This is a genomic window from Xenorhabdus yunnanensis (assembly GCF_028598805.1).
GTDB classification, from domain to species: Bacteria; Pseudomonadota; Gammaproteobacteria; order Enterobacterales; family Enterobacteriaceae; genus Xenorhabdus; species Xenorhabdus yunnanensis.
Genome location: NZ_JAQRFI010000028.1, coordinates 1 through 57671 on the forward strand (window position 1 = coordinate 1; position 57671 = coordinate 57671).

50 protein-coding genes, 4 tRNA genes and 10 pseudogenes (1 of these 64 running past the window's edge) are annotated in these 57671 nt (G+C 38.1%); 24 read left to right on the forward strand and 40 right to left on the reverse strand.

Annotated features, from left to right (window positions below; translation table 11 throughout):
- Positions 1–147 precede the first annotated feature (147 nt).
- The 9 genes and pseudogenes from cheW to cspE all read right to left on the reverse strand — a co-directional run bounded on the left by cheW (position 148) and on the right by cspE (position 10433).
- Positions 148–645, reverse strand: coding sequence for a chemotaxis protein CheW (cheW, locus tag PSI23_RS12550; RefSeq protein WP_273555421.1), 498 nt, complete (start codon positions 643–645; stop codon positions 148–150).
- Positions 646–675: 30 nt separating this feature from the next.
- Positions 676–2952, reverse strand: a complete 2277-nt coding sequence (gene cheA / locus PSI23_RS12555; RefSeq protein ID WP_273555422.1) for a chemotaxis protein CheA — start codon at positions 2950–2952, stop codon at positions 676–678.
- Between the two features lie 6 nt (positions 2953–2958).
- Positions 2959–3972: a flagellar motor protein MotB gene (gene motB, locus PSI23_RS12560; RefSeq protein ID WP_273555423.1), complete on the reverse strand. Its 1014-nt coding sequence runs from the start codon at positions 3970–3972 to the stop codon at positions 2959–2961.
- A gap of 2 nt (positions 3973–3974) precedes the next feature.
- Entirely contained in the window at positions 3975–4856 is an 882-nt protein-coding gene (gene motA, locus PSI23_RS12565; protein WP_273555424.1) for a flagellar motor stator protein MotA, read from the reverse strand.
- A gap of 133 nt (positions 4857–4989) precedes the next feature.
- Positions 4990–5571 carry a flagellar transcriptional regulator FlhC gene (gene flhC, locus PSI23_RS12570; protein WP_273555425.1) on the reverse strand — a complete coding sequence of 194 codons (582 nt, stop codon included), beginning with the start codon at positions 5569–5571 and terminating at the stop codon, positions 4990–4992.
- Between the two features lie 2 nt (positions 5572–5573).
- Positions 5574–5924: a flagellar transcriptional regulator FlhD gene (gene flhD / locus PSI23_RS12575; protein WP_092518968.1), complete on the reverse strand. Its 351-nt coding sequence runs from the start codon at positions 5922–5924 to the stop codon at positions 5574–5576.
- 1566 nt (positions 5925–7490) lie between these two features.
- Positions 7491–8975: pseudogene (gene mgtA / locus PSI23_RS12580) on the reverse strand (magnesium-translocating P-type ATPase); the annotation flags it as partial.
- A 97-nt stretch (positions 8976–9072) separates the two neighbouring features.
- The gene (locus tag PSI23_RS12585; protein ID WP_273555426.1) at positions 9073–9219 is read right to left on the reverse strand and encodes a hypothetical protein; all 147 of its coding nucleotides are present in this window, start codon (positions 9217–9219) and stop codon (positions 9073–9075) included.
- Between the two features lie 1001 nt (positions 9220–10220).
- Positions 10221–10433: a transcription antiterminator/RNA stability regulator CspE gene (gene cspE, locus PSI23_RS12590; protein WP_045958852.1), complete on the reverse strand. Its 213-nt coding sequence runs from the start codon at positions 10431–10433 to the stop codon at positions 10221–10223.
- A 502-nt stretch (positions 10434–10935) separates the two neighbouring features.
- On the opposite strand from cspE, the gene PSI23_RS12595 reads away from it, so the two are divergent.
- From PSI23_RS12595 to bssS, 7 genes are all read left to right on the forward strand, one after another.
- On the forward strand, positions 10936–11451 hold the full coding sequence (locus PSI23_RS12595; protein ID WP_273555427.1) for a YlaC family protein: 516 nt from the start codon (positions 10936–10938) through the stop codon (positions 11449–11451).
- 124 nt (positions 11452–11575) lie between these two features.
- Positions 11576–11651 (forward strand) — tRNA-Asn (locus tag PSI23_RS12600).
- A 412-nt stretch (positions 11652–12063) separates the two neighbouring features.
- Positions 12064–12139 (forward strand) — tRNA-Asn (locus PSI23_RS12605).
- Between the two features lie 269 nt (positions 12140–12408).
- Positions 12409–12484, forward strand: a tRNA-Asn gene (locus tag PSI23_RS12610).
- A gap of 321 nt (positions 12485–12805) precedes the next feature.
- Positions 12806–12881 (forward strand) — tRNA-Asn (locus tag PSI23_RS12615).
- A 229-nt stretch (positions 12882–13110) separates the two neighbouring features.
- The gene (gene pyrC / locus PSI23_RS12620) at positions 13111–14163 is read left to right on the forward strand and encodes a dihydroorotase (RefSeq protein ID WP_273555428.1); all 1053 of its coding nucleotides are present in this window, start codon (positions 13111–13113) and stop codon (positions 14161–14163) included.
- Between the two features lie 249 nt (positions 14164–14412).
- A complete protein-coding gene (gene bssS, locus PSI23_RS12625; RefSeq protein WP_273555469.1) occupies positions 14413–14667 on the forward strand; it encodes a biofilm formation regulator BssS in 255 nt (84 codons plus the stop codon).
- Positions 14668–14755: 88 nt separating this feature from the next.
- Here bssS and trhO read toward each other — a convergent pair whose 3' ends face one another.
- Positions 14756–15814, reverse strand: a complete 1059-nt coding sequence (gene trhO, locus PSI23_RS12630) for an oxygen-dependent tRNA uridine(34) hydroxylase TrhO (protein ID WP_273555429.1) — start codon at positions 15812–15814, stop codon at positions 14756–14758.
- Positions 15815–16213: 399 nt separating this feature from the next.
- Here trhO and PSI23_RS12635 point away from each other — a divergent pair, with 399 nt between their 5' ends.
- Positions 16214–16912: a hypothetical protein gene (locus PSI23_RS12635; RefSeq protein WP_273555430.1), complete on the forward strand. Its 699-nt coding sequence runs from the start codon at positions 16214–16216 to the stop codon at positions 16910–16912.
- 73 nt (positions 16913–16985) lie between these two features.
- Here PSI23_RS12635 and PSI23_RS12640 read toward each other — a convergent pair whose 3' ends face one another.
- The 3 genes and pseudogenes from PSI23_RS12640 to PSI23_RS12650 form a co-directional block, all read right to left on the reverse strand.
- A complete protein-coding gene (locus PSI23_RS12640; protein ID WP_306309586.1) occupies positions 16986–17198 on the reverse strand; it encodes an ogr/Delta-like zinc finger family protein in 213 nt (70 codons plus the stop codon).
- Positions 17199–17209: 11 nt separating this feature from the next.
- Positions 17210–17456: pseudogene (locus tag PSI23_RS12645) on the reverse strand (phage late control D family protein); the annotation flags it as partial.
- 113 nt (positions 17457–17569) lie between these two features.
- Positions 17570–17890 (reverse strand): hypothetical protein, encoded by a 321-nt coding sequence (locus tag PSI23_RS12650; protein ID WP_273555431.1) that lies wholly within the window; start codon positions 17888–17890, stop codon positions 17570–17572.
- Between the two features lie 12 nt (positions 17891–17902).
- Here PSI23_RS12650 and PSI23_RS12655 point away from each other — a divergent pair.
- Both PSI23_RS12655 and PSI23_RS12660 read left to right on the forward strand, forming a co-directional pair.
- Positions 17903–18266, forward strand: a pseudogene (locus PSI23_RS12655) (phage portal protein); the annotation flags it as partial.
- Between the two features lie 811 nt (positions 18267–19077).
- On the forward strand, positions 19078–19470 hold the full coding sequence (locus tag PSI23_RS12660; protein WP_273555432.1) for a hypothetical protein: 393 nt from the start codon (positions 19078–19080) through the stop codon (positions 19468–19470).
- A gap of 47 nt (positions 19471–19517) precedes the next feature.
- Here PSI23_RS12660 and PSI23_RS12665 read toward each other — a convergent pair whose 3' ends face one another.
- Genes PSI23_RS12665 through PSI23_RS12675 form a run of 3 tightly spaced genes read right to left on the reverse strand, consistent with a single transcriptional unit; the run spans position 19518 to position 20338 of the window.
- The gene (locus PSI23_RS12665; protein ID WP_306309589.1) at positions 19518–19763 is read right to left on the reverse strand and encodes a type II toxin-antitoxin system YafO family toxin; all 246 of its coding nucleotides are present in this window, start codon (positions 19761–19763) and stop codon (positions 19518–19520) included.
- Positions 19726–19908: a hypothetical protein gene (locus tag PSI23_RS12670; RefSeq protein ID WP_273555434.1), complete on the reverse strand. Its 183-nt coding sequence runs from the start codon at positions 19906–19908 to the stop codon at positions 19726–19728. The genes PSI23_RS12665 and PSI23_RS12670 overlap by 38 nt, the downstream gene beginning before the upstream one ends.
- Positions 19886–20338, reverse strand: coding sequence for a hypothetical protein (locus PSI23_RS12675; RefSeq protein WP_273555435.1), 453 nt, complete (start codon positions 20336–20338; stop codon positions 19886–19888). The genes PSI23_RS12670 and PSI23_RS12675 overlap by 23 nt, the downstream gene beginning before the upstream one ends.
- 15 nt (positions 20339–20353) lie before the next feature.
- Here PSI23_RS12675 and PSI23_RS12680 point away from each other — a divergent pair.
- Positions 20354–20640 (forward strand): annotated as a pseudogene (locus PSI23_RS12680) (integrase core domain-containing protein); the annotation flags it as partial.
- 144 nt (positions 20641–20784) lie between these two features.
- On the opposite strand, the gene PSI23_RS12685 reads toward PSI23_RS12680, so the two are convergent.
- The 3 genes from PSI23_RS12685 to ccdA form a co-directional block, all read right to left on the reverse strand.
- Complete coding sequence (locus PSI23_RS12685) at positions 20785–21270, reverse strand: NUDIX domain-containing protein (RefSeq protein WP_273555436.1); 486 nt, start codon at positions 21268–21270, stop codon at positions 20785–20787.
- 143 nt (positions 21271–21413) lie between these two features.
- Positions 21414–21722, reverse strand: coding sequence for a type II toxin-antitoxin system toxin CcdB (gene ccdB, locus PSI23_RS12690; protein ID WP_273555437.1), 309 nt, complete (start codon positions 21720–21722; stop codon positions 21414–21416).
- Positions 21723–21941 (reverse strand): type II toxin-antitoxin system antitoxin CcdA, encoded by a 219-nt coding sequence (ccdA, locus tag PSI23_RS12695; RefSeq protein WP_273555438.1) that lies wholly within the window; start codon positions 21939–21941, stop codon positions 21723–21725. It lies immediately after the preceding gene.
- 678 nt (positions 21942–22619) lie between these two features.
- Here ccdA and PSI23_RS12700 point away from each other — a divergent pair.
- The 4 genes from PSI23_RS12700 to PSI23_RS12715 all read left to right on the forward strand — a co-directional run bounded on the left by PSI23_RS12700 (position 22620) and on the right by PSI23_RS12715 (position 27644).
- On the forward strand, positions 22620–23561 hold the full coding sequence (locus PSI23_RS12700; RefSeq protein ID WP_273555439.1) for a Kdo(2)-lipid IV(A) acyltransferase: 942 nt from the start codon (positions 22620–22622) through the stop codon (positions 23559–23561).
- 635 nt (positions 23562–24196) lie between these two features.
- Positions 24197–25732, forward strand: a complete 1536-nt coding sequence (locus PSI23_RS12705) for a peptide MFS transporter (RefSeq protein WP_273555440.1) — start codon at positions 24197–24199, stop codon at positions 25730–25732.
- A gap of 138 nt (positions 25733–25870) precedes the next feature.
- Positions 25871–26806 (forward strand): LysR family transcriptional regulator, encoded by a 936-nt coding sequence (locus PSI23_RS12710; RefSeq protein ID WP_273555441.1) that lies wholly within the window; start codon positions 25871–25873, stop codon positions 26804–26806.
- Between the two features lie 205 nt (positions 26807–27011).
- Entirely contained in the window at positions 27012–27644 is a 633-nt protein-coding gene (locus tag PSI23_RS12715) for a LysE family translocator (protein WP_273555442.1), read from the forward strand.
- A gap of 244 nt (positions 27645–27888) precedes the next feature.
- Here the strand turns inward: PSI23_RS12715 and PSI23_RS12720 are convergent, their stop codons facing one another.
- Positions 27889–28332, reverse strand: coding sequence for a hypothetical protein (locus tag PSI23_RS12720; RefSeq protein ID WP_273555443.1), 444 nt, complete (start codon positions 28330–28332; stop codon positions 27889–27891).
- 173 nt (positions 28333–28505) lie between these two features.
- On the opposite strand from PSI23_RS12720, the gene PSI23_RS12725 reads away from it, so the two are divergent.
- Positions 28506–29294 (forward strand): PhzF family phenazine biosynthesis protein, encoded by a 789-nt coding sequence (locus PSI23_RS12725; protein ID WP_273555444.1) that lies wholly within the window; start codon positions 28506–28508, stop codon positions 29292–29294.
- A gap of 164 nt (positions 29295–29458) precedes the next feature.
- Here the strand turns inward: PSI23_RS12725 and lldD are convergent, their stop codons facing one another.
- Positions 29459–30601, reverse strand: a complete 1143-nt coding sequence (gene lldD, locus PSI23_RS12730; protein ID WP_273555445.1) for an FMN-dependent L-lactate dehydrogenase LldD — start codon at positions 30599–30601, stop codon at positions 29459–29461.
- A 109-nt stretch (positions 30602–30710) separates the two neighbouring features.
- Between lldD and PSI23_RS12735 the strand changes: the two genes are divergently transcribed.
- On the forward strand, positions 30711–30965 hold the full coding sequence (locus PSI23_RS12735) for a hypothetical protein (RefSeq protein ID WP_273555446.1): 255 nt from the start codon (positions 30711–30713) through the stop codon (positions 30963–30965).
- Between the two features lie 166 nt (positions 30966–31131).
- Here PSI23_RS12735 and PSI23_RS22765 read toward each other — a convergent pair.
- From PSI23_RS22765 to PSI23_RS12765, 7 genes and pseudogenes are all read right to left on the reverse strand, one after another.
- A pseudogene (locus PSI23_RS22765) lies at positions 31132–31300 on the reverse strand (LysR family transcriptional regulator); the annotation flags it as partial.
- Positions 31301–31484: 184 nt separating this feature from the next.
- A pseudogene (locus PSI23_RS12740) lies at positions 31485–32264 on the reverse strand (polysaccharide lyase).
- 245 nt (positions 32265–32509) lie between these two features.
- Positions 32510–33112 (reverse strand): RBBP9/YdeN family alpha/beta hydrolase, encoded by a 603-nt coding sequence (locus PSI23_RS12745; protein ID WP_273555448.1) that lies wholly within the window; start codon positions 33110–33112, stop codon positions 32510–32512.
- Between the two features lie 375 nt (positions 33113–33487).
- Positions 33488–34243, reverse strand: a complete 756-nt coding sequence (locus PSI23_RS12750; RefSeq protein WP_273555449.1) for a thioesterase II family protein — start codon at positions 34241–34243, stop codon at positions 33488–33490.
- 395 nt (positions 34244–34638) lie between these two features.
- A complete protein-coding gene (gene ybiA / locus PSI23_RS12755; RefSeq protein ID WP_273555450.1) occupies positions 34639–35181 on the reverse strand; it encodes a riboflavin biosynthesis intermediates N-glycosidase in 543 nt (180 codons plus the stop codon).
- A 210-nt stretch (positions 35182–35391) separates the two neighbouring features.
- Positions 35392–35844 (reverse strand): DUF2335 domain-containing protein, encoded by a 453-nt coding sequence (locus PSI23_RS12760; RefSeq protein WP_273555451.1) that lies wholly within the window; start codon positions 35842–35844, stop codon positions 35392–35394.
- 121 nt (positions 35845–35965) lie between these two features.
- A complete protein-coding gene (locus PSI23_RS12765) occupies positions 35966–36151 on the reverse strand; it encodes a Cro/CI family transcriptional regulator (protein WP_273555452.1) in 186 nt (61 codons plus the stop codon).
- Positions 36152–36249: 98 nt separating this feature from the next.
- On the opposite strand from PSI23_RS12765, the gene PSI23_RS12770 reads away from it, so the two are divergent.
- Complete coding sequence (locus PSI23_RS12770) at positions 36250–36963, forward strand: LexA family protein (RefSeq protein WP_273555453.1); 714 nt, start codon at positions 36250–36252, stop codon at positions 36961–36963.
- 197 nt (positions 36964–37160) lie between these two features.
- Here the strand turns inward: PSI23_RS12770 and PSI23_RS12775 are convergent, their stop codons facing one another.
- On the reverse strand, positions 37161–37562 hold the full coding sequence (locus PSI23_RS12775) for a hypothetical protein (RefSeq protein WP_273555454.1): 402 nt from the start codon (positions 37560–37562) through the stop codon (positions 37161–37163).
- A gap of 508 nt (positions 37563–38070) precedes the next feature.
- Between PSI23_RS12775 and PSI23_RS12780 the strand changes: the two are divergent.
- The 4 genes and pseudogenes from PSI23_RS12780 to PSI23_RS12795 form a co-directional block, all read left to right on the forward strand.
- Positions 38071–38424 (forward strand): annotated as a pseudogene (locus tag PSI23_RS12780) (transposase); the annotation flags it as partial.
- 54 nt (positions 38425–38478) lie between these two features.
- Positions 38479–39552, forward strand: a pseudogene (locus tag PSI23_RS12785) (type I restriction endonuclease); the annotation flags it as partial.
- Between the two features lie 1025 nt (positions 39553–40577).
- Complete coding sequence (locus PSI23_RS12790) at positions 40578–41171, forward strand: lytic polysaccharide monooxygenase (RefSeq protein ID WP_273555455.1); 594 nt, start codon at positions 40578–40580, stop codon at positions 41169–41171.
- Between the two features lie 141 nt (positions 41172–41312).
- Positions 41313–41708, forward strand: coding sequence for a VOC family protein (locus tag PSI23_RS12795; protein WP_273555456.1), 396 nt, complete (start codon positions 41313–41315; stop codon positions 41706–41708).
- Positions 41709–41892: 184 nt separating this feature from the next.
- Here PSI23_RS12795 and PSI23_RS12800 read toward each other — a convergent pair whose 3' ends face one another.
- The 10 genes and pseudogenes from PSI23_RS12800 to ubiG all read right to left on the reverse strand — a co-directional run bounded on the left by PSI23_RS12800 (position 41893) and on the right by ubiG (position 51686).
- Positions 41893–42327 (reverse strand): lysozyme, encoded by a 435-nt coding sequence (locus PSI23_RS12800; protein ID WP_273555457.1) that lies wholly within the window; start codon positions 42325–42327, stop codon positions 41893–41895.
- Between the two features lie 695 nt (positions 42328–43022).
- Positions 43023–43586, reverse strand: a complete 564-nt coding sequence (locus tag PSI23_RS12805) for an Ail/Lom family outer membrane beta-barrel protein (RefSeq protein ID WP_273555458.1) — start codon at positions 43584–43586, stop codon at positions 43023–43025.
- Positions 43587–44194: 608 nt separating this feature from the next.
- Complete coding sequence (locus PSI23_RS12810) at positions 44195–44851, reverse strand: glutathione S-transferase family protein (RefSeq protein ID WP_273555459.1); 657 nt, start codon at positions 44849–44851, stop codon at positions 44195–44197.
- A 133-nt stretch (positions 44852–44984) separates the two neighbouring features.
- Entirely contained in the window at positions 44985–45758 is a 774-nt protein-coding gene (locus PSI23_RS12815; protein WP_273555470.1) for an N-acetylmuramoyl-L-alanine amidase, read from the reverse strand.
- Positions 45759–45844: 86 nt separating this feature from the next.
- Positions 45845–46186: pseudogene (locus tag PSI23_RS12820) on the reverse strand (IS1 family transposase); the annotation flags it as partial.
- A 143-nt stretch (positions 46187–46329) separates the two neighbouring features.
- A pseudogene (locus tag PSI23_RS23475) lies at positions 46330–46691 on the reverse strand (IS1-like element transposase); the annotation flags it as partial.
- Between the two features lie 131 nt (positions 46692–46822).
- Complete coding sequence (yfaE, locus tag PSI23_RS12830; RefSeq protein ID WP_273555460.1) at positions 46823–47089, reverse strand: class I ribonucleotide reductase maintenance protein YfaE; 267 nt, start codon at positions 47087–47089, stop codon at positions 46823–46825.
- A gap of 1 nt (position 47090) precedes the next feature.
- A complete protein-coding gene (gene nrdB, locus PSI23_RS12835) occupies positions 47091–48221 on the reverse strand; it encodes a class Ia ribonucleoside-diphosphate reductase subunit beta (RefSeq protein ID WP_273555461.1) in 1131 nt (376 codons plus the stop codon).
- Between the two features lie 12 nt (positions 48222–48233).
- Complete coding sequence (gene nrdA, locus PSI23_RS12840; protein WP_273555462.1) at positions 48234–50525, reverse strand: class 1a ribonucleoside-diphosphate reductase subunit alpha; 2292 nt, start codon at positions 50523–50525, stop codon at positions 48234–48236.
- Positions 50526–50951: 426 nt separating this feature from the next.
- Positions 50952–51686, reverse strand: a complete 735-nt coding sequence (gene ubiG, locus PSI23_RS12845) for a bifunctional 2-polyprenyl-6-hydroxyphenol methylase/3-demethylubiquinol 3-O-methyltransferase UbiG (protein ID WP_273555463.1) — start codon at positions 51684–51686, stop codon at positions 50952–50954.
- A gap of 209 nt (positions 51687–51895) precedes the next feature.
- On the opposite strand from ubiG, the gene gyrA reads away from it, so the two are divergent.
- Together gyrA and rcsC are read left to right on the forward strand one after the other, a co-directional pair.
- Positions 51896–54529, forward strand: coding sequence for a DNA topoisomerase (ATP-hydrolyzing) subunit A (gene gyrA / locus PSI23_RS12850; protein WP_273555464.1), 2634 nt, complete (start codon positions 51896–51898; stop codon positions 54527–54529).
- Between the two features lie 184 nt (positions 54530–54713).
- Complete coding sequence (rcsC, locus tag PSI23_RS12855) at positions 54714–57563, forward strand: two-component system sensor histidine kinase RcsC (RefSeq protein ID WP_273555465.1); 2850 nt, start codon at positions 54714–54716, stop codon at positions 57561–57563.
- 67 nt (positions 57564–57630) lie between these two features.
- On the opposite strand, the gene rcsB is transcribed toward rcsC, so the two are convergent.
- On the reverse strand, positions 57631–57671 hold the final stretch of the coding sequence (gene rcsB, locus PSI23_RS12860) for a response regulator transcription factor RcsB (protein ID WP_273555466.1). 610 nt of this gene lie beyond the right edge of the window; the window shows 41 of its 651 coding nt (coding positions 611–651); its start codon lies off the right edge, out of view; the stop codon is at positions 57631–57633.

The window sequence follows — 57671 nt, forward strand, 5'->3', positions numbered from 1 at the left end:
CAGTTGCCAGACCGCAAGGTGTTTTAACAAATCAAAAGGGGTTTTTATAGCGGATTTATAGCTGAAAGCTCTACAGAACCCCCTGCCTAGCAGGGGGTTTTCTATATACAAAAAGGCTGCTGTTTTTTATTGCAGCAGCCCAAAACATCAATCTTTGGCGACTGAATCAACTAATGCCATTTCTTCACTGTTGAGAAGTTTTTCGATATCAACCAGAATCAACATCCGTTCATCAAGAGAACCAAGCCCTGTTAGGTATTCTGTTGATAAAGTAACTGCAAATTCTGGTGCAGGACAAATCTGATCTTCTTTCAGGGCCAGCACGTCAGACACACCATCAACTACAATTCCAACAACACGGTTAAGCAAGTTCAGGACAATCACTACGGTATTATCGTTATACGTGATATCTTCCTGCGAGAATTTGATCCGCAAATCAATGATGGGAACAATCACTCCGCGTAGGTTGGTGATCCCTTTTATAAAATCAGGTGTATTCGCAATGCGGGTAACTTGATCATAACCGCGAATTTCCTGCACCTTCAGTATTTCAATTCCATACTCTTCGTCACCCAAAGTGAAAACCAGATATTCCTTTCCGGTCGTTTCGCCCGATAATTTATTTAATTCTTCTATGGCTGACATGATGTTACCTTTTAGTGTGATTGGATAATCTTATTTGTTATTCACCAAATCCGCTTTGCGCTCAGCCAACTGCTCATGGTTAAGTTTCTGCAAAGCAGGAATATCAATGATGAGCGCAACACTACCATCCCCCATAATGGTGGCAGCCGAAATACCCGGTACTTTGCGGTAATTGCTCTCAATATTTTTAACAACAACTTGATGCTGCCCCACCAGTTTATCCACCAGCAATGCATAACGACGCCCGGCACTCTGTACAATGACAGCAATACCTTGCGTTGGATCAGTCACTCCATTCGGGATATCGAATATGCGATACAGTTCAAGTAGCGGTAAATATTCACCACGTACCTGCAATAGCTTTTCATCACCCGCCAACGGATAAATATCTTCATCCTGTGGCTGCAATGAACTGACCACAGCACTCAATGGCAGGATGAAAACTTCACCATTAACTTTGACCGACATGCCATCCAGTATCGCTAATGTCAGTGGCAGCAAAATGCGAATAACAGTTCCCTTCCCTTCTTGGAAGTTAATCTGAATTTGTCCGCCCATATCTTGAATATTGCGCTTGACCACATCCATGCCAACACCGCGGCCGGAGACATCTGTTACCACTTCTGCGGTAGAGAAACCGGGAGCAAAAATCAGCATCGCCACTTCTTCGTTGCTCATGTTTTCATTGACGTTCAGACCTTGAGATTGTGCTTTTGCTAAGATCTTCTCTCGGTTTAGACCAGCACCATCATCAATAACTTCAATACAGATATTTCCGCCCTGATGTTCAGCTGCCAGCGTCAAATTACCAGTTTCTGATTTTCCAGCCGCGAGACGTTTTTCCGGACTTTCGATACCGTGGTCAAGACTGTTGCGTACCAAATGCGTCAGAGGATCGATAATCCGTTCAATCAAACTTTTATCCAGTTCTGTCGAACTACCAATTAGTGTCAATTCCACTTTCTTATTGAGTTTCCCAGCCAAATCCCGCACCAAGCGCGGATAACGGCTAAAAACGTATTCCATTGGCATCATGCGGATTGACATGACGGATTCTTGTAAATCGCGGGAATTTCGCTGTAATTGAGCCATGCAACTGAGTAATTCACTGTGTTTTGTCGGTTCAAGACCGTTACAGTGCTGTGCCAGCATAGATTGGGTAATGACCAATTCACCCACTAAATTGATAAGCTGATCAACCTTTTCAACGGCAACACGGATACTGGACGATTCCGCACGTTGACGTGGCGATCCCGCAGCTGGACGTGGAGCTGGACGCCCGATTTCATGTACATCTGTTTTTTTCGGGGTATTAGTCAGCTGTGGATTATTTGTATTTGCTGCTGTGGTAGCCTCTGCCGCCGTATTTTTTGCTGTGCTGCTGTTTGCCGCACTATTGTTTTCCGTACTATTGTTTTCCGCACCACTGCCTGCTGTACTATTTTCTGCTACAATTTTTACTACAGCATCACTTTTTGCTACAGCATCTTGTTCCGTTTCAGTGTTCGTGCTTTCCGATTGAGATTCATTTGTTGGTAAAAAAGTTATTTGCTCAGGCTCAATAACAAAGCACAATACAGCCGTGATATCGTCTTCTGTCGCAGATGTAATCAATGATGCTTCAAGGCTGTTTGTAGTCTGTTCTACATCATAAATCTCACCAAGATGTCCCAACTCATCCTTCATTAAACTGACTTCGCGTTCTTTCAATCCAGATAAATGAACACGTATCCGCCCATGATTGGATTTATCTGCCGAGACATGTTTCTCTTCTGGCTGATTTTCTTCGGATTGATTTTCTTCGGACTGTGCAGATGCTACCGATTGTTTTTCCTCAACTTCGTTTACAACGTCTTCCGTAATAAGTTCAGCCTTAACTGCAGATGTTGCTGCAAAAAATGCTTCTTCCTGCTGCTCTTGCTGTAGTTCTAATGCAAGTTGACGCAGTGTCTCGCAGATATAATTGAATGTATCTTCATCCGGCTCCTGAGAACTTTTATAGGCATCCAATTGTTGCTGCATAATATCTTTCGCTTCTAAAAACAGGTTGATAATGTCAATAGTCAAACGTATTTCATCACGTCTGGCACTATCGAGCAGATTTTCCAAAACATGCGTAGTCTGTTGCAGCTTAGTAAAACCAAAAGTCGCAGCGCCCCCTTTAATGGAGTGGGCGCTGCGAAATATTGCGTTCAGCTGTTCACGATCAGGTTCATCGGCATTGAGCAGCAATAAATGCTGCTCCATATCAGCCAATAGTTCATCTGCTTCATCAAAGAAAGTCTGATAAAACGCGGTAATATCCATCGTTACTTACTCTGTCATCTTAGTATCACTCAACGGTTCAGCCGATGGCTGTTCCAATTTTATGATTTCATGTTTTATGGTCACATGGGATTGTTCGGCGGGTTGCTGAGCAGTCGTTCCCTCATTCGAATCCATTCTGATGACTTCTTGCATATCCATACTATTGTTAGCGGTCATGGCGTTACCGCCACTGTTTTCCTGCTCAATCCTTTTTTCTGCATCTTTATTCAATACAATGATGCTGATACGACGGTTAACTGGTGCATTAGGATCAATGCCTTTCTGCATACTGACAGTGGATGCCATACCCACAACCCGCAGGACTTTGACTTCATCCAGACCACCTATCAGTAATTCACGCCTTGACGCATTGGCACGATCAGAAGAAAGCTCCCAGTTACTGTAACCTCGTTGACCATTGGCATACTGTAAACTATCGGTATGACCAGAAAGGCTAATTTTGTTTGGAATACCGTTCAGGATCGGCGCAATTGCCCGCAAGATATTGCTCATGTGGCTTTCAACCTTTGAGCTGCCAATCATGAACATTGGGCGATTTTCCCGATCGATAATTTGAATGCGTAAACCTTCATCCATCATGTCAATCAATAGATGAGGACGTAGCTCTTTAAGACGAGGATCGGTAATAATCAACTGGTCAAGTTGCTGGCGTAATCGATTCAAGCGATGAGTTTCTTCGTTAGCTTCAACGGATTTGGATTGACGGAAAACTTCCCCGTCCTGTTGGAAAACATCATCCCCTCCCCCAGGGATCGGGTTGGTGCTATCACTGCTTTGCTGTCCTTTGTTGATCGCTACCTGCAAAGGGGTACGGAAATATTCTGCAATGCTGGTCAATTCCTGTGGGCTGGCAATTGATATCAGCCACATGACCAAGAAGAATGCCATCATTGCAGTCATAAAATCAGCGTAAGCAATCTTCCATGATCCGCCGGCATGGCCTAGACTATGTTTTTTACGCTTTTTTATTCTGACGACGGAAACATTATTCGCTTTCATAGTTATTCTTCAACTTCCTGTTGTACAGGAGATTTAACCCGACGAACATGTTCTTCAAGTTCTGTGAATGAAGGACGATCTGTGAGGAATAATGTTTTACGACCGAATTCAACCGCAATTTGTGGTGCATAACCATGCAAACTGGAAAGCAGTGTCACCTTGATACATTGCATCATTTTGAGCTGTTCGCTGCTGCGTTGACGAAGAAGTGTCGCCAAAGGAGAAACAAAACCATAAGCCAATAAAATACCCAGGAATGTTCCCACCATCGCATGTGCGATCAACGCTCCCAATTCTCCTGCCGGACGATCTGCAGATCCCAATGCATTAACAACTCCCATTACGGCAGCAACAATTCCGAATGCAGGTAGTGAATCTCCTACCATTGCCAAGCTGGTTGCTGGTACTTCACTTTCTTGTTCGTAAGTCTCGATTTCTTCATCCATCAAGGCTTCAATTTCATGGGGATTCATGTTACCGCTGATGATCAGGCGCATATAGTCAGTGATGAAATCCATCAAATACTGATCTTTCAACAAACGGGGATATTGTGTGAAAATGTCGCTTTGCTGTGGATTTTCAATATCACGCTCCAAAGCCAGCAGCCCATTCTGGCGAGACTTGGATAACAGGCGGAATTGTAACGCCATAAGATCCATATACATCGCTTTATTGTATTTTGATCTGCGCAATACTTTTGGTAAAACACGCAGTGTTGCCTTTATCGCCTTGCCATTATTGCCCACGATAAAAGCGCCAATTCCTGCACCTGCAATAATCAAAAATTCCGCTGGCTGATAAAGTGCGCCCATGTGACCACCGACAAGTAGGTAGCCACCAATTACCGCACCAAAAACCACTATATATCCTAAAAGTACTAACACGCGATATCCTTTAGCTAAGTTGGTGAGCAGATGGGATTTGAACAGGGCGAATTGACAAATGAAGAGAAGTATGATAGCAGGTTACAGAGTTTATTATCAAACCTGTAACCTGCATTTACTTTCCCATTTAAATTCACATAGCTTGCTGAGCAAATCCATCCAGCAGTTGTGAATTAATATCGGCAAGTTGAGGGGAAAGTTTACGTTTTTTTACTGCCCGTGAAGGAGGCTGGCAAAGACTACAAACAAAGCTATTTACGGGCTGATGAGCATGTGTAATGAAAGTTCCACCACAGCAGCGACATTGTGTTGGCTGTAGCATCCCACTACCAACAAAACGAACCAACGTCCAAGCTCTGGTTAACGCCAAAATAGGCCCCTCTTCACTACTCGGAGGACATTGTTCAAGGTACAGTCGATAAGCTTTGACAACAGCCTCTACACCTTCACAATGTCCACTTTTCAACAGAAAACGGTAAGCATTGTAGAACATTGACGAATGAATATTCTGTTCCCAAGTCATAAACCAATCCGTCGAAAAAGGTAACATCCCTTTAGGTGGAGGGCTTCCCCGCAATTCTTTATACAACCGGATCAGTCGGCCTCTACTTAGTTTCGTTTCAGTTTCAAGCATCTGTAATCGCGCGCCTAAAGTGATGAGTTCCATTGCCAACTGAATATCTTTCGCTTCCTGAACAATACTTTTTTCAACCATCTTTACGCTCTTTTCTTGATTGAAGTGTCACCCTGAGCAGATAATTGCTGAAAAAGATGAGTAGACAGCAAGATACCTGTATGAATTTGTTGCAGATCGTCCACCCGCGATTCCTTAGTTAACTGCTGCACGGTTTCGTGGTCTTCAAGCCGAAAATGGCAAATCAGTTGGTTTGTTTCAGCTAATTTTACTAACTGAGGTAATGTCAGCTCGGCCAACGTATCAGCCATCGATTCACTAATACCTAAACGGAACATCGCAGATGCTTTCTCATGGTTAATTAGCCGTTGTGCTAAAAGCAAATACGATAAATTTATGTCATAAATATGTTTGAGCAATTCAACCGTACTCATTTCTATATATCCCGTCCGATTACATGAAAAAATTAAATTAAGTGATCAAAGAATCACTCACGACAAAATTACCAGTAGCATGAGATTCAATAATCTCCGACATAACTGAAATATACATCTTTAGCCAGAGCAGTAACTGTCCTTTGTATTACTCTTGGGATCGCCCAATTTCTAAAATATTTCGGTAATGGGTTGTGAAAGTATTATTGCGTCATCTGGGTAATGCACTTGCCAAAATTGATTAAGAATATTCTTAATGCTAATTAACTTTACTCCTGAATCATCAACTTATACAACGGAGAATATATGTCATTTTAAATACTATGTGATCATGATCACAAAACTTATACTTTTTATTATGATTCTAGCTCATTAACTATTCAAGCAACAAAAAACGAGAAATAGTCTACAATTAATAAGTTAAATTATCTAAATAAAAATATTAGGGACTGTTTTTTATTTTATACGATCTATTAAACTTATAAATTTAAAATAACGATAAAAAATATCTCCTTTAGCTAAATTATCAGTATGTTAATAAAATTTGCGCCTTGATAATGTGGGTAGGCACTCATCTTCCACTATAACTTGATTTAGATCATTGTCATGCTTAATTTATTAATTATATGTGAATACTAGTTATTAAAAAGCTATCAGTCTGATCATTTTTAGTTTATGATCGTATTATTTTCAAGCAGAAGAAAGAAAGCTCTCACCCTCACTTTGAACGCAAACATCACATAGATCACAAAAATAAGATAAAATACAGTATGATATTGAAATAAAAAAACATCTGTATCTCCATCATCTAGCAAACACAACTAGCAATACTTTGCTAATTAAACAAAATTCAGGCTCCCTAAGAGCTATCAAAGCTATTTTCCACCATTACAATTAATAAATTTATCTAAACAAAATAAACGCATACATAGCCAGTTTGTGACATAAATTTAACTAAACGTCTTTTGCTGATTATTTCCTCCTATTGCCTAGCTTACACGCACAAAACATTAATAAAATTAATTAATTTATTTCTCTCTCATCCCCATAATGATAAGAATAACAAATGTTTTACCCCATTTTCTAAAACAAACAAACCGGCAGCCAAACCCAAAAACAAGGTAGCGTATTGGCTAAAAATTAATTCACTTGAATAACAAAAAATATAAATACAAAATAATTCCCAAATGCAAATTTGGTAACAATATCTTATTACATAAAACCTAATTAAAAGAAGAAAAAAACCCGGAATAAAAAGAAATAAAAACAGAAATAAAAACGTATATAAAAAAGCAATTTATCCTATTTGACTTTAAAAAAAACAACAATAGATAGATTAAATTGGCGTTTCAAATAAAAAAAATAACAGGTAAATATAACTCTATTACCTCCTTAAATTCATTTATATTGTGATAGACGGTTCATATTCAAAAAATAACATCAAGACCTATTCTAAATATTTGAAAAAAGTTCATCATGATGAGAGTCATAAAGACATACATTCTGTATGGACTAATCCCTTAATCCATACAGAATAAGATATAAATTAATGAGAATTATTTACAATCATTCACCAAATCGATGAATGTAGAACTGCCTCATTATTTGGGCAATGATACAGTAGCTTATTACTGCCCTAATTAACCATGAAAAATATTCCCATGGTAGTGGCTGTAACCCAATTAGAGTACCAAATGCGGAGAATGGAATGTAAATACCTAGTCCAATTATTATTATCATTAATAAAATAGGGTATATTGCCGTACTTTACACAAAGGGAATTTTTTATGTGCAAGAAATATGTACAACCAAAGTCTGTGACAATAGCCTTTCCACAAACCACCCCGATTGAAATCATACTTACTTTTCTATACTATTCGCTGCAAATACATACCAAATTGCAGCATAAGTCGTAATATTGAAGATAAATGATGTAAGCCAATCCAAAGCATAAAACACATATTTTTTGCATCCATTTACGATGGCGTTTTCAGAAACTCCTTGTCCATTTTTTACCATGCAAAGACAGTTGTGAAATATCGTACATTAGGTTTTGTACAAACAAATGAATGGCTAAAATCGGTAAAAATGGAATAAGTGCACTGGCAACCAATACAGAATATACGTTTCCAAAATTTGAACTAGCCATCATATTTAAGTACCTGATGGTATTCCCAAACGTTTCCCTTCCCTTAATTACCTCTTCCTCTAATACCATCAAATTTTTCTCAAGCAGAATGATATCTGATGACTCTTTTACGATATCCAGCGCTGTATCAACTGAAATTCCAACATCAGCATCCCGTAATGCTGGCACGTCATTTATTCCATCTCCAAGAAAACCAACCGTATGACCATTATTTTGTAATGACTTTAAAATGCGTGATTTTTGCAGGGCGGTTAACTTACAAAAGACCAACCTTAATTCCACTTCTTTTGAAAGGTTTTCACCACTCATTAGTTAAATATCAGAACCAATAAGAATATTTCCAGAATCTAAATCCATATCTAGACAAACTTTAGCGGTAACAACAGGATTATCTCCGGTAAGCACCTTAACTGAAATACCATTTTGCCTTAATGCCAAAATTGCCATTACAGCGCTTTCTTTTGGTGGATCTAAAAATTCTAATAAACTTTGTAGGGCCATTTCCTTTTCGTCAGTAACAGAAAGTGGGTGTTTCACTTCATCGAGACTTAACTCTCTCTTGCTATGATTAACACCCTGAAAGCTTGTTCGTTATAGTTTTTAACTAGTTCTATTACATTGTTACTACTTTCTTCAGTGAAAGAAATAATTTTCTCTTTTGTCCTTATAGATGGGCAAACTGATAGCATTTCTTCTGCGGTATCCTTGCAGATCAAATGATGATTTCTATACAAATCCTGTATGGGAATTGACAACCTGCGTCTAACAAAAGCAAAAGGTAACTCATCAATTTTTCTGTAGCTGAGGGGATAATCAATGTCTGAATTACCGCATCCATACCTAACAATTGCTTGATCCATTAAGTTCTTAGGGCCACTTTGGTAGACACTATTTAACCAAGCTCAGTGAAGAATAGCCCCTTTGTCAGTTTAGAACTGACAATCATGGGCAGCATTAGACGGATCAATAACCAGCTAACGCTATACAGTTACTGTTGTATTAATCACTTGTGAAATATACTACCGTTAAGGTCAGTGAGAATATGATTACTCCATCGCCAAGAAAACCAACCCCAGAGATAATTTGTACAGTAATACGATTAGAATTTCCCTCAGAAGCATTCATAGCAATAGATGTTAACAACATGAAATCCTCCATTACATCAAATGGATAAATATACTCTAATCACCTAAATTTATTGATTTTGTACTTGATTGATTAGCGCATAACTTGAAATCGATTAAATATAGAAAATCATGTAAATAGATGTAGATACTTGATCAGCTAACTTTATTCACCGAGTTCTTATTGGTTAAGTTTTTACAATGGCTTCTGCACATAAAAGCGTTATTACACATAGGATTATTGCTACTCATAAGAGTATTATTACAGGCAGGAAAATTTTTCCTATTTGTTACATATAAAAATTTAACCATTAAAAATCATTCGTTATGAAACTAATAGGTAAGGAATAATCTAAAGAGAGTATCTCTTCATCGTACATGGAATATGCTGAGGCCGAATATTTAATTCGATTATTTGTACTATCCCGGAGAGAATAAGGAATGAGTTATGACCACATCATGTACGCCCTATATACCGTCAGTTAATCTCTCACTAAGAACCCAGCTCAATAGAACCCTAATATCAGATAATTTTCCTTCGGGTTGGTGCGGCTCATGAAATTGAAGTAGTACTGCCACCATTTTAGGTAAACAGAAAATCGAAAGGGAAATGAACAGATTACTGGATTATTTTTTACTTAAACTAAAACTTTGACTGTTCGATTAATCGATCTCCAATAGAATTTTTGGGGGTATATAAACAGTTAAAATTACCAAGTAAAAATTTTAATCCGGGGAGATTTGTGCAAAACAGTGAAGGCTTTCTATTTTACTGAATAGTAACAACACTATACAATTTTAACTATAAAATATTCGGTCATACAATGACAACTGATTTTAATTCATGGCTGATATCCTATTATTTTCATTCCGTTATTTTTATCAGCTAAATAAATAAACCTAGAAAACTTTAGAATTTAATATGTAAGATAAAGTTCGTGAAATAAATTTCATGGCACAGAAAGACAAAAAGCCCGCCACGGCATTTTGTGCTGGCGAGCTTAGTAAGGCATAAAGGCGAAATTAGATAGCAGTTACGTTTGCTGCTGCTGGGCCTTTGGCACCACTTTCAATGGTGAATTCTACATCCTGGCCTTCTGCCAGAGTTTTGAAACCGTTACCTTGAATGGCAGAGAAGTGTACGAATACGTCTTTGCTACCATCAGCTGGAGTGATGAAACCAAAGCCTTTAGATTCGTTGAACCACTTCACTTGACCTTTCATTTTGTCAGACATTTGACTTTCCTATATATCAAAAAAAACTCGCCACCTCGGGCATGTGTTGGCCATTATCAGCTATTACTTATGGAGGCACTAAGAAGGAAACGGTCAACAAAGGCTACCAGGGATAGCACTTACACATAACTCATTAACTCAAGATGTCGTACATAAAGTAGGTCTGTTAATCAGGCCAAACGCATTAACGCATTAACGCACACGAATAGCAACCTTTTTATGTATTATCGTTTTAAAAAAAACTCAGACGCTCAATATTAGAGCAAAATAACATAATAAATAGGTGTTTTTATAATTTTATTTGATATATTCAATTTTTGTCTCCTCAAAAATACGGATATTGCTCGCCAACAATAACAATTTGCCAAATAAATTAAAGCAATTGCTATACAGATGTTGGTTCAGGACATGCTAACCTTGAAAATGCCATAATTTTCAACTCGAACACGAATTTTACAGCACTTTTTACAAAACTATTTCTACAAATAAGTGGGTTAGTATTATGAAAATCATAAAACAGATATTGATTCAGGATCTTGAGCGGATCAATCTTAAAGAGCATCGTGATGGTAAAGTGCATTTCAACAGCATTTTTATTCGCCACCATCCCTACCTGTGTCTGGCGATGGTTATCGCTTATGCTTTTCTTGCTATGCTCATGTGGTACGCGCCCTATTTTGGCACGTGGTCTCTTTTTACCTTTACTTTAGTCTTTATCACTATGGCAGCCGTTCTGCTATTTGATATCAAACCAATCTATCATTTCGAAGATATTGACGTACTCGATTTACGTGTCTGTTATAACGGTGAGTGGTTTGTCAACGAGCAAGTCTCTAAAAAAGCTATCAATAAGATACTCACTCATCCTAGAATACCTGATGAAATCAAAGACGACATAAAACATATCATGCATAGAAAACAGAGTATTTGTTTTTATGATGTGTTTATGATCGCCTGCTCAGAACAGTCACCTTATGTTCAACCCATTAATATGGTTAATAAAAACGCAGGGATTTAATAAAATAGTACAATGATAAATCAGGCAGCTCACATGATGAGCAAACAGTAAGAAAAAAGAATTTTTGCGTTGACACTATTCTAGTTCATCGCTAATATTCGCCCGCTCTCAGGAACACCCCAATTCCTCCATAGTTCAGTCGGTAGAACGGCGGACTGTTAATCCGTATGTCGCTGGTTCGAGTCCAGCTGGAGGAGCCAAATTCAAATGTCACGCTAGATAAGTCAAGCGTGATCTTAAGACTAAGAAAGATAATTTAGTCTAAACCGTACTAAGCGGCTTCCCAATCAGGAAGCCGTTTTTTTATGCTTCTTGCTTTTTTATCTTTCCTTCTTGAGATCAGCATATGCTTATTTAGCTCATACTTATAAAAAATAGAGATAAAAGTGTTATTCATAAAATAAGTTGAATTTTAATAAGATAAACAACATGTCACTAAAGATTATAAGACCAATAGATCTTCAAAAGATCAGATATTTTTTAGTCAAAAAACAACAAAAAAACGTCATCCTGATGACAACTTAACCGGTTGAGTCTATTTTTATTTTTTTTCGCTTTACAACGCCAAATCATTCACTGTATTATTCGTCCCGTTCTCAGGAACACCTCAATTCCTCCATAGTTCAGTCGGTAGAACGGCGGACTGTTAATCCGTATGTCGCTGGTTCGAGTCCAGCTGGAGGAGCCAAATTCTGAAAATCCCGATTAGCTTTGCTGGTCGGGATTTTTGCTTTTGTTGTAATCTTCTTTATGCCCCGTTTCTTTTTTATTTCAATATTTCATGTGAATATCTTTTTTCCAAATCGCCTTTCTTACGTGATCATCCCATTCAAAAACACAAAAAAGATCAAAAACAACCCAACAAGTACATATTACAAGCAATCAAATAATTATTGTTATTTTCTGCTTTGACAAACGTAAAAAGTGCCGTTAATATTCACCTCGTTTTGAAGGAGTTCCTCCATAGTTCAGTCGGTAGAACGGCGGACTGTTAATCCGTATGTCGCTGGTTCGAGTCCAGCTGGAGGAGCCAAGTATTTTGAAGAACCTGATTAGTTTTGCTAATCAGGTTCTTTGCTTTCTGAATTTCTGCTTTTCACTTTTCTGCTTTCTGTTTTGAATTTTTCCTCTTTTTAAGTTACCAATTTTTAAAATCTCTTTTCTTGTTTTCTCCTTCGGTTTCTTACTCCTTGTCCTTATGACCTATTTCTATTTCCCAATTTATTGTGAAACAGTCAATTTTAAGTCAAAAAAAGCAAAACGCACAAATTATCAACAATCAAACACTTATTGTTATTTTCTGCTTTGACAAATGTGAAAAGTACCGTTAATATTCGCCCCGTCTTGAAGGAGTTCCTCCATAGTTCAGTCGGTAGAACGGCGGACTGTTAATCCGTATGTCGCTGGTTCGAGTCCAGCTGGAGGAGCCAAATTCAATTCACCCTCGTGTTGTTATTTCTATATTTTCCTTTTTTGATACGATAATTTCCTCTGAATACCCTAACCCAGATAAATTTAAAATTCTAATTTTCCAAAATTCAGAGAATATTATCATTCAATAATAGCTATTTAGCTATTTTCGCTTTATCATCTTCCTCCGGCTTAAGGAGTGCTGAATCAGCATCCACCATTTTTCACCTATATTCTGGAGCCGGTTCCATGACCACTGAATTACACACAATTAAAATTCGCCGCCCTGATGACTGGCATGTCCATTTCCGTGATGGGGATATGCTAAAAACCATTGTACCTCATACCAGCCGTTTTTTTAGCCGGGCCATAGTTATGCCCAACCTTGTTTCCCCAGTGACAGATATTGCCAGCGCCAAAGCCTATAAGGAACGGATAATCGCAGCTACTCCGTCAGATCATCACTTCCAACCGCTTATGACCTGCTATCTGACAGATTCAACAGCCAGCAACCAAATTGAAACTGGCTATAAAGAAGGAATCTTCACTGCCTGCAAACTTTATCCTGCTAATGCAACAACTAATTCCAGCCATGGTGTTTCTAATGTCAAAAAGATCTACCCCTTATTGGAAACGATGGAAAAAATAGGCATGCCATTGCTGATCCATGGGGAAGTCACAGCCTCTCATATCGATATTTTTGACCGTGAAGCACGCTTTATTGAACAGGTAATGGAACCATTACGCCAACAGTTCTCTGGATTAAAAGTTGTTTTTGAACATATTACAACCAAAGAAGCCGCAGAATACGTTCTTGAAGGCAATGATAAATTAAGTGCAACACTGACACCACAGCACTTAATGTTCAATCGCAACCATATGCTGGTTGGTGGTATTCGCCCCCACCTTTACTGCTTACCCGTACTGAAACGCAATACTCATCAAGAAGCACTCCGAGCAGCAGTTGCCAGTGGTTGTAACCGCTTTTTCTTAGGTACGGATTCGGCTCCTCATGTACTACATAGCAAAGAATCTTCTTGTGGCTGCGCAGGTGTTTTCAATGCTCCAACCGCTCTGGCAGCCTATGCCACTGTTTTTGAAGAAATGGGAGCAATGGAATATTTTGAATCTTTCTGTTCCCTAAATGGCCCCGCATTTTATGGCCTACCAATTAATGATGGCTTTATCGAACTCACACGCAAATCAACCCCAGTCGTTGAATATATCGAATGTGATGGTGAAAAGTTAATTCCATTCCTCGCTGGGGAAGATGCCAGATGGGATGTAAAGGTATGTGAGTAGCATTATCTCTAAGCTTTATTACTACCACTCACTCGTGCGGAAATTGTTCTTGATTTCCGCAAAATTACGACCTTATAAATTACGGGAATGACTTACAATGATTCCTATCAGCTATAATGCAAAAAATCCCGTTCTTTTCACTTATTAGCTTGCCAAAAAGGTTTATACTGCGAGGGACTCATCTTAGATGAGTTCTGTTGCTCTTAGTCAATTATATCAATAATGATTCTGTAGTCTGATTAGGAGGTTATTATGGAAAACAATGAAATAATTCAGACTCATCCTGTTGTAGGCTGGGACATCAGCACTGTCAATGCCTATGATGCCATAATGATACGTCTTCATTACTCATCCACCCAAGATCAAAATACAGAAAATATCAATGTTGACAAAACGTTATGGTTAACAACAGGCGTAGCGAAGCAACTTATCCTCATTTTGCAGGCCGAGATTGAGAAAATAGAAACCTCAGTATACTGTCAGCTCGATTATATTAAACATTAACAATAGAAATCCCCAGTCACATAGCTAATTATGTAACTGGGGTAAGTAAATGCAGGCAAAAAAGCTACAACTTACAAGATAAGAGTGGTTACTTAATAGATTGCAGTGAGGTAATATTCAAACCATCATTTAACCGATAACGGGATTTATTGAAAATCTTAGCCCCATTCTCTCTTCCTGCTCGACGAGCACGCTGTTCGTCTTCTGGTAATTTCATCTCTTCACAACAAGAATCGCTGCAACAACCTTCGAAATGTTCTGCACAAGATAGACACTGGATAAACAATAAATGGCAACCATCGTTTTTACAGTTGGTGTGGCTATCACATGCCGCTCCACATTGGTGACAGTGCGCAATGATTTCTTCAGAAATACGTTCACCCATACGCTCATCAAAGACAAAATTCTTGCCAATAAACCGAACTGGCAATCCTTGTTCTTTCGCTTTACGAGCATATTCAATAATGCCGCCCTCTACGTGGTAGACTTTGTTAAAACCGTTATGCAGCATATAAGCACTTGCTTTTTCACAACGAATTCCGCCAGTACAGTACATAACTATATTTTTATCTTTATTGTCCTTCAGCATTTCTACAGCCATTGGCAACTGTTCACGAAATGTATCTGATGGAACTTCAATCGCGTTTTCGAAATGCCCGACTTCATATTCGTAGTGGTTACGCATATCGACAAAAACAGTTTCAGGATCACCCAACATTTGGTTAACCTGTTCCGCTTTAAGGTACTCGCCTGTTTTAGATGGATTAAACGTTTCATCTTCAATGCCATCAGCAACAATGCGTTCACGCACTTTCAGACGCAATACCCAGAATGATTTACCGTCATCTTCCAGCGCAATATTAAGGCGCAAATTACATAATGCTGGATCAGTCTCCTCCAATAATGTTTTCAACGCATCAACATTTTTGGAAGGTACACTAATCTGTGCATTGATACCTTCTTTGGCGATATAAACCCGCCCAAAGACAGATAACTCGGTAAACTTTTGATACAGACTGTCGCGAAAAGCCTGTGGTTCGGAAATAGTAAAATATTTATAAAAAGAGATAGTCGTGCGCGGCTCAGTTTCAGCCAACATGCGCTCTTTCAACTCTTTATTAGAAATACGGTTATGTAACACTGGCATGGTGTTCAAAATATCCTTGTATTCTATTGATATATATAAATTTATGTCTGTCTGTGCCCACAGAGTGTCCACACTAGACCATTATCGACAATTTTTAACTAAAAACCCCTCGTACACACTTGGGGTTTTTATTTTCTACAATATTACTTTTTTCTGTGACCTAGATCTATCAGTCCCTACTCTGAATCGACTTAAGACCCCAAACTAACTTGTTTATCACCGTAATGGCTGAACGGAAATGCTTCCTGATTTTCGAGGGGCTTTCTCAAAAACTATCAAATAAATTTCACATCTATGCGGTATCATCCTTAACCAAAGATTCTCATTTGTAATATTTATTCAATAAATTAATTTGATTGAAATGGATAACCAAACGAAATTGGATAGGGATTGATTTCTATGAAGCTAATAAATTGTAAAAAGTGTAAGGGAGAAATTGCACGGAACGAACAAGCATGCCCACACTGCGGGGAGAAAAGATCGAGCATATTAAAGTCGGAAACTGCAATAGGAGTAGCTATTTTCGTCCTGTCTTGCATCGTTACCTACTATTTTGTCAGCGATACTAACTTTTCCAGCTTTGCCAGCAGCGATGACAAGCAAACCGCTTCCACAGGTGAAAACCATTTTCCTTACAAGAAAATGCATGAGCTTGTTACTGGTTCTTTCTACAACTGCTTAAGTCAAAAATATTATACAAAACCGGGTAAGCTAAAACTTGATGAAATTCTTGAGTGTGACAATGATTTCAGAAAAGATTCAAATACGCCTCATGACTTAATCAATCTGGATAACTTTGTTTCAAATTTTAGTCGCGAGGATAACTCTTACAGACCGTTAGAAAAAGCAATTAAAAGTAATATGTTTGATGTTTCAAGTTATCAACATGTTGAAACAAACTACCGATTAGTCCTCAATCAACAACAGCCTTACGCCATAGTACAAACAGTATTCAAAGGTAAAAGCATATTCGAAAGGATATTAGAAGATTCTCGTGCGGCGAAGGTAGATATAAAAACAGGAGAAATTATAGCGCTAATACCGTACGTGACAGTATCAGATACGGGGCAGATTATAATGGAAATGGTGCCTGAATAATAAGTTACCTGTACAATAAACACAGAATAAGCCCCGATTTGGGGCTGTTTTTTATTCAGAATCCAAAACCAATCTACTCATCACCGTAATGACTGACCGGAAGTGCCAGTTTCGGGACTTTAAAATCAGTCGGTAACTGCTGGGAAGTGGGGAGTGTCAAGTAATGCTCAATGGTGGTGATAGTGGTAAACGTGCAGCCGCACAGAATATTTTGACACTGGTGATAACTGCGCCGTGTCTCTTCACTCATCATTCGCTGGTTCGAGTTTTTGCCACAGCGCCGCATTGGGGGACAGGTAACAACCGGCCATTTTTGATGGTGGCAATGGCATCGAGCAACGCCGCCATACGGGACAGGAAGCTGATGTCGCTTTCATTGGTCTGGTCTGCGTGGTCAAATATTCATCAGTTGGTGGCTCACAGCGGGTTGCAGGTTATAGCGCCCGGCGATGGCACTCACCACATCGCCGACAGTGACATCGTGCCAATTGTATTCCCGCTTGATATTTAACTCTTCCCTGAAGTCTGCACTACGGGCGCGTAGACAACTCCCACCCTGTGTCGCGGAACGGTGACAGGCGGCATTGCGTGATTCTCGCAGCCGGTCGTCGCAACATATCCCCATCACAAACCGAAGAGGTAAAATTTTATGTCATTTCATCGTAAGGCTCCGATCATCTCACCTTGCTTTGTCAGATAACGGCAAGGTGAGATGATCGGAGCCTTACTGTCAAAGCGGACGAACGGGCCTTTGATTATAACTGGCTGATTAGCTGCAGGGTTGATAGTTATAACGATAATGTCTGGCCGGACTGAAAACCCTATGCCCCGCGACCACTGGGACACAAAGGTGTATATATCGGAGCAGATCCCATCGGTACGGGCGGTAAATTGCGGATCATTGAATCCCTGCAATTTTGTGGCATAGCTTTTGAGAAATAGGCCAATGAAATCCGCAAGTTGACTGAACGCTACCACGTGCTGGGCATCACCATTGATGGCACCGGCGGCGCGGGCGCATTTAAGAACCTGTTTGTCTATTCGGCCAACGGGAAGAAAGACGGCCTGCAAATCCTGCCTTTCAGTCAGATCAGTGCCAAAGATGAATTTATCAACGTTAAGGAAGCGACCCGCGATGATTTGTTGGCCGGGCACCGTGTCCCGCCGCAACTGATGGGTTTCTTACCGACGGGCAGTGGCAACTTCGAGGACGTTGAGAAAGCGGCAAAAATGTTTGCCATCAATGAACTGAAATCCCATCATGGAGAGCCTGAAATCGTTTAACAACTGGGCAGGACAAGAAGTTGTGCGCTTTGCACCTTATGCACCTTATGCCCTGCTCGGCAAACAATAACCTCCAATTCCATCATGCCTACGCACACCGCGCGATTGAATGAGGGTAATCGGCGCGGTGTGCGTTTTTTTATTTGCTAGCCTTTCCCTGACTGATGAATTCAACGCGCTGGGGCGTCTCACTGGCGCGGTGTGATGGCGCTTTTTCCGATTATTACGATTTCCCAAAAAATGTGTTTACCAGCACGCTTGCCCCCGCCTCGCCCGCGCACTAAAAGAGGGTGTTTTTGTGCAGTTGTACATCAGCGGAGAAAGCTTGCCTGTACTGGTTTTATGCGGGGTTCGAATGTCAAGAAAAACTGTGCAGTTTTGTGAGGAATTGTGAGGTAATTTGATATATTTATAAATATATTATTTGTGAGTGTCGAAAAACAAAAGAAGGCTATGATAAGCTAAGAAAAAACAGCTTGATAATACCACTGTTCTGAGAAGCCAAAAGCACACTTAAATGAGCGGCATTACAACTTTAGCCTTACTTATTCTTCACCACAGAAAACCCAATAATATATAATAAAAAATAACCATTTAATACATGATAAAAAAATCCTCTCAAAAAAAGAAAGAAAAATTACAATCCTGTATTATACTAATTCTATAATAATAGATATGGCTCACATCTCTATCGATTTAATCTTTGATAAAGTCAATTGTGATAGATCACAATATAAGAGAACACTAAAATAAATAGTTTAAGATTAAAATTAGAAACGATTTTAGCCAAGAACACTTATAACCAATAACGCTAATTATTATTAAATATTTATTTAATAATAATTAAAAATACAGTTATGAATAATATAGGAGAAATTATTATGTCTGATATAAGAAAAGGAAGGGTTTTCCTCTCCACTCATTGGGATGACGATCTTCAGACAGTGAGAGTACGTCACCGCAGAGGTAATGACCGTGAAAAAGAAGAACATAAAATTTTAACTAATATTAGCAAAATCACAAAACATCTATATGTCATGGATATTACTTATGATGTAAGTTTATTTTTTCCTGATCGGGATTATTGGTGGATACTGCTTGTTACAAATGATTGGCGTGTATATACAATAAAAAATAATTTCTATTGTAACATCACATCATCAGATAATGGAGATGTTCTTTTAGACGTTGTCAATGGATTATTAGGTATGAAGATGTATGTGTCTTTTTCAGATTCCAATAATTGCCGTCAAAGCATTTATGAAATTGATTAAGAAACTTTTCAGTAATAGTATTTTTCATCTTCACTGTTCCCATATAATCATTTTCCAATTACATAGAATTCAGGCTGAAAAAAGCAGCACAATCGGCAGCATTCAGCTATTCTGAAAATCTTCGGCACACGATCAACCAGTACCGATAAAAAGGACATTCTGGCAAATTCATGTGCATTGGGCGTCATGATGCTGATAAATTGGTATTTTTCTGGCTCACACCAATGGCGCGTATAGAATAGATAACTGTTACTTTTACGCGCCACAACAAGCATCTTCCCAGCGTCCCTCATCACCAAAAATAACGGATCTCAATCCGCCATTTTTCCAATTTTTCAAAAGGCTTGCATATTGTCTGGCAACAACCGGTAATTCAATATTTTTATGAATGGAAACAGTAACCACAATATCACCATCAATGAAAAACAGGTTTATCAAGACCCAGTGCCTGATGCTCAGAATTAATCAATGCCTGAACATCTTCTTTATTGAATTGGTCTGCGACTTCAAGCACTTTCGGTGATTCGTGAGTATTTTTAGTAAATGTCAGAATTTCTTCATAGGTATAACGCAAATCCGCCGTAGCACGGCCAAACTGCATAATCATTTTTCGAAGTTCTTGATCAGTCGTTTGACTCAAAGCCACTTTTGATACTTTAACTAAAGAAGCACAAGATGTGATATGTTTTGTTAAATAATGCTGATTATCTCTTGCGAATTTAGACATGCTTTTATCATCAATAGGAATGCGTTTTCCTTCCCATTCTGTCCGCAAATTCCCTCTCATACGATTAGCGAGATCAGCAATGTATTGTTGTGCTTCAGCAATGGGCAGATACACCATAGAATCATTAATATTTTGTAACATTAACGTATTTTGTGATGGCGAGGCAAACCGGTTTCAATTCGTTGTGATAATGGGCCCGAGTACACCAGTACTGAATTTCAGGCTTGGGCAAAAAACATAAAATCCAGCTGAATTTTATCCAGCCGAGTAAGCCTCAACAGAATGCCTATGTTGAGCGTTATAACTGAACGGTTCGTTATGACTGGCTGGGACAATATTTATTTGCTTCCTTGAGTGAATTACAAGACTCTGCAACAAAATGGCAGTGGTTTTATAATCATGAAAGGCCCAATATGGCATTGGGGGGTTATACCCCTAAGTAGCATGTATTACGCACTGCTTAAATTCTACTTTTAACTTCTATGAAAAATGGGAGAATTACCCATTGAATTCATTTGCTAATTTTTTAAGACCGTTGACTTCCTTGCCCCAGATGGACCTATGATACAAATTTTCATCGCTCAGTCTTAATTCACATCCCCTAAATAGATAGGAGAACCAGAGGAAAAACGCTTTTCTACAACCAAAGGGCGTAGAACCGCAGGAAATAATGGCAGGTTTATAACATCCCCCAAACTGATCCATTGAGCACCTATTTGATCCCTATCCGCATTGATAGCTAGGTTATGAATATCGGGACTCTTATCGGCAAGCGAGGCAAGAAACATCAATTCGATTTGATGGACGTCTTTATCAACTTCAGCGAATTCATGATTGCTTCCTATATATTCTCTAACAAATACCAGCCGTGCAGGTTCAATCTTGTATGTTGTCTCCTCAAGACACTCCCTAATCAATGTTTGAGTCAATGTTTCTCCAAACAGTTGTCCTCCACCTGGAAGGGTATACCATTCATCTGAATCCGATTTATATCTGACGAGTAGAATCTGGTCTTTGTGAATAATGATGGCTTTTGCTGAAATACGAATAGTGGCAGTATTACTTTGATTCACGAATAATACTCCGATAAAAAGGTGTTTTTGTGTCCTGCACGCGTCGCACATCTATTCTTTTTTTCCATGACCTATTTTACAGGCCGACTTTTCAAAGTTGAAGCAGAAAAATGGGTGAAGTGTTCAGGATCACTCAAAGTATATTAAATTCCCCAAAACAAAAGGTTAAGCGCATCCTTGATATCCGATGACCATTGGCTTAGATCAGTGATTTCTTCACCAATTACGCTTTCTGGTACACTTGAAAGTTCTGTCGTTAAAAGTCGGTAATTTCCATCTCTGATTTGCACAATGGGGAATAGATGACTGCTTACCTTGTTTGAAAAATGATGCGCTTCAACCAAAGGAATAACCATTCGCCTACCTAATGTTTCAATGATATCGCTTTGTACATCGACAAACATGCTATATTTGCTGCCACTCCGTTTGTATTGATAAACAAAAAATTGCATTTACCAGTTCCTATTTTCATCAGCAAATGAGCCATACTGTTCGATAAATTGAGCCACCTCTTCCATTCCTTTTCGATTCTCTGCTTTCCAATTTTCAGCTTTGATACGTTGAGCTTCTTTAATCATAGCTTCATTAACAAAACCTGAAATATTGACACCTGCGGAACTCAGGATCAGATAATTTTCTTTATCAACTGTTACGTTAACTCTATGTTTCATAGCACACCCCAGACACACATCTTAAATACACATTAAAAGTATGTATTCAATGAATACAAAAGGCAACTTAATTTTTATTAGTACGCTTAACCGTGTTCAGGGTCGGTAGATTATGGCTTCACCTAACCTGAATTCTTTGGCTAACTGTCCTATAGGGATTCCGGTTATTTGCTGAGCATAAATTTCTTCTTTCATTGTCTCCGTTAATTTTGTGGGGTGCCCAAATTTGACTCCATTCTCTTTGGCTTTAATGATTCCTTCCATTTGACGTTCACTGCATAAATCGTTTTCAAACTCAACGTGTTATTTATGTTTCTCTATCACGCCAGTAAAGTGAGAATAATAGCCATAATGTGCCTCTGATATCCTCCTAATAATATTGACTACAATGCGCTAAAAAACAGTAAAACCTTGCCAAACAGTGAACCATTCGAATAAATTATCGTCAGATTAAGTCTTTAGTGCCCCAAAATTTCGATATTCCACTAAAAAGTGTCACAATACGCCGATATAACTTTTAGAGCCCATCTCATTCAGGCATCTATAATTGCAGACTGATTGAACACGAACTACGTACAGAAGCCGGAGCGTATAGGTCGTCAATTAAGGATAAATACGCAAGGATTATGAGCGCAGTACCGATTCAAGATCGATAAATAACAAACATACTGAAAACACATGATACAAGCACCTCCTTTTCGTCGTTCACTTTTACATCCCCGTTACTGGCTGACTTGGCTAGGTATCGGCATACTTTATTTACTGGTTTTACTGCCTTATCCAGCAATTTACTGGATGGGAACCCGACTTGGTCGGCTATCACAGCGCTTTTTGAAAAAACGCGCCAAAGTTGCAGAACGCAATCTGGCACTTTGTTTCCCTGACATGCCAGCCGAGAAACGGCATGAATGGTTAGTCAAAAATTTTGAATCTGTTGGAATGGGTGTGTTTGAGACCGGAATGGCCTGGTTTTGGCCAGATTGGAGGATCAGACGCTGGTTCAACGTCACCGGACGGGAACATATCCAAAAAGTGCAATCTACAGGTCAAGGGATTATCGTCATTGGGATCCATTTTCTGACATTGGAGTTGGGAGCACGTATTTTTGGCATGCTGAACCCAGGTATTGGAGTTTATCGTCCAAATGACAATCCAGTCATGGATTGGCTACAAACTTGGGGACGGCTCCGTTCCAATAAGTACATGCTGGACAGGAAAGATGTTAAAGGCATGGTCCGATGCCTGAAAAATGGTGAAATTGTTTGGTATGCCCCTGATCATGATTATGGCCCACGTAATAGCGTATTTGCTCCATTATTTGCTGTTGAGCATGCAGCAACCACGACGGGAACCTCAATTCTCATCCGTTTGGCCAAGCCCGCACTGATTCCTTTTACTCCTCGACGATTACCTAACGGACAGGGCTATGAGTTGGTTATTCAGTCCGCGGTAGAAAATTTTCCTCTAAAAAGCGAAGTAGAAGCTGCAACATTCATGAATAAGGTAATAGAAAAGGAGATTATGCAGGCACCTGACCAATATATGTGGTTGCATCGCCGTTTCAAAACCCGCCCCGAAGGTATGCCATCTTTGTATGGTGATAACGATAATATTCACTGATAAGCACAATCTGGCTGTTATTTTCTCAATAACAGCCAATACCTATTCTCACCCCCACTTCATAAATGTTACAAAATTATTAATGAATTAATTCTTCCTTGCCATTGGAAAATTTTAATAAGCATTATTTTTTACATTTTTTAAATATTTTATTAACCCAAAAAATTTCTGAATTTGTTTACGTTTCTACAGTATTTCTGAGAAATTCAACGATAAATCTATGGTCTTTATGTAATATCTCGCCATTTAAGAACACATTTATATGCGTAACACACGAAAAGATCACAATAAGAATCAATTAAAAAATAATTATTTGTTTTATAAGATTTTTAATAAAAAACATTATAGAAAATAGAAAAACATTTAAGTCAAATTTTCCCCTCATACAGCAACTATTAAATTCTAAAACTGAGATTCTTATCGACTTTTGTTCTAAAAAATGGAATATAAAGTAGAAAATGTGCTTTGTGCCGATTAAAAGCACAAAGAACATGTTAAAAATACACCAACAATTAAGTAATCAGTTTTATAAGAACATGTTAACAAGAGCAACAATATGCTTATAAAACAACCTCTTCATTTTAACTTGTAAAGCATCTCCATCATATAGATGGATTTTTAGGAAGAATTATTAAATGCAATCTTCAACCAATAATGGAAATAGCAGAACCTTTTTTGGGCACCCTTATCCACTTAGCTCCCTTTTTATGACAGAAATGTGGGAACGATTTTCGTTCTATGGCATTCGTCCCCTTTTGATTTTATTTATGTCTGCCGCAATCTTTGAAGGCGGTATGGGAATACCACGTGAACAGGCCTCAGCAATTGTCGGGATTTTTGCTGGCAGTATTTACCTGACATCCTTACCTGGCGGCTGGCTGGCCGATAACTGGCTAGGGCAACGCCTTGCCGTTTGGTACGGTTCTATCATTATTGCCTTGGGCCATCTCTCAATCGCCCTCTCAGCAATCTGGAGCAATAATCTGTTCTTTATTGGATTGTTGCTCATTGCACTCGGCACTGGCCTGTTCAAAACCTGTGTCACTGTTATGGTAGGAACACTGTATAAAAAAGACGATCCTCGCCGTGATGGTGGTTTCTCCCTGTTTTATATGGGCATCAACATAGGATCTTTAATCGCTGCACTAATCACTGGCTGGTTGGTGAAAGATTATGGCTGGCACTGGGGCTTTGGCGTCGGTGGATTAGGTATGCTGGTCGCTTTGTTGATTTTCCGTTTCTATACTGTTCCTCTGATGCGTAGTTATGATAAAGAAGCAGGGCTAGATTCCACTTGGGATCGCCCAATGGTAAAACGCAAAAATGTTGGCAAGTGGATCAGTGTAATTTCAATAGTTGCCTGTATAATTGTTGCACTTTTGACGATGGGAGTCATTCCATTTAATCCAGTCAAAGTTGCTAACTTGCTGGTTTATGTCATCTCCTCAAGTGTAATTCTCTATTTTGCCTATCTATTCCTGTTTGCTGGATTAACCCGCAATGAGAAAGTTCGCTTGCTCATCTGTTTCATCCTGCTGGTTTCAGCCGCTCTATTCTGGTCAGCATTCGAACAAAAACCGACATCATTTAACTTATTTGCCAATGACTATACTGACCGAGTAGTACTGGGTTATGAAATTCCTGCTGTCTGGTTCCAGTCAATCAATCCGCTGTATATCATCTTGCTGGCCCCAATCTTTAGCTGTTTGTGGCCTACATTGGCAAAACGCAATATGAACCCAAGCAGTATTGGTAAGTTTGTCATTGGCATGCTGTTTGCTGCAGGTGGTTTTACAATCATGATGTTCGCTGCTCAGAATGTACTGGAAAGCGGTAGTACAGTTTCACCACTATGGATCGTTTTCAGTGTTCTCTTCCTAACCCTTGGTGAGCTTTGCCTTAGCCCAATAGGGTTAGCAACTATGACGGTATTAGCTCCTGCGCGTATGCGTGGGCAAGTCATGGGATTATGGTTCTGTGCCAGCGCATTAGGCAATCTGGCTGCGGGCCTGATTGGTGGCAATGTACGTGCAGATAAATTGGATAGCTTACCTCAGCTATTCTCTAACGTATCTCTGTCATTGGTGATTTGCTCCGCTATTTTGCTTGTTTTAATTATTCCTATCCGCCGTTTGACGAGCAGTCTGCATAAAGCAGAAACAAAATCTTAAGTAACCTAATCCTTGGTTAGCCGTCACTAATATCTCCATTCCTAATTCGGAGACACTTAGTGACGGTTTGTTCTCTTTGACATAAAATATCGAATACATAAAATTATTATCAAACGTTTCATATACGGGCAGCACACCTTGAATAATTACAAATTATTGCCAGCGTTAGTGTCAATATTGCAAACACTTAATCTCACTGAGTCTTCAAAACAATTAGGTGTTACACAGTCAGCAATGAGTAAAACATTACATCAACTTCGTGAGGATTTTCATGACAAAATTATTGTGAGAGAAGCAAATCAATTTATTCTCACCAAAAAAGGAGAAAAATTGAAAGAGAAACTTCCCGTATTGATGCAACAATTAGATAATCTATATGCACCAGAGTTAATGGAACCAAGCTTTTGTGAGAGAAAATTCACTTTAGCTTCCAGTGACTACGTAGCCCAAGCCATTTTGCCATCTATATTTTTCAACATTGAAATTGCTGCTCCCAACGTAAGTATTGAATATAAATTGTGGCATAAAGACAGCCTAAATAAGCTTGCTGAACAAGACGTTAATTTAGTCGCAACTATTGCCGATTCTATACCTGATAATTTATACGGTAAAAGGATGGCAGAAGATCAACTTGCCGTTGTATTTAGAAGTGCTCATTCCAAAGCTAATAGTGATATGACTATTAACGACTATATTGAAGGCCGGCATATTTTAATTAGTGGGGGAGGAGATAAAGACAGCCCTGTCGATCACGCGTTGTCAATGATGAATCTTAATCGTCATATTTCCGCTACAGTCCCCTTTTTTCAAGCTGCCATTGAGCTCTTGTTAAAAACAGACACCATGCTAACCATACCATTGCATATTGCTGCTGATTTTGCGCAAGACTATGATTTACAAATAAGACGCTTACCTATTGATATTAAAGAACAACAATACTATTTACTATGGCATGCGAAATATCACCAAGATCCAGAACATAGATGGTTTAGAGATATCTGTTTTCCTCTTATCAAAAACCACCTTGAAAGAACTATCGAGCACGGTATGAAATTAATTCATACCCATAAGTAGTTTTTGCGTCTTTTATATATAATCTTCTTAAATTAAGATAATCAACACTTCTTCACATAAACACTAGTATCAGTGATTTTTAATTCTATGCCCTTTATCTTTCGAGTTACTACTTTTTTTGTCACGTAATAACTCGAGATTTGTTGGGTTAAATTTATTTAAAAGACTTTCTACAAAGTAGATTAATACAATTACGGTAATAAATATGCCTTCTATAGAAACACTAGTTACATTTATCAGTATGTCAACCTTTCTATGCTTCTTGCCTGGTCCTGATAATGTTTTAGTTTTGAATCAATCTGTAATAAATGGACGTAAATCAGGAATATTAATCACCATTGGTTTATGTGTTGGATTAGTAATACATACATCTTTAATTTCATTAGGTATTACAGCAATAATACAAACCAATACGGTAGTTTTAGACGTTATCAGATTACTTGGCGTGTTTTATTTAAGCTATCTGGCTTGGGAAGCTTTTAAGGCAAAGCCTATTTACCTGACAGGAAAAAATAATACTCTTCATGATAAAAAGAAATTAATTAAAAAAGGATTGATAATGAACTTATCAAATCCAAAAGTAATTATTTTCTTTTTGGCTTTCTTGCCTCAGTTCACTACTGACAACGTTATAGGTATTTCAGTCTCTCTTCAATTATTATATCTAGGATTGATATTTGTTGTTATTGCTTTTATTGTATTTACACTAATGTCCTATTTATCCGGTTTTTTAAACGATGTGATATACAATAAAACCTCAATACAAACTGCACTTAATAAAGCTACATGTTTAATATTTATAGCATTAGCCATTAATTTATTTCTTAGCCAGTTTTAAACAAAAATACATCATGTTATATATTTAACACCATCAAAGCACATGCTTTGAGTCATATCTGTACAATCTAATCAGATCAAATGTAAATACCCTGCTTGTTAACCGCTTAGGGCGTGTCCGGTGCTTTCACAGAACATTATGTTATTGAGGGGGGATTACTGAGGAGCATCCTCTGGTTACAGTGAACTACAAAAAGCTGCTTTGTAGCTCACTAAATGAATAAGATCAGGAGTTAGTAGCTTTATTAATAAGAGACACAAGCATCTGCAATATCAGCATAGGAATAGCCATTTCCCTGCTCTTTCTCTAATTTCTGCCTTGTTTCTCTATAGCAGCGACGTTTATTCTGTTCTTTGAAATGCTCCATAAATTGGTGTTGTTTCGTATAGGGGGAAACGTTAAACTGCCCCTCATCCCAATTATAAGAAAATGCTAAGCTGTTTTTCTGTTCAAATCTATTATTGTATTCTTTCCGTTCATTCTCCCGCTTCTCAGCTAAGGCATTATCTTCAGCCAGTTTCTCCGTATTCCAATTTCCAGGGTTCAATTTGTCTCTCTTTTTCAGGTACTCTTCTGAAGGTTTGTTATCCGCTGGTATATCACTTTTGTAACTCAAATCCAAAGCCAGAGCTTGAGAAAAGCACACTGACAAAATAAAAAATAGGCAATAAGATCCTTTGATTTTCATATCTTTCCTTAGTGGAACTATAACAATGAATTATTATTTAATAACCATTATCACCTAAGGTCAATACTCCAATTTATGTACATTTTGCATTCAAATAAGATAACTCTTTACAAATCAATGTAGTTTCAACATTCTGTATCCGGTTTTTTATTACAAAAATAAGTGAGATTCTGATGCATTCATACCCCATTTACCATGTTGATGCCTTTACCGAAAAATCGTTTTCTGGCAATCCCGCCGCTGTTGTTTTGCTGGACAAATGGCCATCAGATGAAATACTGATTTCCATCGCTGCCGAAATTGGTCTTCCAGAGACCGCTTTTCTGGTAAAAAACCATCTACGTTGGTTTACACCCAAAGTCGAAGTAGATTTATGTGGACATGCAACATTGGCAACCGCGTTTGTTCTCATAACACATCATAACCACCAAGATCAGTTACTCATATTCAAAAGCCGCTCTGGTGAACTCCGAGTTTCTCATCAAAATGGTATTTTCACATTGGATTTCCCTGCCGCCGATTGTCATGAAGAAAACGCTCTCATCCCTGTTATCCAAGATGCTCTGGGACAAAATGTTTCCGCCGTGTTCGCCTCATATGATCGTTATATTTGTGTTTTGGATTCCATAGAACAGATCATCAATACCCAACCTAATTTTACTAAGATTGCTGCCCTGTCCTTGCCAGGACTTGCCATTACGGCTCTTGGTGATTCATCTTCTGATTTTGTTTCACGCTATTTTGCACCAGCCAAAGGTGTCAACGAAGATCCTGTCACAGGCTCCAGCCATTGTGTTCTCGCGCCTTTCTGGGGAAAACGGCTTAATAAAACCGAACTTCATGCTCGCCAATTATCCGAACGAGGTGGTGAGCTATTATGTCGAATAGAGGGAGATCGTGTTTACCTGACAGGTAAAGCAAAGCTTTTTTCACATGGTGAAATACTGCTTGAGGATATATAACTTCTTATTTTTGATAAAAAATCGACACGAAACCACAATAGATGAAAGCTATTAACAAGAATGGCAGGGATACCGCCCTATTGGTATTTAAAGGACGAATAAAAGATGGTCAGCAGGATAAATTCTGCTGACCGATAATGGCAACCATCCGCCATTTGTCTTGATTAATCTTGATTACGTATCAGCAAATCCGAGTTAATTTCCGAGATTGATCTCGCTCCTGTCAAAGTCATCGCCACCCTCATCTCTTTATCAATCAGATCCAGCAAATTGGAAACGCCAGCTTCACCTGCCGCCGCCAACGCATAAACAAAAGCACGACCCAACAGAACACTATCAGCGCCCAGAGCAATCATTCTCACCACATCCAATCCTGTTCGAATACCGGAATCAGTAAGAATAGTAATATCATTTTTGACGGCATCCACAATCGCAGGCAAGGCTCGTGCCGTTGACAGAACCCCGTCAAGCTGACGCCCACCATGGTTTGAAACCACAATACCATCTGCCCCAAAACGCACAGCATCTTTAGCATCTTCTGGATCGAGTATGCCTTTGATAATCATTGGCCCTTTCCAAAAATCACGGACCCACTCCAAATCTTTCCATGAAATGGATGGATCAAAATTACTTCCTAACCAACCAATATAATCTTCTAATTTGATCGGTTTGCCGCGATATACAGAAATATTGCCAAGATCATGTGGCTTGCCACACAATCCCACATCCCAGGCCCATTGAAGATGAGTTATTGACTGCAAAATACGACGCATAGCCGCATTTGGGCCACTCATCCCAGAATGCACATCACGATAACGTGCTCCGGGAACCGGCATATCAGCGGTAAATACCAGATTTTTGACTCCTGCAGCCTGCGCTCTTTCTAGTACATTGCGCATAAAACCACGATCTTTCAGTACATAAAGTTGAAACCATATCGGACGATCTATGGCAGGAGCGACTTCTTCAATCGGGCATACTGATACAGTCGACAGAGTAAATGGAATCCCCTTTTTGGCTGCAGCACGGGCAGCTTGTACTTCGCCACGACGTGCATACATTCCTGTTAATCCTACCGGAGCAAGTGCCACTGGCATTGACATTTTTTCTCCGAATAAGCTAGTTTCCAGACTTAATTCGGACATATCCTTTAACACACGCTGACGTAATTCAATATTGGATAAATCTGCGGTATTACGTTTAAGAGTATGTTCTGCGTAGGCTCCGCCATCAATATAGTGGAACAGAAAAGGCGGTAACTTAGCTTGTGCTGCAACCCGATAATCAGTTGGAGCGGAAATAATCATAATATGTACCTTAATATTGAAAAGTTATTATATTGAAAAGTTATTCGCTCATTTTTCAAGATGCCAAAATCAAGGCCATAACAGCCGCAATTCCTCCATAGACACCAACATGGGTAAAATTATCTTCTTCATAAAAGCAAAAAAGGATGGAATACCATTATGTTTGGTCATCATCCAAATCAACAGGACAATCGGAGCAATGCTAAAAAACAAGGGCATAGAATCCTCAATTGATTATTTTTATAAGCTACTAAATGTAGCTGAAAAGTTAATTCTTCATAACAGCGCCATTATAATCACAACTTTCCCTAAGCTCCTACGCTATGATTTTTTACCTATTGGAAATAATATAAATTTTCAATAATTATCTCTCTAAACTTAAAAATAGTTAAGCCAATAAAAATCAAAGAGATAAATAATGTTTTTTGGTTAAAAAAATATATAGATCACATTAATTAGGCATGAATTTTCAATAGACTATATCTAAAAATAACATATGCCGATCATTCACATTTTGGCAGAGAAGAATATTAGAAATAATGACTAATGTTTTTGTAAGAAATCATGATATGTTCAATAAGCCTACGGATTTTCAAGGGAAAATTTTGAGTATAAGGATAAACAGCGTAAACACCTAATACTTTTCCACTACATTCCTTAATGTATATCCACCAGTTTTCCTGCCTGCAAACCCTCGTACTTCAATGGCGCTCAAGGCGGATAATTTAAACTCTATAAGCAATAAATCAATAACATCTTCACGTGCTATAAAAACACTAAATGGCTCACATACTCTGGCATGTGAGCCACAAAAAATCATTCTATTTTTACACATTATAAGAATACACAACTTATTTTTTAATATTTGGCGCTTATTGAATTATTAAATATAATCAGGCTTTCTAACACTAACAATAAAATCATCAAAATAAGCATATTGCTCCACTGGTGGAGCCCAATCCAACGTAGATCCACCGAAAAAAGAACTCCACTTTATCGCATCAATGAAAACATCTTTTTCATTTCTCAATTTAAGGTTATTGGTTCTAAAAAACTATTTATTATCAATATATTGTATATAAATACCATCATGCTTACCGATACTATTCAGTTTTACATATTGTGTCAGGGTATACCAAACTCCTTTCTTTAAAAAAGTTTTTAATTTAACATAATCGCCACATCGTTCCTTCTTTTCAGGATAATAGAGATAACCAAATAACTCTCCTTCTTTTCTCCACATTAAGCGACTGCTGAAACCATCGAAACTATCATTATCAATACAACCTGATGGATGATCACCACCAGACAAACCCGGTAATTTTCCACCTTTGACCCACATAAAATCCTTACTGAACATCACCCTATATTGTAACCATAACGCTTCATGCTCACCATTAATCGGTGCATTAAATGAAGTTCCGGCCTCAGAGCCGACAGTATTGGCGAGATAAGTAAGCTCTAACACTTTGTTTCTATCATCTTGAGGATCAATAACGATATTTAACCTCCCCTGATTAAGGCCAGATGATGAAGTAGGTGAAATACCCCAGTCAGATTTAAAATTTTTTGGAGAATATTTCCCTATCTTGTGCTCAAAATCCACATTAACCAAATCATCATTATTTTCACTAGAAACGAGAGAAGAATAAGTTGGCACCATAATTAACTCCTTATTAAGTTATATTTATATTTCCGCATAAAACTCCATGCAACATAAAATAATTTCAGGAAAATCATTGAAAATATATATTCATATTGTCTCTATTTAAAACAATAGTCAAACCTTATAGCCGATTAACCACATTTAAAATAACTCACTGGTCTTTTATATTTAATATATAAATACTCCCACCCTCCAGATTAAACCAATAGACTGGAGGACTGTAAGATAGCATTTATTTATGTTTATTCTGATAACATATTTTCCAAAATATCATAGACAGGAAACAGGTGAGTAAACCCATCTCTATCAAGAAAATGTCCACCATTATCAACATTAATCACTTCAGCTTGTAAAGAACGAGCCAACTCTCGTGAGGAGAGTGGAGAAACAATTTCATCATTAGAAGAAATGAGTGAAATACGGTGTTCGGTTATCCCACGTAAGAAAGCATAATCTAATAGTTCAATAGTAAAAGAGTTTAATTCTGGTAAAGTAATTTGGGGAGAATCAAATCCAGAGACCAAAATATATCCACCGATATGAAGGTGCTGAGAACGTATCGATTCTAAATGCCGCAATACAGTAATACACCCGAGACTGTGACCAATAAAAATCGTGTCTTTGTCTGCCTCCGGCACGATATCCATCAATATCTTAGCCCATGCTTCAGGTTTAGGGGCTGATGATTCAGGCATTGTAGGCACAATAACTTCTGCACCTTGTTGATTAAGCTTTTCTTTTAACCAAGGAAACCAATTTGATGAAGGTGAAGCAGTATATCCATGAACAATAATTATTTTTTTGCTAGAGAACCAACTATCACTGCTTATTTTTTCTGATATCATTGTCTTTATCCCACTTAATAATTCATCCACTCAACGGAGGCAAAACACCTTATTATTAAGAGATTGTGACTGATATAAGTCAATGACTATATACGTAATCACAGGTTAGTAATTACTTAAATTATACATCCAGAATAATATTCTTTACATTTATACTAAAATCAGCGGGTTGCTCTATAAGAAACATCTGGTCATGGTTTTTCCGTTATAACGTACCATCTATTTTTTATAAATACTTATACTCCGTATTTGAAATCTATATGAGACAACTTCCTTGTTGAGTTTCACCTGTTTTTCCATTCATTAAATTACATTAGCAATATCAATCAGTTAATAATTAACTTTCAAACAGTATCAAAAGCGATAGCCTCAGGCTTATCCTGCTAATTTTCTGGCCTGTTTTTCGAGCCAAGAAATTACTGTACAATTATTAAACAAGTAAAAATGCCCTCCTGTGAAAATCTGTTGCTTTACTAGGTTAGGTAACACAGGGCACCACTCCGCCAACCGAGAAACAGGCACTCTATTATCCTGAGCTCCACCTATCACATGGGCTGGGACATTCAACTTTACCTTCTGTAATCGAGACAAAGAATCCAGTAAAATTAGATCGTTTCTCATTGTTTCGATCACATAATTACGCAATTCAGGGTTAGACAGAACATTTGCTGGCGTTCCCTCACATTGTTCAAGAATATTCAAGACATAGGAGTCAGAATATTCCTTACATGGCTCATTTTTGAAACTTTCGGGATCTATAAAACCGCGGGCAGAGATAATGAGCGCTAACTGCTTTTCTGGTAATTTACTCTCAAGTCTACGAGCAACCTGATAAGCAAGTTCAGCTCCCAAACTGTGTCCAAACAGTAATAAAGGTTTATCCTCTCCTAATCTTAAACGCTTTATTGAAGTCAGGATATCGGACATGACAGTTTCAACATTCAACTGAAAAGGCTCTGAAACTCGCATTCCCCTGCCAGCCAGCTCCAGACAATAAACCTCAATAAATTCCGATAACTTGTAAGCCAACTCGATGTAAGAAAAACAAGAGCCTCCGGCGTGATGTAGAAATAACAACTGTACTTTAGCTTCTGGCCTTTTAATCGCAGAAAATAAAACTGAATCAGACAAGTTTATGTTCCTTTAGCAGTATAAATGGGAAAGATCTCGTGTGAATAGAAGTTGAATTATGTTGAACTGTAAGCATCGTAACTCCCTGATAATTTTCATTTCTCGAAAAAAATAAAAGGTATTCCATTAATCTTCCAAGCGATTTCTTTATGCTTACACTGTAACTTTGAATCGATTAAATATTAATAACTCTGAAAGACACTCATTACACATAGAATAATAATTATTCACTTATTTTTCTATAACAGAAAAAATTGATTAGATTATAATTATTAATTAACTAGAAATGTCAAACCTGATAGCGTCACGTACAGGACGATCGAAAATCAGTAAATCTTGCTAAAATAAGTCATGAAAGATATAGAGCCCCCATCTGGCAGGCTCTATATTTTAACTTATTCCTTTAACTTATCGCGTACAGCCATCAGTGCAAATCCTAATAAGTTCAGACCATCCCATGTCAAAGGATTATTGATATTAATGGCGTTTTCTGCTAATCCGATCCCCCAAATGCGGTCAACAGGGCTAGCCTCAACTAATATTTTATCCCCTGTATTCAATAAAAACTCTGCCAATGACTTGTTTTGAGAAAATTTTGCCAAGTTCCCTTCAATCACTATTTTTAACCGATATTCATCCCAAATCGATTGGTTAAACCCACGTATTTCACGTCCATATGCTTTTGCTGCCCCTGGCGTTTTAGCATGGATAATTTTTTTCAGCACTTCGGGATCATTAAACAAACGGGCTTTCCCTGCCATCATATAATGTTCCGTACTGGCATATTTTACATCATCAATAGTAAATTGAGCCGGATACCACTGGCTTAAACAAGATTTGGTTATGTGGTTAGAATGATTGGTTTTATGCCCCCAGAAAAAAAGATATTTCAGCTTCTTTCCTGATTGGTATAAATCACATAAAGTTCTAATATCCATATTAACTCTCTATAACACGCTAATTTATCTTTAATACATAAACGCTTCCTATCATACAAAAATTTTTATGTTTGTCGATGTATATTATGTCAGTTTCATTGATATAGAATAGGAATAACAAAAATAAATTAAAACAAAAGTAACTAATGTAAAAGATAGTAAGTGAAAATAATCACATATTTTTAGATAAATCTTCATATTATTCTGAAATCATTTACTATTTGATTTACGACCAATAACAAATACAGCAGCCAACCCCACCAAATCAATTGTAATTAAAGTACCAGCAAACAACATTTCTCCTCTAAAAGCAAAGACAGTCGCTACGATTAAGATAAATATAGCAATGAAAAACCCCATCCATTGCCCTCTTCTATCTCTATTTATCATTCCATCCAGCGCCTTACTCTGCTTTTCATGTTGAAAAACCTGTTCTTTTTCTCTCAGAGAAAACACTCTTTCAGCATAACCCGGTAAAATTGACTCATAACTCTTTAATACTTCAGGGGATGGAAATGAATCAAGGCAATAAGAAATTTCTTTATTTTCGAGTAAATATTTATTTGATGAATCAACATCTAAAGCATCGCAGTAATCATTTGTCGGCATAATATCGAGAATGCTCCCTATCGCTCTGAAGTAATGACTAATGTTAGAGTTCACATCTTCTCCCCAATAATATACACAAAAAACACTTTAATAAAATCAGTGAAATAATTAAGTTCAATCTATAATAGAGATGAATTAATCATACCTTTGATATTTTCGCTGTTCACAATACACCTTATTTTTGACTAGGAAATGGTCGACATTCTTCAGCTTTGTAGGTTCCATCTTCCTGACGAATCAAAAATATTTTACGCCCCGCACGCAATGCCTTACTGATTGCAGTTTGATGAACTCCCACCAAACGCGCTGTGTTAGCTTGACCATTCAACTTTACATATTCTGACAATGGGATTTTTTCCATGTGTTTCCTCCTTCGCTCTAAAATAATATCTAAAGTAATAAATATTTCAATACTTTTAGTATTTATCATTTTAATAGCGTTGGTATTAAAATGAGTGCATGAAAAAGAAACTTACAGCAGAACAACTTGCAGATGCAGCACGCTTAAAAGAACTATTTGAGTCCAAGAAAAAGCAGCTCGGCATCTCTCAGGAAACGCTTGCAGAAGAAATTGACAAGACACAAAGTGCAATTTCACACTATCTCAATGGGATTAACGCCCTTAACTTGGAGATGGCAACCTATTTTGCCCAAAAATTGAAAATTCGGATTGCAGATTTCAGCCCATCTCTGGATAAACAAGCAAGGAAACTCGTCACTGTTCTCTATGGTGATAATGCTGCATTTGCTAGTCAAATACCCTATCGCAAACAGTACCCGCTACTCGACTGGATAAATGCAGGTAATTGGTGTGAAGATCTCACGCCAAAATACCAGACAAACCGCATTGCAAAGGTATATGAAACCTCTGTTGAATGCTCACAACGTGCTTTTTGGCTGGAAGTAAAAGGTGATTCAATGGTATCACCGAATGGACTAAGCATACCGCAGGGTATGATCATTTTAGTTGATCCAGAAGTTAAACCAGTCCCCAACAACTTAGTAGTAGCAAAACTCGATGGAGAGAAAGAACTGACTTTCAAGCAACTGATTACAGAAGGATATGATACGTTTTTAAAACCATTAAATCCTCAATACAACATGATTTCCCTCAGTAATCACGTGAATATTGTCGGGGTAGTTGTGGAAGCTAAGGTTAGGAGATTGCCTTAAGTTAGGCCATAAAATGACTTAACTATCTATAATTTTATCATTAGAATTGCCATTTCTTAGCTGTTTTCATTGCCCCAGTTACTATAGTAAACTATATTTCTGGGGACTTATTTATCTACCACCACTATACTGCTTGAAATCTATGGTCAAGATCATAAAAATATTTGGTGATATCACATAATATTATATGAATATAATTATATAATAACGTAATAAAAAGGAGTTTCACCTATCTGCTTTAATTGAATATGTTTACTTCTACTTTTTGTTTGATAAACATCATCATCTAAATATTGCTCTACAAGGTTATCTAATTTAGTAGAGTTTATCCCTTTAGTAACACCAACAGCCCAAATACTTCTTAGTTTAACCTCAGATTTTCTAATTTTGCTTATCTTATCCAAATCAGAAACCATATTTCTGACACATGCAGTTGGATTCGTATTTTGTTTAAATTCAACGGCCATATATGTATCCAAAGCCCATCCCTTTTTTCTTAAAATGAAATCAGGTTTTAGGTGATTTTGATCCTTTATTTTTCTATTATCACATTTAAATGCATATTCCCTCCACCACTCATGCTCTGTTTGAGAAAGCATATAAGAAAACTCAACTTGAAGCCATACTTCCCAACCTGTGATATTCCCTTGTTCAAGGAGGTGAAACTTATTACAAATCTCATCATCAGAAAAAAATCATCAAGCAATGAACTCAAATGTTTAAAATCCCGATCTATCATAATAAACTCCCTTATTTCAACCCAATATTTATAATTTTTCTTTATCATTACTGATGATAGATAAAATATAATACACAAAAAAGACACCAATCCATTTTGACAAAACAAAAACAACACTTAAATTAAATTTTCATCATCAAATAAAAACTTATAAATAATTTATTATTATAAATTCAATTTGAACGCAATTTAACCATAATGAAGACATATAAATTTACACATATCAATATCTTCTTCTTGCGTGTAATCATCCACAAATGAATTTCAATCAATACATTCTTGTTCGTACTTCCTCACTCAAACGGATATAATTTCTTCAGTTGCCTGTATGATATCTTCTTGCGAAGCATCTTCATGATAACAACACGCATCACCACAATGTACTTATTACAAGCGGTACCACAGCGGATTGCTCACAAGCTGAGGTCTTGATTGAAGGAATAGATGCAAAACATTTATTAGCGGATCGGGGCTATGACAGTAATACCGTTGTTGAACAAGCAGAAAAACAAGGCATGGAAGCGCAAATTCCCAGCCGCAAAAATCGCAAAGTGAAACGAGAATATGATCGGGAACTCTATCGACTCAGGCATTTAGTTGAAAATGCTTTTCTTCATCTTAAACGCTGGTGTGGTATAGCGACCCATTATGCCAAAAATAGTGCATCATTTCTTGCTGCTGTTCAGATCCACTGTCTCGCTCTTTGGCTAATAATTTTATGACAATATTATTTAGCGACAACAAATAAAATATAAGAGATGTTTTAAAAAATAAGTACAACTAAACAGACATTAATATTACCGTTTCTAGATATTCTCGGCTTTAGTCCGTATGACCCTCAAAAAATTAAAGCCGAATATGGAGCAGATTTTCCCGGGGTAAAAGCGAATGAGCGGGTTGATTATGCTTTGTTCTGCCAAAGTGTGCCTGTCATGTTTATTGAGGCAAAAGGGTACAACGAAAAACTAGATAACCACTGTCCTCAGTTATCCAGATATTTTAACTCCACTCCAGAAGTGACTATTTCGGCAATTACAAATGGATTAGAGTGGCGTTTCTTTACCGATTTAAAACAAAAAAATGTAATGGATCCTACCCCATTCTTACGTATTAAAATGGATGAAGTTAGCGATGCCGATGTAAGTCAACTCTATCGATTTAGACACGATAAATTCAAGCCGGAAGCACTAATAACGCTGGCAGAAGAAAGTGTTTACCTATCTGCTTTTACTAAAACCATCAGTATTAGCTTGAGGGGCGTTGATAGTGAGTTTGTAAGATACGTTACCAGTAGATCTAATATCGAACGCCAATTAAACCAGCGTTTTATTGAATCAATCACCCCGTTGGTAAAACAAGCAGTTGAGAAATCTGTTAGTGCAATGGTAGTTTCCGGTCTTTCAAATAAACATGTTCCAATTGATGGGATTCAAGACGAAATAGAGCATCAAGATAATCCGAAAGAACCAGATGAGATAGAAGATCCAGACAACCCCAATATTGTTACTACCAAAAACGAATTAACTCTGTATGAAAAAGCAAAATCAATTGTCGGGGATACCGTCGACTTGCAATATAAATATACACAATCTTATTTTAGTGTTCTTTATCAATGAAAATCAAACAGATGGATAATAAGATATTTTGACAAGAAAAATAAACCTTATATCCAAATACCTATTGAGCTAACTGATATATTAGCCAACGAAGTTAATAGGGCTGGATTATCCGCTAATAACTCAAGAATCTTTATAGATGTTCCAGAAAATATATTGAGGATAACAGGTATTATCCTTGATGCATTTGAGTTCGTTAAAAACGACAATAACTTTAGAAAGAAATCGCAATAATTATACCAGCAACTACTCGATGGCTTTTCTGTTCTAGTATCTTTCGCTATTCCGTCTAAAATGCCTAATTGGTCACATATTTAACAATTTGTAAAAATAAATAAACTTTAAAAACAAGCAAATGTGGATTTTTATAAGCATTTATTTATCGAATTAAACAAGTAATATTTTTTTTATAAAGTATTTCTTACATTACTTAATCATCTCTCTCTGTCAGGATAGTTAGCATACTCATTACCCGCCGGAGCGGATTGAATATGATGAATCTGTATATTTGGTTCTATCGTGAATTTCACCTAATTTAATGATTTTGTCAACGGTCTGAAAGACTCATAAAGCTATATCTAGTAAAAAGCATAGCTGGTGACGATTCTATATTCTTTGCTACTGATCATTCAACCCATGGAAATGAATAGTTGAATTTAGAGCTTATATAGATCTCGCCAAGATTATTACCTCAAGCGAAAAAATTTATTTTTGCTCACAAAGAATAACACCTCTTTCCGATGATGAAATCCGACAATTTATTTTAAAATACTTAGCACAGATAATTTTTACCATTTAGTTTATCATATTGATAATACCACATATTATAATCGCAAAAATATCATACCTCTGCTATTTTTTAAGGTTAGTTAATTGCATATTCTTCTATTTGGGTCTACTTTAATTTATGTGTACTAAAAATCGCACTTGTTTAGTACACCCTCATTTTCTTCTTATTTTTATTTCGCTCTTTTCCTCCCTGAACTCAGGGAGGAATTTTTATTATAAAAAAATCTATAAAATAGGATTTCTCCTATCGTCCGTAATCATGCCAAAGCCAGTGACAACCATATTTCTCAATATTATCTTTCTGGTATACCCATATCATAAATTAAGTATTTATAATTAACTAATTTTGTTATAAATATTTCTGTGCATTTCTGTAAGAAACAAATTAAATTTCTCAAACTTATTAACATATCAACAAAAATTAAATTCCCTTATTTTACAGTCAAGTATGGAAAAATAGGAAATTCATCATGAACATTAAAAAGTCATTACTTTTGGTGGGATTGACGGCTTTTAGTGCGATCCCACTTTCTAGTATTGCCAAACCAACTTCGCATCATGGATATATTGATACACCACCAAGCAGAGCACTTTTATGTCAAAAAGACATCAATAAAAACTGTGGGCCTATCATGTATGAACCACAGTCAGTTGAAGGCCCCAAAGGCTTCCCTCAAGGAGGGCCACCAGATGGACAAATCGCCAGTGGTGGTGTTGGTCAATTTAAACAGCTCAATGAACAAAGTGCAGACCGCTGGCATCATGTTATTATTAATAAAGGAAGCAACGCCTTTAAATGGACAATAACAGCCCGCCATAGTACCACTTCGTGGCAATTTTTTATTACTAAACCCGACTGGGATCCAAATAAACCCCTAACACGTGCTCAATTTGATTTAAAACCCTTCTGCGAGCGTTTTGATCATGGAAAAAGTCCAGCCCAAAACGTTACGTTAAACTGTGATGTTCCTGACCGCTCAGGGTATAATGTTATTCTCGGTGTATGGACAATTTCTGATACAGATAATGCCTTCTATCAAGTTATTGATGCTGACATTAAATAATATTTTTTAATGAGGATAAAATTTTATTTATAAGTATTATGTAAAGATAAAAAGTGCTGACTATTTATCAGCACTTTTCTCTAAAAAAATTATTTTCAGATAAGGTATATTCCTCTATCCAACTCTACACATAGAAAAAATATGAAACAATCAACTATTCTTAGAATTGCCAGACCAACAGATAACCTTACTAAAATTGCAGAAATGTATTGTCGTGGTTTGAATTTCACCATACTAGGAGAATTCAAAGATCACGATAGTTTTGATGGTATTATGTTAGGGCATCCCAACCACTCCTGGCACCTTGAATTCACTCATCATCACAATACACTTGTTGGTAAAGCTCCAACTGAAGATAATTTATTAGTATTTTATATAGAAGATGAACTTGAATGGCAGGAACAGATAAAATCAATGCTAGATGCCGGATTTATTCCGGCTCCTTCTTATAATCCTTATTGGGATAAGAGTGGAAAAACTTTCGAAGATATTGATGGTTATCGCGTTGTATTGCAACATGGAGCATTAGAAATTTAGTTATTTATTTTATGATTGTTGGGCCACTCAAAAAATTATTCTTTATCATATTGAGCATTTATTCAATTAATTTATTAGTAACAGCTTGGTCGTGTATAGCGCCATCAAATCCAAGCTTTATATCCATCATCTTTCAAGTTGCGGTGTTGCTGGTTGCATTGCAACTTGAAATATAATGAATATTTTATGATAAAAATGTTTGTTGCTCAGATTCTCTTCGCATACGTAAATCCGCTAACCCATATCCATCGACGCGATCCCATTTCAAAAACTCCCCTGCCGCACCTTGGTAATCACCTACATTCAATTTTTTCAACAATGTTGAATGAGTAAAATTACCAATTCCCAAATTGAAAATAAACGAACACAAGGCATCAAATTGCCCTTGTGTTAGAGGTACTTTAACCAGCCGTTGAATAGCTCCATAAATAGGAACAAGATCTTGATACAGAAACGCGTCAGCTTGCTGCATAGTAATCACTTGTCCAGACTTTACTCCCCTTATATGACCATATCCGATTGTCCATGGCTCCGCTCCAGTAACAGAATCTGAATATGCTCTCAATCTCAATCCTTCGTAATTTTTGAGCTTATTAATACCACTTTCACTGATTTCCATTCATTTCCTCCACAATTAGATCGAGTATCAGGGTGGATTTTTGTCTAAAAAACAATCCACACATCAAGTATAGATGAAGAGAAAATCAGCGGAGTTGCAATTTTAATGGGATCATAGAAAAATAAAAAGCAAATAAATCATTAAATTTCAGCAACTTGATTAACTTTGCAAATTTTTTTTAATTTTTAAATAAATATTTTAATAAATACCTTGACTCTTTTTGTTTTGAGCATAAAATCCTCCTCAGAATTTAGGTTTTCGTGAAGTAAATCACAATTTATAACCCTTTAAAGGAAATCATCATGAAATCTGTAAAATCTTTCCTCTCAAATGTACACAACGTTGTTATCCGGTTATCAGCAACTCGCTTTATGTAAGCTCTGTCACAGTACAGAGATAAGCCAGTTCAAAAAAGAACTGGTTTTTTTATTGTTGATACAGCTCTGAGTTAAATGCTTCCTTCCCATTTCGTTATTTACGCACTACTCATTGAACTACCGTCTGAAAAATCTTTATAAGATAGCTTATTTATATAAATAACACGAATAAATATTACATCAATAATAAAAAGCCCAAATCTTATCACTAAAAATTCAGGCAAAAATGAGCATCTAAAAACTTCTCATTAAAATTCAAACAAATATTAGAATGAGGTTTATAAATAAAGAAAAATAACAAGTATAAGTGAGGATAACTTAGAAGCGATAACCAACACCTAATACCCAAGTACCAAGCTTGGCGTATTTTAAGTTAGTATATGAATATGAAGCATCAACAGCCCAATTTGAAGCAGGATTAAATTGTAAGCCTGCGCCATAAGATAATGATGTTTTCGTCTCGAAATTATTAACTTCTGCATCAGAAATACCCACTTTACTATGGGTCGCACCAATCAATCCATATGCACTAATATAATCATTAAAGCGATATGTTGGGCCAGCCATCAGAGAAGTATTTTTCCATTCGAATTTTGAAGATGAACCATAGTAGTCATACTTATGTACATTTTGAGTATAAGTTAATGAGCTGATAACACCAAAATGCTCATTGAACTCATAGCGATATTTTAAGTTTAACCCATGCTGATTTGTACTCATCTTCTTATCATTATGATAGATTTCAATATTATTTTTTAACGATCCATTGCTCTGAGCATAACCCAAAGAAATAGTATTTTTATTACTATGGCTGGCGTTGGCATTAAAAGCAAGTATAGATAATCCCGCAGTAATAGCAGCTGTCAATAGTATTTTTTTCATAAGTAAAAATTCTCTTTCATTTATACGATGTATTCGCCCTATCAGACTAAACTACCACCGACTAAAGTCGGTGGGTTAGCGCAGCTAGGACTGACGACTGAAAGTCGTCAAACCGTCCTGTCTAAACGCGCATACGTCAAAGTATTTAAGTTCAAGGTTACCGTCTAAAGACGGTGGTTTTAATCTTTCATTTGGAAAAATAAAGCTTGCGGAATATACAAGCCCTATATTCATAATTCAACTTTTGATAATAAAAATCTAACTATATCCACAAAACTTACATTTGTTATAAATTTAATTAAAATTCAATTTGTTACAAAAAATTCAGTTTTACCAAAAGTTAATAAATTATCTGCATATCCATACAAAACAAGAGACTTAATTTTAAAAAAATATATATTTATCAAATTATTATACAAAAATAGAATCAATTTTAAATTTTAGGATATATCTTAATAATCAATTACATTTAATTAGATTACATTTAGACTTTAAATAAATCATCTATATACATAGATAACAATTCATAACAAATTAAAATAAATTGAGTAAGTATTTATATAAATAACATCTTAATAAAACGATCATCTGAATAATAATATGTATATTCAGGTTACTCTTAACTCTTCATAAGAAACCATGATATGCTTTTTGAATGCAGGCCTTTCAGTTAACCGATTGTAATAACCGATAAGGGCAGGATGCATCGGACGATTAATTCTTATATCGAAATACCGATAAAGTGTATGGCCAAACTGTATATCTGCAAGGGAAAAATGGTCACCAGCAATAAATTTTTGTTTTTCAAGTTGCATCTCAGCAATATTTAACATGCTGCCCAATTTATCAATTGCCTTAGCTATTTCTTCCTGATTTTGATGCTGTGGTGCAGTGCGAACTACCTGCCAGAAAATGGGAGCAGTAAAATTAAGGGCTATATTAATTTTCGACCATTCAGCCCACTTATCTACATGGGTACGAGTTTCCAGATCTTCTGACCAAAAAGGCGGTTTTGCATATCGGTTAGCAAGATAGCGCAGAATAGCTCCAGTTTCCCAAATTGGTGTACTATTACCATCGTTATTATTATCATCTTTGATAACCGGGACAGTTCCATTCGGATTCATGGCCAGAAATTCTGCAGTGTTATTACCGCCATATTTATGTCCAATATCATAGCGAGTAAAAGAAAGTCCTAATTCACCAATGCACCACATCAATGCCTGAACATTAGATGAGGTTTTTCGTCCCCAAACCGTTATCATTGAATAATTCTCCAATAGTATTAATGATATAAGATAGTGACAAATAAAACTATTTCTCTATCCTTCTTCTTTCAAGCTGCAGCTCAATTAGTGAACTGCATTTTGAAATTTATAAAATATATTTCATCAGAATTTATGATTTATTATCAAAATATTTTTCAACCAAGGAATATAAAATGGCAATGGTTTCTATATCTATTACACCATCATAATGTGACGGTCGAAAGTGCATTTGAAACGCTTTGATTAGAGATTGAAAATTTTCTTCTTCGTCTGTTCCGGTAATATCATAACCATAACGTTTGAATTTTTCTAAAACCTCAACAACATCAGGTAAACCATGCTCAAATTGCTCAATATATTTTTGTTTCGTTTCTTCGTCATACCATGCTCCGACTCCCGCATCATATAACTCTTTCCACGGGAAAGATGGGCCCGGATCAGTTTTTCTTTGCCATGAAATATCTGAATGTCCGACAACATGAGTCGGTTTAATATCTGGATAACGTTGTAAGATATTTATAGCCAGCTCTTTAATCGCCACGATTTGATCGGGGTGATAAGGCGGGAAAGTGAAAACACCAGAATTATTGCTGGCTTCATTCACAATCTCAATACCAATGGATGTATCATTCAACCCTTCTCGTCCTGCCCAAGAACTTATTCCAGCATGCCAAGCCCTTTCAAGTTCATCGACCAAATTGAATATATGGATTTTATCAAATCCAGCCGCCCGATAAGTCGGATCATCTGGATTTGGTATTAGGTAATGGGCGCTGACTAACTTCCCTGTCAATGCCTGGACAGATTTTTCAAAGTTCAAGGCTGTATAGTGCATAACTAAAAAGCGGGAACGCCTGTTAAAACTTTTAGTTGAACGATATGAATTACAATCAATTTTATACATCATTGTTCTCCTTGATTATTGCAGTTCTTCATTAAGGTTCTCCTTCATTGTTTTGCTGGTCATGTATTAGATAGTTGTATTACTCATTAAAAATAATGCTCACGCTCAATGAAAGTCCCTATCACTTTATCGTGCATTTCCTCAGATTTGAAATAACCTGTTGTTTTTCGATTCAGCCTTTTAACTCGGGTACGATGACTCAAATTGTTTCTTTCTATGCGTTGGGTAAACGTCTTTCCAACAAGATGTTCTTTTTCAGGAAGACAGCCATAAACAGAATAATTATCCGTACAGTAAAACCGGATATTAAAAGGCGCTAAGAGTACGAGAAGTTTATTGAGCGTTTTTTTGCTGCGGTCACCAAAAATATGGGCGACTATCCGTTTTAGACAGGGCTCCCAAGCATACCAGAGCCAGCGCTGATCACAAAAGCCTCCAAGGCTAACGCATGAACGTTTTTTACACTGAATAAATAATCTTTGTTAGCAATAATGTCTTTATTTTGTACAAAAATAAATATATCTGTCTATGTTAAAAACTCACTTTCAATCACTTAGCTCATTTTACTAGCATTCATGCGTTAGCCCTGCAAAAGCCCCCTGTTCATCCATTTCACAAAGGAGCTGAATGTCACTTCCATCAAGGGGAAGCGTTGTCACGTTTCGGGAGGTGAGTTTTTAAGGGTTTTCATGGCTGTTACTGTCGAGACTTTCAGCACACAGGCAGTATCGCGAATACCTGAGTTATTCATCGCCATATCGACAATTTGCTCTTTAACTCCGGGTTTGCAGGCTCGGTAGGTGTATTCCAACTGTGGAATACCTTACAGCAGGCATAGCAGCGATAACGGGGATGGCCTCCGTTTCTTTTACCATGCCCTTTAACCTCTTTTGATTTGTGACAATAACGACAGTAAACGTCAACTTTAGCCATGTTTATGCTTCATAACGAAAAATAGGGCGTCAATCACAACAATTAATCATTTAATACACGACTCAAAATTGCAACTTGAAAATGAAGGATATATCTTGCTTACCAATAAGACAGCGTTAACTTAAGGTAAATTATGGTTCAATTTCAATATCTGTCAGTGGATAACAGCTACAAGGTAAAATTTCCCCTTCATTGACAAATGCTAATGGCTTACAAGGATATCCTACTTTCCCTTTCACCAAACGGACACGACAAGAACCGCAATACCCTTGTCGACATTGGTATTCGAGCTGAACTTTACCGTGTTCCAGCGCTTCCAACAAATTACCGTGGAAGCCTGAAGAATAATGGATATATAAACCCTGCCGTGACGGCAGGGTGACTTTGTAATCAGCCATATCAGAGTTCGAAACCGCTGAGATCCTCAGTATTGACTTCCGAATCAATCTGACCAACCAAGTAAGAGCTGACTTCGACTTCCTGTGGAGCCACTTGAACATTATCAGAAACTAGCCACGCATTAATCCATGGGATCGGATTGGAGCGAGTTTCAAACGGTAGCTTCAAGCCAACTGCCTGCATACGAATATTGGTGATATATTCGACATACTGGCACAGAATATCTTTGTTCAGGCCGATCATGGAACCATCTTTAAACAAATAATCAGCCCACTCTTTTTCCTGTTCTGCTGCCTGTACGAACAGGTCATAGCACTTTTGTTCACACTCTTTGGCTATTTCCGCCATTTCAGGATCATCCTGACCAGAGCGTAACAGGTTTAACATGTGCTGCGTTCCCGTTAAATGCAATGCTTCATCACGGGCAATCAGTTTGATGATTTTGGCGTTACCTTCCATTAATTCACGTTCAGCAAAAGCAAATGAGCATGCAAAACTGACATAGAAGCGGATAGCCTCTAAAGCGTTAACGCTCATCAAACACAAGTAAAGTTGCTTTTTCAATTCACGCAAACTAACGGTAATAATTTTGCCCGCAACATCAAATGTTCCTTCACCCAACTGATGATAATAGTTGGTCATTTCGATCAGATCATCGTAATACGCGGAAATGTCTTTTGCGCGTTTTAGAATCTGTTCGTTTTCCACAATATCATCAAATACGATAGAAGGATCGTTAACGATATTACGGATAATGTGCGTGTAAGAACGCGAGTGAATCGTTTCTGAAAACGACCACGTTTCAACCCATGTTTCCAATTCAGGAATGGAAATCAATGGCAGAAAAGCCACATTCGGGCTACGACCCTGAATAGAATCCAACAGCGTCTGGTATTTCAGATTGCTGATGAAAATGTGCTTTTCATGATCCGGCAGCGCGTTATAGTCAATGCGATCTCGAGAAACATCCACTTCTTCTGGCCGCCAGAAGAAGGAGAGTTGTTTTTCGATCAACTTCTCAAAAATAGGATATTTTTGCTGATCAAAACGCGCCACGTTAACAGACTGACCGAAAAACATCGGTTCTTGTAGCTGATCATTTTTTACTTGCGAAAAAGTAGTATAGGACATAGCTTCCTCAAATTAAATCTTACACGCGCCGCCTTCACAATCGGAATCCGCTGACTCAACAACTTCTTCCAGATCACCCTGAACATCTTCTGCTCCATCACGGGTATTGTGGTAATACAATGTCTTCACACCGTATTTGTAAGCGAGCAGTAAATCTTTCAGCAATTGGTTCATCGGAACCTTGCCATTAGGGAAACGTGCCGGATCATAGTTAGTATTGGCAGAAATCGACTGATCGATGAATTTTTGCATGATCCCTACTAACTGTAGGTAACCATCGTTGTTCGGCATTTGCCACAGCAACTCGTAAGCCCCTTTCAGTAGGTCATAATCTGGTACGACTTGACGCAGAATACCGTCTTTGGATGCTTTTACACTGATATAACCACGTGGTGGTTCAATGCCGTTGGTCGCATTAGAGATCTGCGAAGAGGTCTCTGACGGCATCAAGGCAGACAATGTTGAGTTACGCAGGCCGTATTGTTGAATGTCACGACGCAGAGCTTCCCAATCCATGTGTAAAGGCTCGTTGGTCAGGGTATCCAGTGTCTTTTTGTAAGTATCAATCGGCAAAATACCTTGTGCGTAAGTAGTTTCACCAAACCACGGACAAGCACCCTTCTCTTTCGCCAGTTCATTTGAGGCTTTCAGCAAATAGTACTGAATAGTTTCAAATGTTTTATGAGTCAGGTTATTCGCACTGCCATCAGAATAACGTACGCCATGTTTTGCCAGATAATAAGCGAAGTTAATTACACCAATACCCAGAGTCCGGCGTCCCATCGAACCTTGTTGTGCGGCGACAATTGGATAATCTTGGTAATCCAGCAAGGAATCCAGAGCACGGACAGCTAACTCCGACAATTCTTCCAACTCAGTCAGATTTTTGATGGCACCCAGATTGAAGGCAGACAACGTACACAGTGCAATTTCGCCCTTCTGATCGTTTATATCGCTCAACGGCTTAGTTGGCAATGCAATCTCCAGACATAAATTCGATTGACGAACAGGCGCAATAGCTGGGTCAAACGGACTGTGAGTATTGCAGTGGTCAACGTTCTGAATGTAAATACGGCCCGTTGAAGCACGTTCTTGCATCATCAATGAGAACAGTTCAACCGCTTTAATTCGCTCTTTACGGATATTGCTGTCATTTTCATACTGAGTATACAGACGCTCAAACTCCTCCTGATCCGCAAAGAAGGCATCGTACAATCCCGGAACATCAGACGGGCTGAACAGAGAAATATCTGCCCCTTTAATCAGGCGCTCATACATCAGTTTATTAATTTGTACACCGTAGTCCATGTGACGAACGCGGTTGCCTTCAACACCACGGTTGTTTTTCAGTACCAACAGGCTTTCTACTTCCAGATGCCAAAGCGGATAGAACAATGTTGCTGCACCACCACGAACGCCACCTTGAGAACAAGATTTCACCGCAGTCTGGAAATGTTTGTAGAATGGGATACAACCGGTATGGAAAGCTTCACCACCACGGATTGGGCTGCCCAATGCACGGATGCGACCCGCGTTTACACCAATGCCAGCACGTTGGGAAACATATTTAACAATTGCGCTGGATGTCGCATTGATTGAATCCAGACTATCACCACACTCAATCAGAACACAGGAACTGAATTGACGAGTTGGTGTACGAACCCCCGCCATGATTGGCGTTGGCAGTGAAATTTTAAAGGTGGAAACCGCATCGTAGAAACGACGGATATAGCCCAAGCGCGTTTCTTTTGGATAAGTGGAAAACAAGCACGCAGCAACCAAAATGTAAAGGAATTGAGCACTTTCGTAAATCTCACCAGTTACACGATTTTGTACTAAATATTTCCCTTCCAGCTGCTTGACCGCTGCATAAGAGAAATTCATATCACGCAAATGATCAATAAAACTATCCATTTGCTCAAATTCTTCTTGGGAATAGTCTTCCAGCAAATGTTTGTCGTATTTACCCAAATTAACCATGTTTACGACATGATCATACAGCGCAGGTGGCTCAAACTGACCATAGGCTTTTTTACGCAGGTGGAAGATCGCCAGACGTGCCGCCAGATACTGATAATCAGGAGCATCACCGGAGATCAGGTCAGCTGAAGCTTTGATCATGGTTTCATGGATATCAGATGTTTTGATACCATCGTAAAATTGAATCTGGGAACGCAGTTCTACTTGTGATACTGAGACATTTTTCAGACCTTCGGCAGCCCAGGCAACAACCCGGTGAATTTTATCAAGATCAATTTGTTCTTTATGTCCATCACGTTTGGTAACTAGCAGACTCTGGTTCATGGGGAAATACACCTTCTCTCTTTTCGTATCTTGCCTATATCGCTTTCCTTGACCTCTTGACAGCACGATGCACCCAGAATGGCAGAGAGCCAGTCAGGGGGTTAGCTACAATCCACTACTATTTCGCTACTGTTTTCGCTATTACTGTTGCTACTATCAGTTTAAGTTGCTACTACAAGGTGACAAGAAACACAATATATAGGGGGTGATTAAAACGGTAATAACAAGATAATGTTAAATTCGGGTTTTATCAAGTGTACAAGATCGAGAAGTTTTGTGGATAACTTGAGGATTAATTTTGGCAAAAAGCCGATAACCTGCGTAGTTACTTGATGTTACTTTCATAAGGCTATCGGCATAACGGGGAAAATAAAATCTTAAAAAAAATATCTAATTGCCGCTTTATTAATCCCTTAGCTATCTTAGTCAGGCAGATTGAGTGTGCAGCATATAATTCACGTCTACATTGTGCCCAAGTCGAAATTTGTCTGTTAACGGGTTGTAATGTAATCCAATGATATGTTGCTCTTTCAGACTTGTCTTATCAATCCAACTAATCAGTTCAGAAGGACGAATGAATTTTTTCGCATCATGTGTGCCTTTTGGCACCATATTCAATATATATTCAGCGCCAACAACAGCCATCAGCCAAGCTTTCCGGTTTCGATTAATCGTTGAAAAGAATACGTGACCACCGGGTTTTATTAATTTGGCACAAGCACGAACCACGGACTCGGGATCTGGCACATGTTCAAGCATTTCCAGGCAGGTCACGACGTCATAAGCATTCTGGTGCTGCTCAGCATGGCTTTCTACCGTCTCCTGAACATAAGAAACGGAAACGCCGGATTCCAACGCATGCAAACGGGCAACTTGCAGGGGTTCAAAACCCATATCCAGCCCTGTCACTTCCGCACCTTCGCGTGCCATGCTTTCTGACAGAATGCCGCCGCCACATCCAACATCCAGCACTTTCTTACCAAAAAGGCCGTCAGCATGTTGCAAAATGTAGTTCAAACGCAGTGGGTTGATGCGGTGCAACGGCTTGAATTCACCTTCCAGATCCCACCAACGAGAAGCAACGGCTTCAAATTTTTCGATTTCCTGCTGATCCACATTAGCATGGGACTGAGTGTGTGAATCGGGAGTTTTGACGTTCATCAGCAATATCGCTCCTAGGAACTGCTTCACAGAAAACTGGTGCACAGAAAACTGATTCACAGAAAATGTAACAGTATTATGGGGATGTGTGATAGAAAACTATTATACATGCCTTAATCTTGAAATACCCGCATCAGGTTTTTATAAAACTGTCAATTTGTGGTATAATTCTAAGCCTTTGAATTCGGAGTATGAGGGACAGTGGCTCCATGAGCGACATTGCCAGAGAAATCACACCGGTCAATATCGAAGAAGAGCTGAAAAGCTCGTATCTGGATTATGCGATGTCCGTTATTGTTGGACGCGCACTGCCAGATGTTCGGGACGGACTGAAGCCAGTACACCGCCGCGTACTTTTCGCTATGAATGTATTAGGAAATGATTGGAATAAACCTTATAAGAAATCTGCCCGCGTTGTTGGGGATGTTATCGGTAAATACCATCCACATGGTGACAGCGCTGTTTATGACACGATTGTTCGTCTGGCACAACCATTCTCCATGCGCTACATGCTGGTTGACGGTCAGGGGAACTTTGGGTCAGTAGATGGCGATTCTGCGGCAGCGATGCGTTACACCGAAGTGCGCATGGCAAAAATTGCCCATGAATTGCTGGCGGACTTAGAAAAAGAAACTGTCGACTTCGTGCCCAACTATGATGGCACAGAGCAAATCCCCGAGGTAATGCCAACCCGTATTCCCAATTTGCTGGTGAATGGCTCATCAGGGATAGCGGTCGGCATGGCAACCAATATTCCACCTCATAACTTATCTGAGGTGATCGACGGCTGTCTGGCTTATATTGATGATGAAAACATTAGTATTGAAGGCCTGATGGAATATATTCCGGGTCCAGACTTCCCTACGGCTGCTATTATCAACGGGCGTCGTGGCATTCAGGAAGCCTATCGTACAGGCCGCGGTAAAATCTACATCCGCGCCCGCGCAGAAATTGAAACTGACGAAAAAAATGGCCGCGAAACCATTATCGTCAATGAAATCCCTTATCAGGTCAATAAAGCCCGACTGATCGAAAAAATGGCTGAACTGGTAAAAGAGAAGCGTATTGAGGGGATCAGTGCACTGCGTGACGAATCCGATAAAGATGGAATGCGCATCGTTATCGAAGTAAAACGTGATGCGGTTGGTGAAGTTGTCCTGAATAATCTGTATTCACTGACTCAATTGCAGGTTTCATTTGGTGTCAACATGGTTGCCCTGCATCAAGGACAGCCTAAGTTACTCAATCTGAAAGATATCCTTTCTGCGTTTGTTTGCCATCGTCGTGAAGTAGTCACGCGCCGGACAATTTTTGAACTGCGCAAAGCTCGCGAACGTGCCCATATCCTTGAAGCACTGGCTATTGCTCTGGTAAACATCGATCCTGTTATCGAATTGATCCGTCGCGCTTCTACTCCTGCTGAAGCGAAAGCCAGCTTGATTTCCCAAGCGTGGGAGTTAGGCAATGTTGCCTCTATGCTGGAACAAGCAGGTGACGATGCTGCCCGTCCTGAATGGCTGGAACCACAGTACGGTATCCATGACGGTAAATATTATCTGACCGAACAGCAAGCACAGGCCATTTTGGATCTGCGTCTGCAAAAACTGACCGGGCTTGAGCATGAAAAACTGCTTGATGAGTATCGTGAACTGCTGAAAGCTATTGCTGAACTCCTGTTCATTTTGGAAAACCCGGAACGCTTGATGGAAGTTATTCGTGAAGAACTGCTGGTTATCAAAGAGCAGTATAACGATGCCCGTCGGACTGAGCTGACTGAGAATTCAGCAGATATCAACATTGAAGACCTGATTACTCAGGAAGATGTTGTGGTCACACTATCCCATCAGGGATACGTCAAATACCAGCCACTGTCTGATTACGAAGCACAGCGTCGTGGCGGCAAGGGCAAATCAGCTGCACGTACCAAAGAAGAAGACTTCATTGAGCGTTTGCTGGTAGCCAATACCCACGACACCATTCTCTGCTTCTCAAATAAAGGCAAGATGTACTGGATGAAGGTATATCAGTTGCCGGAAGCGAGCCGTGGTGCCCGTGGTCGTCCAATTGTCAACCTTCTGCCATTGGATCAGAACGAACGTATTACAGCCATTTTACCAGTGCGTGAATATGAAGATGGGTTGAATATCTTCATGGCAACAGCAAGTGGTATTGTGAAGAAGACCAAACTCAGCGAATTCAGCCGTCCACGCAGTGCCGGTATCATTGCAGTGAACCTGAATGAAGGAGACGAGCTAATCGGTGTTGACCTGACAGATGGCAGCAACGAAGTCATGCTGTTCTCTGCACAAGGCAAAGTCGTTCGTTTCCTTGAAGAAGAGGAAGAAACGCTGGAAGACGGTACTGTCCGCGTAAAAGGTGTACGTGCAATGGGACGCACCGCAACTGGAGTTCGTGGTATCAAACTCAGTGAAGGTGATAAAGTTGTTTCGCTGATCATTCCTCGTGGGGAAGGAGAAATTCTGACCGTTACCGAAAATGGTTATGGCAAACGTACGGCCGAAGGTGAATACCCGACAAAATCCCGAGCAACCCAAGGCGTTATTTCAATTAAAGTCAGCGAACGTAACGGCAACGTGATCGGTGCAATTCAAGTAGAGACAACTGATCAAATCATGATGATTACTGATGCAGGTACATTGGTGAGAACCCGTGTGTCTGAAGTCAGTGTTGTTGGTCGTAATACACAAGGTGTTACGCTGATCCGTACCACAGAAGACGAAAAAGTTGTTGGCCTACAACGTGTAGCTGAGCCTGATGACGAAGATGAGGATGGTAATACAGCAATTTCTTCTGATGAAGAACATAATGATTCAGTAAATTAAGTGTAATTCACTTATTTTATTTTGATTCAGCTGTATAGCTGTCAAATAGAGCAGGCACTTAGCGCCTGCTTTTTTACATAATTTTTTAGCAAGAACCAGTAATAACTAAATGCTACTTTGTATTCCCTGCTACACTAGTATATGCTGTAATCAGTATTAATCATATTTTCCATCAGGCGATCTCTTGAGATATTTATCTTCTTTCCGAACGTCCTTAAAGATATCCCGCTACCTTTTTCGGGTACTTGGATTTATGTTATGGGCACTCGGCGCCTTATTAACCAGTTTTTATTTAGCAAATCTTTTTAATGGGGTTAAATCAGATATTCGCCAAGATTATAATAGTAACTATGACACAACGTTTTCTTATATGCGGCATATCACCAGTATCCTGCGTGATATTCAATTTATGACTGAAAAATTTTTATCACGAGAGGATGCAAAAGATCTAACTGTTACACCGACGCCTCATAAACCTATTACCTCATACATTCCCCTAAATACAAATTCCAATTGTCATCTTTTACGTGAAAGCACACATAATTATTTAATCCCAGTAAGTAAACAACTTTTATTTTGGAAAGATATTCTTGCTGGTATGCGCGGAATAAGTCAGATTTTTTTCGTTGAAACCTCAAGCTATTGCATGGTGCATCTATACTCTAACAACAATATGATGGAGCCAGATAAGCTAAAAAAGATAATCTATGAAAACACCCGTAGGCTACAAAATATGAAAGAACAGGCAAAAGAACAAACTATCTTTTGGATTCTGCCCAATGCAAGAATAGATAATGGTACTATTTATGTTATTACTCCTGTTTATCTTAATGGAAAAATGATTGGTATAGTAGGTCTCGAAAAAACTATCATGCTAGAAAACTTTCTATTCAAAAGAGAGCGGCCTATCCATACCGCGCTACTAAATGAATCAAATCAGCTTTTATTAGAATACCCTGCAAAAAATAGTAGCAAGCTCCCATTCGAGAATATGAAATCACCTTATTTTGGTTACGATGAAAATTTTACCTCCTTGTTATTAGTACGGCGTTTATCACCCTCATCATTATACATTGTCTATTCATTACCACTAAAAACTATTTATAATGAACTAAAAGCCAATATAATTCATAGTATTATATTAAATATTATTTCTGCGATCTCAATCATCTTTTTGGTTTGGCTATTTGAAAGAAAAATGTTTTCGCCAGCCCAAGACAATGCAATCCGCCTTGAAGAACATGAACAATTTAACCATAAAATTGTCGCCTCAGCCCCTGTGGGGATCAGCATCTTAAGAGTCAGTGATGGTGCTAATATTCTGAGTAATGAGTTAGCGCATAACTATACCCGGATGCTGACGTATGAAGATCAAAAACGCATTGTCGACATCATTTGCGATCAAACCAGCAGCTATATTGATGTCGTCACCCGTAACAATAATCACCTACAAATTAGTTTCGTACACTCACGCTATCGCAATGAAGAAGTCGCAATTTGTGTACTGATAGATGTCAGTACCCGTGTAAAAATGGAAAAATCTTTACAGGAAATGGCTTCAGCAGCAGAACAAGCCAATCAGGCAAAATCGATGTTTCTTGCAACCGTTAGTCATGAGCTAAGGACACCTCTATATGGAATAATTGGTAATCTGGAACTCATGCAGTCTCATTCATTATCATCAGAATCTGCACGATTACTGGCAACGATGAATAACTCATCATCATTATTACTAAAAATCATCAGTGATATTCTCGACTTTTCTAAAATAGAATCTAATCAATTAAAAATTGAACCGAAAGATTTCAGTTGCAGAGAGATAATCTCTCATGTGATTTCAAACTACCTTCCCCTCACAGCAAAAAAAGGATTGGGTTTATATTGCTATATAAAACCAGAAGTTCCCGACATCATTCTCAACGACCCGGTAAGACTACAACAAATCATCTCTAATCTACTTAACAATGCGATCAAGTTCACAGCATCTGGCTGCGTCGTTATTGAAGTTACAACAAGGCATGGCTATCTACACATCAGTATCAAAGATACGGGTATTGGAATCGAAGATAAATTACAACTTCAATTATTTGAGCCATTTTTTCAAATTAGCGCTAATAGGGAAAACACGTCACACGGTACAGGATTGGGACTGGCTATTTGTGAAAAATTGGTTAACTTGATGGATGGCGATATTGAATTCGTTTCACAAAAATATGTTGGCAGTATCTTTTCCATTCGCATCCCTTTATATGGGAAAAAATATCATGCCAAACCACTATTCAATCAACGGAAAAAAAATAAGATTTTATTGTATATTAACAATGAGTTTCTAGAAAAATATTTGCAAAATTTCCTCGTACAGAATTATTTCCAAGTCTCCCTCTATAACGAAAGCAAAATAGATGGCACGGAAATACTAATTAGTGACCAAGCCAATAAACCAAACATTTCTGTACACTACTTTATAGAAATATCAGAAAAACATATTGGTCCACCAGAACAAATTCGAGAAAATTATTGGTTATATAATACTTATGAACTGAGTGAGTTGGATAGTATGCTAGATAATTTCTTAACAGCACATACTTTCTTGCCAACCGTTTCTGCATTAATACCTTCTATATCAAATAAAACCATACAAACTGATAGTCGCCTGAACGCAGTTAGAGTATTAGTAGTTGATGACCATCCTATTAATCGGAATTTACTGGTCGACCAATTAAATTCAATAGGGTTCAGTGCATCAATGGCTAACGATGGTATTGATGCTATTGAATACCTGAAAAACAATCCAATAGATATTATTCTAACGGATGTCAACATGCCAAATATGGATGGATATGAACTTGCTCAATATTTGAGGAGCAGAAATTATACAAAATCAATTATCGGCATTACTGCCAATGCATTAGCAGAAGAAAAACAACGGTGCGTTAATGCAGGAATGAATGACTGCCTATCAAAGCCTGTATCACTGGCTATATTAAAAGAAACATTAATCAAATACAGTGATATTAAAACTAGAATACATTGATGAATTAAATAATGAAGAATCGATAACCACTGCTACCGATTCTGCATTAAAAAAGATAACACATTGATTAGTTACCAATATCTTTGTCAATGGTGACAGAAGATAAAT

Excerpts from the sequence above, each read along its gene's own strand:
- nrdA (WP_273555462.1), bottom strand. The coding sequence starts at position 50,525 with ATGAACCAGAGTCTGCTAGTTACCAAACGTGATGGACATAAAGAACAA.
- ubiG (WP_273555463.1), bottom strand. The coding sequence starts at position 51,686 with ATGAACGTCAAAACTCCCGATTCACACACTCAGTCCCATGCTAATGTG.
- ccdA (WP_273555438.1), bottom strand. The coding sequence starts at position 21,941 with ATGAAACATAGAGTTAACGTAACAGTTGATAAAGAAAATTATCTGATC.
- cspE (WP_045958852.1), bottom strand. The coding sequence starts at position 10,433 with ATGTCTGACAAAATGAAAGGTCAAGTGAAGTGGTTCAACGAATCTAAA.
- yfaE (WP_273555460.1), bottom strand. The coding sequence starts at position 47,089 with ATGGCTGATTACAAAGTCACCCTGCCGTCACGGCAGGGTTTATATATC.
- PSI23_RS12765 (WP_273555452.1), bottom strand. The coding sequence starts at position 36,151 with ATGGAAAAAATCCCATTGTCAGAATATGTAAAGTTGAATGGTCAAGCT.
- PSI23_RS12705 (WP_273555440.1), top strand. The coding sequence starts at position 24,197 with ATGCAATCTTCAACCAATAATGGAAATAGCAGAACCTTTTTTGGGCAC.
- flhC (WP_273555425.1), bottom strand. The coding sequence starts at position 5,571 with ATGGTTGAAAAAAGTATTGTTCAGGAAGCGAAAGATATTCAGTTGGCA.
- PSI23_RS12810 (WP_273555459.1), bottom strand. The coding sequence starts at position 44,851 with ATGATAACGGTTTGGGGACGAAAAACCTCATCTAATGTTCAGGCATTG.
- lldD (WP_273555445.1), bottom strand. The coding sequence starts at position 30,601 with ATGATTATTTCCGCTCCAACTGATTATCGGGTTGCAGCACAAGCTAAG.
- cheA (WP_273555422.1), bottom strand. The coding sequence starts at position 2,952 with ATGGATATTACCGCGTTTTATCAGACTTTCTTTGATGAAGCAGATGAA.
- PSI23_RS12595 (WP_273555427.1), top strand. The coding sequence starts at position 10,936 with ATGAAAATCATAAAACAGATATTGATTCAGGATCTTGAGCGGATCAAT.
- trhO (WP_273555429.1), bottom strand. The coding sequence starts at position 15,814 with ATGCCAGTGTTACATAACCGTATTTCTAATAAAGAGTTGAAAGAGCGC.
- PSI23_RS12775 (WP_273555454.1), bottom strand. The coding sequence starts at position 37,562 with ATGCTTTCTCAAACAGAGCATGAGTGGTGGAGGGAATATGCATTTAAA.
- PSI23_RS12700 (WP_273555439.1), top strand. The coding sequence starts at position 22,620 with ATGATACAAGCACCTCCTTTTCGTCGTTCACTTTTACATCCCCGTTAC.
- PSI23_RS12585 (WP_273555426.1), bottom strand. The coding sequence starts at position 9,219 with ATGTTGTTAACATCTATTGCTATGAATGCTTCTGAGGGAAATTCTAAT.
- PSI23_RS12735 (WP_273555446.1), top strand. The coding sequence starts at position 30,711 with ATGGGTAAAATTATCTTCTTCATAAAAGCAAAAAAGGATGGAATACCA.
- PSI23_RS12805 (WP_273555458.1), bottom strand. The coding sequence starts at position 43,586 with ATGAAAAAAATACTATTGACAGCTGCTATTACTGCGGGATTATCTATA.
- PSI23_RS12790 (WP_273555455.1), top strand. The coding sequence starts at position 40,578 with ATGAACATTAAAAAGTCATTACTTTTGGTGGGATTGACGGCTTTTAGT.
- gyrA (WP_273555464.1), top strand. The coding sequence starts at position 51,896 with ATGAGCGACATTGCCAGAGAAATCACACCGGTCAATATCGAAGAAGAG.
- ybiA (WP_273555450.1), bottom strand. The coding sequence starts at position 35,181 with ATGGATATTAGAACTTTATGTGATTTATACCAATCAGGAAAGAAGCTG.
- flhD (WP_092518968.1), bottom strand. The coding sequence starts at position 5,924 with ATGAGTACGGTTGAATTGCTCAAACATATTTATGACATAAATTTATCG.
- cheW (WP_273555421.1), bottom strand. The coding sequence starts at position 645 with ATGTCAGCCATAGAAGAATTAAATAAATTATCGGGCGAAACGACCGGA.
- PSI23_RS12660 (WP_273555432.1), top strand. The coding sequence starts at position 19,078 with ATGTCTGATATAAGAAAAGGAAGGGTTTTCCTCTCCACTCATTGGGAT.
- PSI23_RS12770 (WP_273555453.1), top strand. The coding sequence starts at position 36,250 with ATGAAAAAGAAACTTACAGCAGAACAACTTGCAGATGCAGCACGCTTA.
- PSI23_RS12725 (WP_273555444.1), top strand. The coding sequence starts at position 28,506 with ATGCATTCATACCCCATTTACCATGTTGATGCCTTTACCGAAAAATCG.
- PSI23_RS12715 (WP_273555442.1), top strand. The coding sequence starts at position 27,012 with ATGCCTTCTATAGAAACACTAGTTACATTTATCAGTATGTCAACCTTT.
- PSI23_RS12675 (WP_273555435.1), bottom strand. The coding sequence starts at position 20,338 with ATGTTACAAAATATTAATGATTCTATGGTGTATCTGCCCATTGCTGAA.
- nrdB (WP_273555461.1), bottom strand. The coding sequence starts at position 48,221 with ATGTCCTATACTACTTTTTCGCAAGTAAAAAATGATCAGCTACAAGAA.
- PSI23_RS12635 (WP_273555430.1), top strand. The coding sequence starts at position 16,214 with ATGAAGCTAATAAATTGTAAAAAGTGTAAGGGAGAAATTGCACGGAAC.
- PSI23_RS12640 (WP_306309586.1), bottom strand. The coding sequence starts at position 17,198 with ATGCGGCGCTGTGGCAAAAACTCGAACCAGCGAATGATGAGTGAAGAG.
- PSI23_RS12720 (WP_273555443.1), bottom strand. The coding sequence starts at position 28,332 with ATGAAAATCAAAGGATCTTATTGCCTATTTTTTATTTTGTCAGTGTGC.
- PSI23_RS12815 (WP_273555470.1), bottom strand. The coding sequence starts at position 45,758 with ATGTATAAAATTGATTGTAATTCATATCGTTCAACTAAAAGTTTTAAC.
- PSI23_RS12665 (WP_306309589.1), bottom strand. The coding sequence starts at position 19,763 with ATGAGGGACGCTGGGAAGATGCTTGTTGTGGCGCGTAAAAGTAACAGT.
- PSI23_RS12795 (WP_273555456.1), top strand. The coding sequence starts at position 41,313 with ATGAAACAATCAACTATTCTTAGAATTGCCAGACCAACAGATAACCTT.
- ccdB (WP_273555437.1), bottom strand. The coding sequence starts at position 21,722 with ATGCAATTTTTTGTTTATCAATACAAACGGAGTGGCAGCAAATATAGC.
- PSI23_RS12745 (WP_273555448.1), bottom strand. The coding sequence starts at position 33,112 with ATGATATCAGAAAAAATAAGCAGTGATAGTTGGTTCTCTAGCAAAAAA.
- motB (WP_273555423.1), bottom strand. The coding sequence starts at position 3,972 with ATGAAAGCGAATAATGTTTCCGTCGTCAGAATAAAAAAGCGTAAAAAA.
- PSI23_RS12800 (WP_273555457.1), bottom strand. The coding sequence starts at position 42,327 with ATGGAAATCAGTGAAAGTGGTATTAATAAGCTCAAAAATTACGAAGGA.
- pyrC (WP_273555428.1), top strand. The coding sequence starts at position 13,111 with ATGACCACTGAATTACACACAATTAAAATTCGCCGCCCTGATGACTGG.